Consider the following 44,125-nt stretch of genomic DNA (forward strand, 5'->3'; position numbering starts at 1 on the left):
GCACCAACGGCCGCTCCCACGGTTGCTCCGACGGCGGCCCCGACGGCCACGCCCACGGTTGCTCCGACGGCGGCCCCGACGGTCACGCCCACGGCTGCGCCGACGACCAGGCCGACCGCCAAGCCGACGCCCATCACACCTCGCCCGGGTCTGCCCCGGACGGGAACCGAGGGCTGAGGCTGCACGTGTGACGCGGCAGGGGGGGCCCGATCCCCCTGCCGCGTCCGGGTCAGCGCGGGTCGATGATCTTCATGGCGATGTGCCACAGCTCGTCGTGGATCTCCTGGGGCACCTTGAGCCCCAGTGATCGCAGCCAGCGGCGCATGCGCGGCAGCTCGTCGGCCCACTCCTGGGGGACGTAACGCAGCACCTGCTCCAGGTCGTCGTCGCTGATGTCGAGGCCCTCGACGTCGATGTCCTCCTTGCGGGGGAGGAGGCCTGCCGGGGTCTCCACCGCATCCACGGCCCCCTCCAGCCGCTGCACGATCCACTTGAGCACGCGGCAGTTCTCGCCGAAGCCCGGCCACAGGAAGTTGCCCTCCGCGTCGCGGCGGAACCAGTTGACGTAGAAGATCCTGGGCAGCTTGGCGGGCTCGGTGCGCTCGCCCATGCTGATCCAGTGCTGCAGGTAGTCGCCCACGTGGTAGCCGATGAACGGCAGCATCGCCATCGGGTCCCGGCGCAGCACCCCGACGGCGCCTGCCGCGGCGGCGGTCGTCTCCGAGGAGCAGGTCGCCCCCATGAAGACGCCGTGGAGCCAGCTGCGGGACTGGGAGACCAGCGGGATGGTGTTCTCCCGCCTGCCGCCGAAGATGATGGCGTCGACGGGGACCCCGCGTGGGTTGTCGTAGTCCGAGGACAGGATCGGGCACTGGGTGATGGGGGTGCAGAAGCGGGAGTTCGGGTGGGCGGCCTTCTCGCCCGGACGGCCACCGTCGGGTCCCTTCTCCGGGGTCCAGGAGCGTCCCTTCCAGTCGGTCAGGTGCTCGGGGGGCTGCTTGGTCATGCCCTCCCACCACACGTCCCCGTCGTCGGTGAGGGCGACGTTGGTGAAGATGTTGTGGCCACCCCGGATGGCGGCCATCGCGTTCGGGTTGGTGGCGTCGCCGGTTCCGGGGGCGACGCCGAACAGGCCGGCCTCGGGGTTCACCGCGTAGAGCCTGCCGTCGTCGCCGAACCGCATCCAGGCGATGTCGTCGCCCAAGGTCTCCACCTTCCAGCCGGGGATGGTGGGCTCGAGCATGGCGAGGTTGGTCTTGCCGCAGGCCGAGGGGAAGGCGGCGCAGATGTGGTAGGCCCTGCCCTCCGGGGAGGTGAGCTTGAGGATGAGCATGTGCTCGGCCAGCCAGCCCTCCTCGCGGCCCATCACGGAGGCGATGCGCAGGGCGTAGCACTTCTTGCCCAGCAGCGAGTTGCCGCCGTAGCCGGAACCATAGCTCCAGATCATCCGTTCCTCGGGGAAGTGGACGATGTACTTCACGTCGTTGCACGGCCACGGGACGTCCTTCGTCCCGGCCGGCAGGGGCATCCCGACGGAGTGCAACGCGGGCACGAAATCAGCCTCGGTGCGGTCCATCGCCGCCATGACCTCGTCGCCCATCCGGGTCATGATGCGCATGGAGAGGACGACGTAGGCGGAGTCGGTGATCTCGATCCCGAACTTCGGGTCCTCCGCCTCGATGTGTCCCATGCAGAAGGGGATGACGTACATGGTCCGTCCCGCCATGCAGCCGTTGTACAGCTGCCGGAGGGTCGTCTTCATCTGCTTCGGGTCCATCCAGTTGTTGGTGGGGCCCGCATCGTTCTCGTCGACGGAGCAGATGAACGTCGAATCCTCGACCCGGGCGACGTCGTCGGGGTCGGTGCGGGCGTAGAGGGAACCCGGTTGCCTGGACTCGTCGAGCCGGATCACCGTGCCCGCATCCACCAGCACGTCCGTGAGGCGGTTGTACTCCTCGTCGGAGCCGTCACAGAAGTGGATGGCGCTGGGTTTGGTGAGGTCGGCGATCTCCTCCACCCAGGCGATGACCCTGGGGTGGGAGGGGACGCGTCCGGTGACGGGGATCGTCGTGGTCAGACCGTTCTCGGTCAGGGTGGACATGGAATGGCACTCCTTCGGTCGGCACTTCAGTGGGCTACCGCTGCGCCCGGCCGGACTCCGGTCGGGTACCTCGAGCGTATCGCTCCGGCTGCGGATTCGAGGGTGCTCGACGACGAATCGCTGAGGTTCTGGACGATGGTGGGGCATGGGAAGGTCAGGGATGAATCAGGGACGAAGACCCTGGGGGTCAGGGTTGAGCGTGGTAGACTCAACTCTGATGAATCGCACTCTGGAGGACAGCCTTGAACACTGAGAAGCTCACCGCCAAGAGCCGCGACGCGGTGACCGCCGCCGTCCGGCTGGCTCTGACCGCGGGCAACCCCAACGCGGAACCCGTGCACCTGCTGCACGGACTCCTGCTCACCCCTGACAACACCGTCGGCGCACTCCTCGCCGCAGCCGGAGCCGATCCCGACCGGGTCGATGCGGAGGCGGAGGCGGCCATCGCGAAGCTCCCCTCGTCCACCGGCAGCTCCGTGACCCAGCCGTCGATGTCCGGACCCCTCGCCCGGGTCCTCGCCACGGCCGAGACCCTCGCCGACGAACTCGGAGACCAGTTCGTCGCCACCGAGCACCTGCTCATCGCCCTGGCGAGGGTGGCGTCCGAGGCGCAGACCATCCTCAACCGGGTCGGCGCCACCGCCGACGTGCTCACCCGGGGCTTCCAGGACGCCCGCGGTGCCAAGCGCGTGACCTCGGCGGAGTCCGAGGGCGGGGAGTCGGCGTTGGAGAAATACTCCGTCGACCTCACCGAACGGGCCCGGGCCGGGAAGATCGACCCCGTCATCGGGCGCGACCAGGAGATCCGCCGCATCGTGCAGGTGCTGGCGCGGCGCACGAAGAACAACCCCGTGCTGATCGGTGAGCCCGGCGTCGGCAAGACCGCCGTCGTCGAGGGTCTGGCCCTGCGGCTGGTGGAGGGCGACGTCCCCGACTCCCTCAAGGGTCGTCGGCTGGTCTCCCTCGACCTGACCTCCATGGTGGCCGGGGCCAAGTACCGCGGCGACTTCGAGGAGCGCCTGAAGGCCGTGCTCAGCGAGATCAAGGAGTCCGACGGCCAGATCATCACCTTCATCGACGAACTGCACACCGTCGTCGGCGCCGGGGCGACCGGCGACGGCAGCATGGATGCCGGCAACATGCTCAAGCCCATGCTGGCCCGCGGTGAACTGCGGATGATCGGCGCGACGACCCTCGACGAGTACCGCGAGCACATCGAGAAGGACCCGGCGCTGGAGCGGCGCTTCCAGCAGGTCTACGTCGGTGAGCCGAGCGTGGAGGACGCCATCGCCATCCTGCGGGGGCTGCGGGAGCGCTACGAGGCCCACCACAAGGTGCGGATCACCGACGCCGCCCTCGTGGCGGCCGCCGCGCTCTCGGACCGCTACATCACGAGCCGTCAGCTGCCCGACAAGGCCATCGACCTCGTCGACGAGGCGGCGTCCCGGCTGCGCATGGAGATCGACTCCTCCCCGGAGGAGATCGACATGTTGCGTCGTGACGTGGACCGGATGCTCATGCAGGAACTCCACCTCAAGAAGGAGGACGATCCCGCCTCCCGCGAGCGCCTCGCCGCGCTGCAGCAGGAACTGGCCGACGCCCAGGAGGAACTGCGTGGCCTGGAGGCCCGCTGGGCTGAGGAGAAGTCCGGCCTCAACGCCGTCGGCGACCTCAAGGAGCAGATCGACGCGCTGCGGATCGAGGCGGACCGGGCCCAGCGTGACGGCGACCTCGGCCGCGCCTCCCAGCTGCTCTACGGGGAGATCCCCGCCATCGAGCAGCGGCTCGCCGAGGCCGAACTGAAGGAGGGGGAGGCCGTGAGAATGGTCTCCGATGAGGTCTCGGACACCGACATCGCGGAGGTCGTCGGCGCCTGGACGGGCATCCCCGTCGGGCGGCTGCTCCAAGGAGAGTCCGAGAAGCTGCTGGAGATGGAGGAACGGCTCGGCCGGCGCCTCATCGGGCAGGTCGAGGCCGTGCGTGCGGTCTCCGATGCCGTCAGGCGGTCCCGGGCGGGCATCTCCGACCCGAATCGCCCGTCGGGTTCCTTCCTGTTCCTCGGGCCGACGGGTGTCGGCAAGACCGAGCTGGCGAAGTCGCTGGCGGACTTCCTCTTCGACGACGAGTCGGCGATGGTCCGCATCGACATGAGCGAGTACTCGGAGAAGCACGCCGTGGCCCGTCTCGTCGGTGCGCCTCCCGGCTACGTCGGCTACGAGGAGGGCGGGCAGCTCACCGAGGCCGTGCGGCGTCGGCCCTACTCGGTGGTGCTGCTGGACGAGGTGGAGAAGGCCCACCCGGACCTGTTCAACATCCTGTTGCAGGTGCTGGACGACGGCCGCCTCACCGACGGTCAGGGCCGCACGGTGGACTTCCGCAACACCATCCTCATCCTCACCTCCAACCTCGGCTCCCAGTACCTGGCCGATGCCACCCTGTCCCCGGAGGAGAAGCGGGAACAGGTGATGGCGGTGGTCCGGTCCGCCTTCCGGCCGGAGTTCCTCAACCGACTGGACGAGCTGGTCATGTTCGAGCCGCTGACCCGTGAGGACCTGGGGCGCATCGTCGACATCCAGCTCGGCAGGCTGAACGCCCGGCTCGCATCCCGCCGCATCGTGGTGGAGCTGAGCGACGAGGCGCGTGGCTGGCTCGGCGACGTCGGCTTCGACCCGATCTACGGGGCCAGGCCGCTGCGGCGCCTCATCCAGTCCACGCTGGAGGACCAACTGGCCAAGGGCCTGCTGGCGGGCCGGATCCACGACGGCCAGACGGTCCGCTTCGACCGCGACGGCGACGGCGTGACCATCGTCTGAGACCCATCGACGAGAGGACGCGGATAGGGTGTGGGGCGTGACAGACGCGTCCCACACCCGAGTCGGGGAGTCCCGACCCCTCAGCCCCGAGGTGAGGTCCCTCCTGGAGCGCCTGTTCGGTGTCGGTGACGACCACGGGGCCGAGGCATTGCGGGCCCAGCTGGAGGGAGCGCTGGAGGTGCGCAGCGAGTACGGCTGGCGTATCGGCTTCGAGGTCCGTGCGGATGTGCCACGCTCTCGGACCCGGCTTCGCGAGTACCCCGTCCACCTCATCGGTGATGACCTGGGCAGACCGGTGTGGGTGACTCTGCGGTTGGTTGACGGTCGGCTGGACGAGTTGGAGATCCTGCGGGAGGGGCTGCTGTTGGAGTGGGAACAGGACCTCGCGGAACTCGACTTGGAGGTGTTCCACCGATCGCATGATGTGAGCGACGTTCTCCAGCTGCTGGACCCCGACACCGAGGGGTGTCTGTTTCGCCCTGTCCCGGTGGAGCCACTGATCCGTTCGCTGGTTGAACGGATGCTGGATGCCGACGCGCGCGAGAACGCGGAACTGCGGCAGCAGTTGGACGTGGTCCGGGCGCTGTGGTGCCCCGGCGGTCACGTCGTCTTCGAGGTCGCCACCGAGGTGCCACGCCTCCCAGGGGCCAACCACGATTTCCCGGTCATGCTGGCCGGGCAGGACGGCGACGGCTCGTTCTGGGTCATCCTGCGGATCGTCGACGGATGCCTCGGGGAGCTGGAGCTCTTCAGGGACGGCCTTCCGTGGGCCGAGGGGATGACCAGGCTTGCCGATCTCGACCTCCGGCCCGTCCCCGCACCCCAGTGAACCTCACCCGGTCCACAGCCAGGCATCGGAGCGTTCCCGCCACCACAGCGTGAGCGCCCGGACCCCCATGAACCCGACGGTGAAGCTCGCCCACAGCCAGGCCAGGCCGGTCACCCCCGTCGGCGCGAACCGGTCCACCACGAGGACGAGGGGGGCGTAGACGACGAGGGTGAGGGTCATCGCGCGGGCCAGGTAGGGGCCGTCCCCGGCCCCGATGAGCACCCCGTCGAAGAGGGTCACCCACGAGGAGATCACCAGCGCGGCCCCCATCACCACCAGCACCACCGCCACGGCGTGACGCACCTCGACCTGTGGGGTGAACAGGGCGGCGAACGGGCGGCGCACCACCGCGACGACGCCGCCCAGGAGCAGCCCGAACCCCAGGGACCACCGGATCATGTGCCGGGAGACGGAGCGCGCCTCCCGGGCACGCCCGGCCCCCAGCGCCTGGCCGATGAGGGTTTGACCGGCGATCGCCAGTGCATCGAGAACGTTCTGCAGGAATCCCCAGATGGTGAAGGCGACCTGGTGGGCGGCCAGCGCCGTCGCCCCCTGCCGGGCCGCGGCCCAGGTCGTGAGCAGCAGCGCCAGTCGTAGGGAGAGCGTGCGCACCAGCAGCGGGATGCCGACCCCCAGGCTGCGCCGCATCCCCGAGAACTCGGGGCGGCGGTGTGCCCCCAGCTCCCGGGAACCACGCAGCACCAGCCAGGCCGCCACCGCACCGAGGAGGGTCTCGGCGATCGCCGTCGCCGCCCCGGAGCCTGCGATGCCGAACCCCAGGCCGAGCACCAGCACCACGTCGCCCACGAGGTTCAATGCCGCGGCGGCCAACGACAGCAGCATCGGGGTCCGGGCGTCGGCCTGTCCCCGGAGGGTCCCTGTCGCGGCCAGCATCACGAGCATCCCCGGGGTCCCGGGCAGCGACCACCTCAGGTAGGCGACCGCCTGCTCACGCACCGCGCCCGTCGCGCCCAGCAGGCCGGCCAGCTGTGGCGCCAGCCACCACGCCACCCCGCCCACGAGCACTCCCAGGAACAGGGCCAGCCACAGGGCCTGTGCCCCGGCCTCCGCCGCCTCCCGGGCCCGCCCGGCCCCGGTCAGCCGGGCCACCGTCGCCGTCGAGGCGTAGGCCAGGAAGATGAACAGACCCACCATCGTCCCCACCACAGCGCTCCCCACGCCGAGACCGGCGAGGGGCTCCGTGCCCAGATGGCCCACGATCGCGGTGTCAGCCATGAGGAACAGCGGCTGGGCCGTGAGGGCGGCGAACGCCGGAACGGCCAGGGCCAGGATTCGGCGATTCAAGGAGGCGACCACAAGCGGATCGTACGGGAACGGGAGGCACTGTTTGTTTCGCGCCGACGGCGTGCTTGACTAGGAATGGCGACTCATGGTCGGCCCAGCTGGAAAATGAGGGGGCATTCTTGGCAGGATTCTCCCCATGGTTAATTGACATCCGGCCGAAAGGGCGAATGTCGGAGGGTGTTCCGGGAGCAACACGAGGGGAAGAAGCGAGGCCACGGTCATGGCATTGTTGAACCGCGCGCGGATCGAGACCGCTGCCGTGGGTGTCCTTGCGACGGCCCTCGGCGTCCTGGCCTTCGCCCATCCTGGCCTTCCCGCATCCGAGGTGGAACTCAACGACGGCGGCATCTGGGTCACCAACGAGAACCTCCTCATGGTGGGCCACGTCAACTACGAGGCCCAGACCCTCGACGGCGGATTCCTGTCGTCGAAGGAGAAGTTCGACGTCTCCCAGGCGGCCAGCCACGTCCTCGTGACCACCCCTGACGTCGTGCAGCCGGTCGACGTCGCCTCCGTTTCGACCCGCAGCGAGGCCGACACCCGCGGCCTCCACCTGGCGCACAACGGCGACCTCGTTCTCTTCGCCGACCCCGGCGCGGGACGGGTGTGGGCCACCGACACCATCGGGGCGGGAACCTTCTCCGCCACGGCCGTGCCCCTGCTGAAGGATCTCGACGCGCCACGGGTCGTCGTCGGGGTCGACGGGGTCGGGCACGTCGTGACGAGGAGCGGCGCGCACTACACGGTCACGGCGACGGAGGAGGGCCACGAGGCCTCGGAGCGGGGGACGGCCTTCCCCGAGGGGTTGGGCGAGGATGCCCAGCTCAGCGCCCTCGGCCCCGACCCGGTGGTGCTCGACGCCGGGCTCCTGCGGTTCCGGGGCAAGCAGATCCGCAGCGACGACTTCGCGGAGGCGGTGCTCCAGCAACCAGCTCCCGACACCGGCAAGGTCCTGCTGTCCTCACCGACGGCCATGCTCCAGGTGGAGGCGGGAAACGGACGGATCAACATGGTGGAGGTGCCCGTGGGCACCCCGGCCCGCCCCGTTCAGGTCGACGGGTGCGCCCACGCCCTGTGGGCGGCGACCGGGTACTACCTGCGCGACTGCGAGGGGGCCGACTTCGTCAAGTCGCAGTATTCCGAGATCGAGGTGGCCGCGAATCCGGTGTTCCGGACCAACCGCAAGGTCGTCGTCATCAATGACACCACGAATGGCACCGTGCTCCTGCCGATGAAGGACATGGCCGTGGTCAACAACTGGGAGCTCATCCAGACCCAGTTGAAGGACAACAAGGACTCCACCCCGGAGGACGTCATCGACGGGCGGACCACGATCCGGGAGTTCACCAACGAGCAGCACCCGCCGGAGGCGGTCGACGACGTGATGGGCGCCCGACCCGGGACGTCGACGAGCCTGCCCGTCCTGCTCAACGACACCGACATCGACGGGGATGCGCTGACCGTCGTCATCGACAGCGCCCCGGAGGGCTTCCACGTGGCGCCCGCGGACGAGGGGAGGCAGATCCGCGTCCAGGTGCCCTCCAGCGCCACGGGGGAGTTCACCTTCACCTACCGCGCCTTCGACGGCGTGAGCGCGTCGAACGTCGCCACCGTCACCGTGCAGATCCGAGCACCCGGCGAGAACTCGCCGCCGGTCAAGGTGCGGACGAGCCAGCTGACCGTCGCGGAGCGGGCATCACTGGAGTACTCGGCGCTCGGGGACTGGATGGATCCGGACGGCGACCCGTTCTTCCTCGCCAGCGCCGCATCCGATCAGGCCCTCGAGGTGTCCTGGCGTCCCGACGGCTACGTGGCGGTCAAGGACCTCGGCACCGACGGTCCCGGGCGTCGCGCCGTCAACCTGTCCGTGAGTGACGGTGTGGAGGCTGCATCCGGGGTCCTCGACGTCTACGTCGTGGCGGGGGCCAGCAACTCGCCGCCGGTGGCCAACAGCGATCACTTCGTCGCCTCCGTCAACGAGCCGATCACCCTCGAACCCCTCCTCAACGACACCGACCCGGACGCGGATCGGCTGTCGGTGGTCGAGGTCGAGCCCGCCCCGGACAACACCGAGCTCAAGACGGACTACCAGAACGGACAGATGAGGTTCACCGCCACGCAGGCGGGCAACTACACCTTCGTCTACGGCATCAGTGACGGAACCCACACCGCCAAGGGGCGAATCCGCATCGACGTCACGGATCCGGCGACGAACGACAAGACCCCGTTCGCCGAGAACGACCTCGCCCTGCTGCCGGTGAACGGTTCCGTCGTGGTGGAGGCCCTCGGCAACGACCGTGACCCCACGGGAGGGGTCCTGGTCATCCAGGGCATCTCGATGGGTTCCGCGGTCGGTCTCAACGTCGAGATCATCCAGCACGCCACGCTGCGGATCACCGCCCCCGCCGGGCTCGAGGAGCCGCAGACCTTCGAGTACACGGTGAGCAACGGTCACGGCTCCGCCACCGCCAAGGTGCTCGTCGTGCCCCGGGAGTCCCAGACGGACGCCCAACCCCCCGTGGCCAAGCCGGACCAGGCCGTCGTGCGGGCCGGGGACATCGTGACCGTCCCGGTGCTGAGCAACGACTACTCCCCGGCGGAGCTGGACATCACGCTCCAGCCGGAACTCGACATCCGTTCCGACCCGGCGCTCGGCACCTTCTTCATCTCCGGCCAGGAGGTGAGGTTCCTCGCCTCCGGCCAGGCGGGCACCGCGGAGGCGCTCTACACCATCCGCGACGCCGAGAACAGGGTCGCCACGAGCGCCGTGACCATCACCATCAACAACTACGACGAGGCGAACCAGCAGCCGGTACCCGTGCCTGTCGTGGCGCGGACCTTCACGGGCAAGACCATCCGCATCCCGATCCCGCTGGAGGGGATCGACCCGGACGGTGACTTCGTCCAGCTCGTCGGGCTCGGGCAGCAGCCACCCCAGTACGGGTCCGTGACCGTCCACGGCAACTCCCTGCTGTACTCGTCGTCGGAGACGGTGGCGGGCACCGACACGTTCACCTACCGGGTGGCCGACCAGTTCGGTGCCGAGGGTGAGGGCACGATCCGGGTCGGGGTGGCTCCCGCCCCGACGACGAACCAGGCCCCGGTGCCGGTGCCGGACTCCGTCTCGGCGCGTCCCGCCACGGTGCTGGAGATCCCGGCCACCTCCAACGACGTGGACCCCGACGGCGACCAGATCCGGCTCGTCCCCGGCTCGGTGCGTGCCGCCGACAGCGCCTGGACCCCGCAGGTCGAGATCGTGGGGCAGCGCATCCTCGTGACCACTCCGGAGGAACCCGGGCACTACCGGCTCATCTACGCCATCAGGGACGGCGGCGGCCTTCAGGCCGAGGGACTCATCATGGTCCACGTCGACCCCAACGTCCTGCCCGTCGCGCCCATCGCCCGTGACGATCACGTCGCGGAGGCGGGGATCAACGAGAAGGAGGTTGTCGAGGTCGAGGTGCTCGCCAATGACTCGGATCCGGACGGCTCCGTCAGCGACCTCAAGGTGACCGCGGGCGAGCCCGCCTCGGTCAAGGGCGGCGTCGTGCGCATCCCCGTCACGGACGATCGCCAGGTGGTGCTGTACACGGTGACGGACAAGGACGGACTGACGGCCCAGGCCGCGGTGGTGGTTCCCGGTCGTCAGCGGGTCCGACCCCAGGTCAACCAGGAGGTCATCCCGGCCCGGGTCAAGGGTGGTGAACTGCTCGTCATCGACCTCGACACCTATGTGGTGACCCGGCCGGGGGTGAGGGCGAAGCTCACGGGCGCGGAGTCGGTGAAGGCGGGACCGGGCGGTGACGCGTCCTCGCCGAATGGCGGGCTCGAGGTCATCGACGAGCACACCATCCACTTCACCCCCGCGACGTCGTTCAGCGGGCCCACCTCGGTCTCCTTCGAGGTGACCGACGGCGAGACCCTCGACGATCCGCGCGCCTTCCGCGCGAATCTCAGCGTGCCGATCACCGTGCTGCCCTCGGGACTCAACCCGCCGGTGCTCAGGCCGAGTGAGTTGACGGTGGCCCCGGGCGATCCGGCCATCACCGCCGATCTGGGTGCGATGGCCGAGGATCCCGATCCGGGTGACGACGAGCGGCTGTCCTTCCGGCTCGTCACGGCGACGGAGGGGCTGACCACGGAGGTCTCCGGGCAGGAGCTCCGGCTCGGGGCGACGGCGGGCATGCCGGTGGGGGCGGGTGCCTCAGTCACGGTGGAGGTGCACGACGGCACCACGGATCCCCTCACGATGGTCGTGCCGGTCAAGGTTGTCCGCACCACCCGTCCGCTCATGCAGGTCAGCGACATCACCGAACGCAACGCTCGATTCGGCACCCCGGTCTCCTTCGACATCGCGAACTATGTGACCAACCCGTTCGCCGACGTTGGGGGCGAGATCAGCATCGTCGGTGCGCCGAGCGTCTCCCAGGGCTCCGCCTCGGTCAAGGTGCAGGGCACCGTCATCGAGGTCACCCCGACGGATCCGGGGGCGGGCAGCGAGGTGCCGGGCGAGGTCGTGGTCTCGTTCCGTGTCGGTGACGCCACGGGCGACGCCTCGCGGGAACGCACCGGGACGATCACCCTCCACGTGAAGGGGCAGCCGCGCTCTCCCGCCAACGTGACGGCCGAGGTACTCAAGTCGAAGACCGCTCGGGTCACCTGGACCCACGGGGGATGGCGTGGCGGTACGCCCAGGGGCTTCACCGTGATCTGGGCCGATGGGGAGAAGTTCTGCGGGCTCCAGACCACCTGCGACATCGACACCCTCCGCAACGGCAAGTCCTACACGTTCACCGTCGTGGCGGAGGTGACGGAACCCGACATCGAGCGGAGCGCTCCCTCGGCGCCGAGCAACCAGATCTGGGTGGACGTGGTCCCGGATCGCCCGGGCAGGCCGACGGCGACCTTCGGTGACCGTTCCATGGCCCTGACCTGGAGCCCGGTCGCCACGGCCGACGGCGGTTCCCCCGTGACCCGCTACACGGTGACCGTCACCCCCGCGGACACGCTGGGACGCACGCGGATCGACACGCGCGACACCAGCCTGAGGTGGGACCACCTCGCCAACGGCACGGCGTACTCCTTCGCCGTGACGGCCCACAACAAGCTCACGGATGACGACTCCCGGGTGAACCCGCCGACGGGCGAGTACTCCGCCCCCCAGATCCCCGCGGGTCCCCCGAGCGGGCAGGGCGCGCCCACCGCCTCCCTGCACACACCCGTCGCAGGGGTGCGGCCGACGGCGACGGTCACCTGGTCCCCGCCGTCCGATCCGAACGGTGACTCCGCCTTCCGCTACGAGGTCAGGATCTCCGGCGGCGGGGTCGTCTGCGCCGATGTCTCGGGGACGCAGTGCACCGTGGCGATGGACGTCAGCAACCGCGACCGTTCCTTCGAGGTCCGCGCCACGAACAAGACCAACACCTGGTCGGAGTGGTCCCCGCCGTCGAACAGCATCCGGCCGCTGCAGCCCCCGGGCCGGCCGCAGGACTTCTCCCTCACCGCCACCAACCAGGGGCACTCCGCGGTGTTCAACTTCCGCCCGGCCGAGGGCAACGGGGCCGACGCGGGTGAGCTCAGCTACGAGTGGAGCGTCGGCGACGTCCGGGGCAGGGTCTCGCCCGGCGAGACCATCACCAGCGACGCCTTCGTCTATGACAGGCCCATCACGGTCAGCCTGCGTGCGGTGTCCTCCGTGCACGGGCAGCGGATCTCCGGCGAGGCCGTGACGGCCACCGTCGAGGTGTCCGGGCCGCCGACGGTGCCCGTCGTCACCGCCGCGCAGAACTCCGACGACCCCTCGAAGGTACGGCTCGGCTGGGAGATGGTGGCCTCCAGCAACGGGGCCTCCGTCTCCGTGGTCGAACTGGAGATCCGGGAGGACGGCAACAGCCGGGTGATTGAGGCCAGTGGGCTGTCCGGTTCGATGGAGGCCGGCAGCGGCCGTGGCCAGACCGTGTGCATTCGGGCCCGGGCGCGCAACGAGCACGGGCTGTGGGGCGAGTGGTCCGGTGAGCGGTGCGCCGGGACCTGGTCCGCGCCGCGGGCGTCGTTGGGGGTTGGCTCCGAGGTGGGCTGCCCCGACGGGGCCTCGGGGCCGTGCCACGCCGCCCGGATCGAGCTGCGGGACTGGAACCCGGGATCCGAGGTCGAGTGTGAACTCAAGAACGTTCTGGGCATCAGCGGCGAGGAGGAGTTCGACGTCGACAGTTCCGGCGACCTCACCAGGGACGTCAGGAAGTGGGTGCTCCACGGCCGCAACATCCCCTCCGAGCCCGTCGACATCACCAGCAGCTGCAGCTACGAATGATCGAAACAAGGACAAGAATGAACGCAGTACTCACGCCGGAACAGGCGGCCTTCTTCGCGGACACCTTCGCCCGCCTGACCGACAACATCGGGCAGGCCCTGTTGGGCAAGGCCCCGGTGGTGAGGTTGGCGTTGACCTGCATGCTGTCGGAGGGACACCTCCTGCTGGAGGACGCCCCGGGCACGGGCAAGACCGCGTTGGCCAGGGCCATCGCCGCATCCGTCCACGGCAGCCACAACCGGATCCAGTTCACCCCGGACCTGCTGCCCTCCGACATCACCGGCGTGACCATGTACGACCAGGCGACGGCGAGGTGGACCTTCCACCACGGGCCGATCTTCTCCTCCATCGTGCTGGCGGACGAGATCAACCGTGCCTCCCCGAAGACCCAGTCCGCCCTGCTCGAGGTGATGGAGGAGGCCCAGGTCACCGTCGACGGTCAGCGGTACCCGACCGAACGTCCGTTCATGGTCATCGCCACCCAGAACCCCGTCGAGCAGGCGGGCACCTACCGGCTCCCGGAGGCCCAGCTCGACCGGTTCCTGATGAAGACGGCGGTGGGTTACCCCGACACGGAGGACTCCGTCGCGGTGCTCGCGGGATCGGCCCGACCGGACCGTTCCAAGCAGCTCAAGCCCGTCGTGGCGCAGCAGGCGATCGCGGAGATGATCGACTCGGTGCGGGACAACTACGTCAACCCGTCGGTCCTCTACTACGTGCAGCGTCTGGTGGAGGCCACCCGGGAGGACGCGGACACCGCGATGGGGGTCTCGACCCGAGGCGCCATCGGCATGGTGCGCGCCGCTCGGGTCTGGGCCGCCGCCCACGGCCGCAACTACGTGATCCCCGACGACGTCAAGGAACTCGCGACGCCCGTGTGGACCCACCGCATCATCATGTCCCCCGAGGCCGAGTTCGCGGGGGTGAAGGCCGAGGACGTGGTGGCCCGGGCCCTGTCCCGGGTCGAGGCGCCGACGAACCGGACGGTCGTCTGACCGGTGTTGCGTCGACGCAGTGAACAGTCGGTCCTGCCCGAGACGGGGCAGGGCTGGCGGACGCGTCTCCGCGATCACCCGGTCCTCGGGACGGTGACCCCCCTCGGGTGGCTCATGGTCGCGTTGCTGGTCCTCGGGGCCATCCCGGCGTGGCGGTTCGGCTGGCACGAGTTCCGGGCCCTGTGGATCCTGGCTGCCGTCGTCCTGCTGTTGGCGGTGGCGAGCATCCTGGGGCGACGCGAACACCAGGTCTCCTTCGAGCTTGACCGGCCCCGCGTCCAGGCGGGGGAGACCGTGAACGGCCAGGTCGTCGTGACGGCGACGGGGCGTCGTCGGTCCGCAGCCTCCACACTCCAGTTCCTCGTCGACGACGAGGACGTCTCGTTCCGGGTCCCGGAACTCCTCCCCGGCACCCGACACGAGGAGCGGTTCAGCATCCCGACGGAGCGGCGGGGCGTCATCCGGATCGGTCCGGTCAGCTCGGTCCAGGGCGATCCCCTCATGACGCTCAACCGGGTCAAGGAACTCTCCGGCGTCCACGAACTGTTCGTCCATCCCCGCATCATCCGGGCCGGTTCCGGGGCTGTCGGGTTCCTGAGGGACGTCGAGGGGATCACCACGTCGAACCTGTCCTCGTCGGACGTGTCCTTCCACGCGCTGCGCGAGTACGTCCCCGGGGACGACCGACGCTCGGTGCACTGGCGCACCACGGCGCGTACGGGGCGCCTCATGGTGCGGCAGTTCGAGGAGACCCTCCGGGCCCATCTCCTCATCCTTCTGTCAACCCGGGCGGAGGACTACCCGGATCCTGAGGACTTCGAGCTGGCGGTGTCGGTGGCCGGATCGCTCGGCACCTCGGCGCTGCACGAGGAGCGCCAGGTCACGTTCGTCACCTCGCACGAGGAACTCCGGTTCCCCGACGCCATCGGCATGCTGGACCGGCTCTCGGGAGTCGAGTGCGTCGAGAACGCGCCCACCCTGCGGCAGGTCGCCTCCCGGCACACCGGGACCCCCGGCCTGTCGGTGGTCGCCCTCATCTCCGGGGCCGCCTCTCCCGGCGAGCTGCGCGGCGTCCAGCGGGTCGTCCCGCCGGGCGTGGTCTCCTTCGCGTTGCGCTGCAACCGGGCCGCGCAGATGAGCCGAACCCGCACCGGACCCATGAGTGTCATCGACATCGCCGACCTGGAGCAGCTCCGTCCCGCACTGAGGAGCCTCCAGTGATGGCGCGATCATGGTCCCGTGGCCTCGGTGCCTGGCTGCTCATGCTGCCGGGCGTCGTGGCCTTCCAGCCGACGTTCGGGGGCTGGGTCGGCTACGTGCCGGGGCTGGTGGGGGTGACCCTCGGGGCCCTCGTCGCGCTGCTCGGGGTGTGGTTGCGGTTCGGACCCGCCCTGTGGATGGGGGCGGTGGCTCTCGCCTACCTCATGGTCGGGGGATCGATCGCGGCCCCGGAGACGGTCAGTGTGGGCTTCCTGCCCACCCTCGAGACGGTGCGCCGTCTGGTCGTGCTCACTTGGGAGAGCTGGTCGGAGCTGCTCACCGTGACGACGCCCGCTGCGGACATCCCCGGCCCGGCGGCGGCACCGTTCCTGCTCGGACTCGTCCTCGCGACGGCCTTCGTCGGGGTGGTGCTCCGCACCCGTGCCGTCGTCGCGCCACTGCTCATCCCGATCGCCTGGCTCGGCGCAGGGGTCGCCTTCGGTGTGCACAACGCACCGGCCGCCTGGTGGCTGGGGACGGCCCTCGGGGCGGGGTTGCTGGTGTGGAGCACCACCCACAGGCTGCACCGAAGCCGCGACGTCAACGCCCGCTTCCTGGCGCGTCGCGCCCACGGACTCTCCGGCACCGCGGGGAAGGCGGCGACGGCGAGCGCCGTGATCCTTCTCGCCTCCCTCGCGGCGCTGGGGACGACGGTGGCGACCCCGGACCCGGGGCGGCAGGTGCTGCGGGACCACGTGGCGCCGCCGCTGGACCTCACCGATCATCCGAGCCCGCTGACCCGGTTCCGCTACCTCGAGGTGAACCAGGAGGAGGACGTCCTGTTCCAGGTGGAATCGCCGCCCCAAGGAGGCAGGCTCCGGCTGGCGGTGATGGATGCCTGGGACGGGGTGGTGTTCAACGTCTCCCAGGACAGCCGGAAGTATCTGCGGGTGGGACGGGAGATGCCGCAGCAGCCGCAGGATCCCGTCGACACCTCCCGGATCACGGCGGTGGGTTACGAGGGCATCTGGGTCCCGAGCTTCGGTGAGCCCGCCCGCGTCGAGTTCACCGGAGACGGCGGGGAGGCCGCCGCCCGGTCCCTCCACCTCAACCCCGAGACCGATCAGCTGCTCACCGTCGCCCGGTTCGCGCCCGGAACCTCCGTCGCGGTCACCGGCACCAACCTTGCCCCGCTCCCCGCCGAGGCCCGCGCGGGCCTCAGCGGCCGCGGCGTCGGGCCGGTGAAGCCCTCCGAGTACCAGTTGGTGCCCGAGGTGCTGAGCGAGAACGCGCGCCAGTGGACCGCGTCGGTGACCAGCCCGTACGACCAGCTCCGGGTCATCGAGGAACGTCTCCGCACCGATGGCCGCTTCTCCGATGGTCGCAACAACGACTCCCGCGCCGGGCACACTGCGGAACGTCTCGCGTTCATGTTCAACTCGGAGCAGCTCGTCGGGGACGACGAGCAGTACGCCGCCGCGATGGCGCTCATGGCCTCCCAGCTCGGCATCCCGGTGCGGGTGGTCCTCGGGTTCTACCCCGAGCAGGCGGTCGCCCCGGGCGAGGTCTGGCAGGTGCGTGGCGCGGATGCCCACGTGTGGGTGGAGGCCAACCTCGACGGGGTCGGGTGGGTGAGTTTCGACCCCACCCCGCCGCGGGACCAGGTACCCACCCCGGACGACAAGGTGCCCAAGCCCCGCCCCAAGCCGCGGGTGGACTCGCCCCCGCTTCCCCCGGAGCGGTACGAGGACGAGCAGGTCCAGACCGAGGAGGAGGCCGTCCAGATCAAGGAACCCGAGGAGGAGCCTGCGGATCTCGGTCCGCTGCTGCTCGCCGTCGGGATCGCGACGGGCAGCCTGCTCGTGCTGCTGTCCCCCCTGCTCGTCATCGCCCTGGTGAAACTGCGTCGGCGGCTGCGTCGACGGAACAGTGGGACGACGGCGGACCAGATCGCCGGTGCCTGGGGCGAGGTGGTGGACCGGGCCCGTGACCTCGGTTTCGTCGCGCCACGGAACCTCACCCGACGGGAAACCGCCGACCAGCTGCAACGCGCCTACCCGGACCTCGGGATCGAACCGCTGGCCGGCAGGGTCGACTCCCAGGTCTTCGGGGCGGAGGAACCCACGCAGGGGCACCGCGACGAGTCATGGCAGGAGTCGGACTCCCTCAGACGCTCGCTCCTCGCCACCCGCCCTTGGTACGCTCGAATCTCTGCACTGTTCTCCCTGAAGTCGTTGCGTCGAGGCAGGGTCGAGGCCTCTGGTGGTCACGGCACGCCCAAGCGGGATCCCCGAGCCCGCCGGGCCGAGGAAGAACCGAGACCGTCCCATGGCCGAAGGAGCTGAGGAACGCCGATGCGTAGACAACTGGGCGATTTCGTCGCGGTGGTGCTCGACGTGCCCCCGCGCGCCGTGGCCCACCTGATCCAGTGGGTCCCGATGGCTCTGCTGCTGGGGGCCGGATTCCTCGCCGTGTTCGTCAGGGGCGGTTTCCTCGGGACGGTGCTCCCGATCCTCCTGGCCGGGGTGGGGCTGGCCCTGCTCGGGTGGAGCGCCTGGCTCATGGTCTCCCGGTCCGAGACCCTGGGTTCCAGGGTGAAGGGATTCACGTATGTCACCGAGACGACGGCGCACCCTGCGTCGACCACCCTGTTGTTGAAGATGCTCGCCGAGACCGGGATCGGGCTGGTGACGTGTGGGCTGGGGACGATCGCGTACCCCGTCACCCACCGGGACGGGCAGCACTGGCTTGACCGGGTCTTCCGCATCGTCCCGGTCAAACGGGACTCCGTGGAGTCCGTGCCCGTGACTCCGCCCCCGTTGCAGCAGTTCCAGGCGGCGATGATGCCCGCGCCGAGCCCGGTCCGGCCGCAGACCTCTCCCGGGACGGCCTCCCCGCCGCCCCCGCCGACCCCTCCGGCGGCCCCCACCCCGGAGCCGCCGCCGGTGGAGCAGGCAGCCCCCGCATGGACGCCGCCGGTGGCGGAGGGGGCCCGGCCTTTCCCGCCCTGTCCGAAGAGTGCCGTCCCCGTCGCACCGGTCACTCCCGGCACCGGCTCCCCGGCCTCGGCGTCGCAACCCGACGGCACGCCCTCCGTGCGCCCCTTCGCGCCGTCGACCACCGTGTCGGGCTCGAACCCGTGGGCGACGTCCCCCGCGGCCCCGGTCTTCCCGCCGGTCGGGTTCACCTCCCCGGAGCGGGAGGAGAGCGGCGGCCTGGAGGACACCCGCATCATTCCCGGGGGGCGGGTGGTCTCGGACGAGACCGTCATCGACCCGAACCCGTTGGTGCCCCGGCCGGACCCCGTTCTGGTGCTCGACGACGGTCAGCGCATCACGGTGGACGGCCCCCTCGTGCTGGGACGCAACCCCGTCGCCCCCACCATCTACGCCGGGGCCAGGGCCGTCCAGCTCGTCGATCCCACGATGCGGCTGTCCAAGACCCACCTCGTGGTCCTGGCGGAGGTCGACGGGGTGAGGATCATCGACATCGGGGCCACCAACGGTGTCTTCCTGGAGAGCGACGGGGAGAAGAGCCGGTTGATCGTCCGGGAACCGCACCGGTTGCTGCCGCACCACCTCATCCACTTCGGTGGGCGCACCCTGAGGTTGGTCCAGTGACTCCGCCCAGCATGGGGGTGACGTGTGCGGCGGCGACCCATCCGGGCCTCGTCCGCACCGTGAACGAGGACTCCTGGCTGACCCTGCCGCCCGTCTTCCTCGTCGCCGACGGGATGGGCGGGCACGAGTCGGGGGACCTGGCCTCCCGCGGGGTCGTCGACGTCTTCCGCGGCCTGGCCGCGCGTGAATGGCTGGACAGCGAGGACGTGGTGCGGACCATCAACCACGCCGCGGCCGAGGTTGCCATGCTGCGTGGGCACGGGCGGGCCCCCGGGTCGACGGTGAGTGGGGTGGCCCTGTCCAGGCGCGACGGGGAACCCTGCTGGCTGGTGTTCAACGTGGGGGATTCCCGCACCTACCTGCTCCGTGACGCCGTCCTGACCCAGGTCAGCGTCGACCATTCCGCCGCGGCCCAGTTCGCCGGGGCGCCAAGGAACATCATCACGCGGGCGCTGGGGGCGGGGATCGAACAGCCCGAGGCCGATCAGTGGCTGATCCCGGCCCGGCAGGGCGACGTCGTGGTGATCTGTTCGGACGGGTTGTCCAACGAGGTCAGTTCCGAGACCATCACCGCGACCGTTCGTCTCACCGATGATCTTCAGGAAGCGGCGAATCGTCTAGTACAGTTCGCGCTCGATGCTGGTGGGCGGGACAATGTCACCGTGGTGCTGGTGCGTTGCGAGTTCGCGAGCGGCGCAACATCGGGCACCATGGACCGCAGGACGCTGCCACCACGCGGGGACGGCAGGATCGAGTACGGGGAGAGGCGATGATCTCGAGTCACGGCATACCCACGTGGTCACCCGGCGGTTTCGTCGGGATCGTGTGGCCCCACGGGGTCGCTCTCGTGTCCCAGCAGCTGCGTCCCCAGGCGGCGGGGGAGCTGTGGCAGCGGGTGCACTCCGGCGCGAAGCTCAGCGACTTCGTGCGTTCCCTGGCCGAGGTCGCCGAGGTCAACGTCCTCGAGCTCCCGGACTTCGCCGTGGCGATCTGTGAGGGGACCAGCTGGCATCTCGCGGTGCGGGGGAAGCTGGAGCTGGAGGCGCAGTTCGGCACCGTCTCCGAGGCCATGCAGTGCCAGACCGTGACGACCTGGACGGAACGCACGGTGCAGGCGCCCACCGCGATCCGGCTGGGTACGCCCTCGGGGGCGACCGTTCCCGTCAACGACGGTGTCGTGTTGGCGTCGTGTCTCGAGGTGGGGGTGTTCAAGCCGTCCAGCAGCTTCCTCGTCGAGGAGACCAGCGGCATCCCCATGGTGCCCTCCCCGGCGGAACCGTCCTCCGACATCGTCCTCGAAGCCCCGGCCACGGCCCCGGGCGGCCCCGTCGACCGTGCCCCCATCGGTTGCCTGCGTCTCAACAGCGGCGAGCTCATCCCCTTGTCGGGCCCGGTCATCATCGGCAGGCATCCCGGCGCCGGTGGGCTCAACCTGAACGAACCCGCCCGCCTGGTCACCATCAGCGAGCCGCACGTCTCGGCCAACCATCTCGCGCTGTTCGTCGAGGACGGCCAGGCCTACGCCCGGGACCTCGGCAGCCGCAACGGCAGCGCGTTGAGGCGACGCGGCGGTGACCCGCTGCGACTGCCCGAGCGGGCCATCCCCCTCGAGGCGGGTGACGTCCTCGACCTCGGGCAGGGCGTCCAGATCCACTGCGACGGGTTGCCGTGATGGGGCAACGGACGCAACCCCCGGATCTCCCGGGCTTCACCTACATCGGCTGGATCGGCGGCGGCGGATTCGCCGACGTCTTCCGTTACCGGGACTCGCTCGGCCGTGGCGTGGCGGTGAAGGTCCTGCACCAGACCGTCGACGAGACCGCCTTCAACGCCTTCGCCGCGGAGGCCGTCCTCATGGCCCGGCTGTCCGGCCACCCGAACATCGTCACGATCCACTCGTCGGGGCTCTCGCCCGATGGCCGTCCCTTCCTCGTCATGGAGGAGTGCTCCTCCACCCACCTCGGCTCGAGGATCTCGAATCGGGTGCTGCCGCCGACCCAGGCGATCGAGTTCACCATCCAGCTCGCGGGTGCCGTCGAGACCGCCCACCAGCAGGGCATCCTCCACCGGGACATCAAGCCGGCCAACATCCTGTTCACCGGGTTCCAGCGCCCGGCCCTCACCGACTTCGGGATCTCCGCCTCCCAGGACCAGCGGGCCCTCGCCAACGCACTGAGTCCGTTGTGGGCACCCATCGAGCAGCACCCGAACGCGGGCATGGAGCCCGGGCCGTGGAGCGATGTCTTCTCGCTCGCCGCGACGACGTGGGCCATGCTCGTCGGGCGCAGCCCGTTGGCGGTACCCGGCGCCGACAACGGCACGGCCGCGCTGCGGGAGCGCGCCAGGAACTTCCACTGCCCCCGCACCGGTCGCAACGACGTGCCGCAGACCCTCGAGAACGTCCTGGCGACGGCGATGGCGGGCAATCCGGCCCGGCGCTACTCGAGCGCGCAGGAGTTCGCACGCGCCCTGCAGAGCGTCCAGACCCGTCACGGTCTGCCGATGACCCCCTTCGACGTCCTCGCGGCCTCCGTCGACCAGGAGCCGCGCCGCCTCGACCAGGGCTTCGACCCGTCGTGGCCCAACGCGGACTCCAGCCAGATGCTTACTGGCAGCTACACCTCGGGGCTGTCCTCCTACACCGGCGGTTACCTGTCCTACCAGGATCCAGCGAGCCTCGTCGACGACCCGACTCCGCCGTCGGTCTCCACGGGGGCGCCGGAACCGGGGGTGCTGCTGCGTGGCTCCGGGTTCGCCCAGGCCGGCCCCCGCGACGTCGGCACCCTGCCGGTGCCGGAGGCGCAGCCGAGCCCCACCCCCGAACCGGAGCCGGCGCCGAGGAACGGGCGGCGTACCCTGCTGGCCGTGCTGGGTGGCCTCCTGCTCGTGGTGGGGGTCGTCCTCGCCCTGCTCTTCGCGAACGGCACCTTCGGCGGCGGATCGACCAGGGCCGTCCCCACCGGGGAGGCCACGAAGGTGCCCGCGGTGGTGGACGTCACCTCGAGCGTGACCGGCGAGCAGGTGAAGTTCACCTGGACGAATCCCGCGCCGCAGGCCGAGGACGTCTACCTCATCGAGATCATCGGTGCCCCCGCGAACGAGAGCCGGGTACGGGTGTCCGAACCCGAGGTGATCGTGCCCGTGCAGGAGGGGGAGACCTGCGTCAACATCACGGTGCGCCGTCGGGTGCAGGGGCAGGTCTCCGAACCCGTGCGTGCCTGCGCCAACTGATCGGTGGTGTCGTGACACTGGAGGCGGACCCGCAGCATCCCGGGGCGTTCAGGGTGAGGTTCGGGGCGGCATCCCAGTCGTGGGTGGATCCGGCCAGACCCGATCTGCTGCTGTTCGAGTACGTCAACCACATCGCCCTGCTCCTCGAGCACGGCCTGGTCGACGTGGACCCGGACACCCGGCTGCGGGCGGTCCACATCGGCGGGGCGGGGATGAGCATCCCGCGCTGGATCGCGTGGCGACGACCGGGGACGGCGCAGATCGTGTGCGAGCCGAACGCCGACCTCACCGCCGAGGTGCGCAGGAAGCTGCCCCTGCCGCCCCGCAGCGGCATCAAGGTGCGTGACCAGGACGGCCGGAGCGCCACCCCGCTCATGCCCTCCGACTACGCGGATCTCGTGGTCGTCGACGCCTTCGCGGGGGACCGGGTGCCGGGGGAGCTCGTCACGACGGAGTTCCTCGACGAGCTGGTGCGCATCGGGCGGGGGCGTCGGATGGTCGTGTTCAACGTCACCGATTCGTCCCCGTTCGCCTGGACGAAACGGTTGGCGGCGGGTGTGGCGCAGCGGTGGCGCCACCTCGTCGTCGGGGCGGAGCCGGCCGTGATGAAGGGGCGACGCTTCGGCAACGTCCTGCTCGCCGCGGGCGCCCAGCGCATGGATCTGCCGGCGCTGGTGCGCGCCACGGCCTCGCAGCCGTGCCCCTACCGGTGGCTGCACTCGGGGGAGCTCGCGGGGTGGATCGGTGGAGCGGAACCGTTCACCGATGAGGACACCGCGGACTCGCCCCCGCCGTCGGGAAGCAAGCTGTGGTTCACGTGATGGAAGAATTGGCGGTTGTGACGACCAGATCGCGTTCCCGGGTCGGCCTCGTGGTGGCCGTGGTTGTGGTGCTCGGCGTGCTCGCCGGCGGCGGTTACCTGGCCTGGCAGGCCTGGGGCAGTGTCGGCCCCACCCGTGCCGAGGCCGTCCGTGAGGTGGCTGGTCTGCGGACGCGGTGGGAGGCGGGGGATGCTGCACTGCGTCCCGGCGAGGCGGCCTGGATCGTGCGGATCCCCGCATCCGGGGAGACCGTCGAGTGGCCCGTGCGGGTGGGCGTCGACGCGCCGCAGCTGGACGGGGGGCTCGGCTGGTACCCCGGTTCGGCCCTGCCCGGCGAGGTCGGCAACCTGGCGATGGCCGGGCGCTGGTTCACCGGCGGGGAACCCCTGCGGGGCTGGTTCGACCTCCCCGTCGGTGGCGTCATCGAGGTGGAGACCGAGAGCGCGACCTTCACCTACACGATCACCTCGGCCCCGGCCTCGCTCACCGTCGGCCGGGACGACTCCTGGGTGCTCGACCCGGTGCCGGGGCGACCCGATCAGCCACCCACCCAGGCGTTGCTCACACTCACCACACACGAGGACCTGGTCCCGACGGGGGACGTGTCGGTGGCCTTCGCTGTGCTGACAGGAACGGAGAAGAAGTGAATGACCTGCAACGGCTGATCGAGGCCGTCAAGGAACTGGCCATCGTCAGGGGGCGGGTCACGCTCGCCTCGGGACGGGAGGCCGAGTACTACGTCGACATGCGTCGGGTCACCCTCGACGGGGCCGCCTCCCCCCTGGTGGGGCGGGTCATGAACGACCTCGTCGCCGACCTCGACTTCGATGCGGTCGGTGGGTTGACCCTCGGGGCCGACCCGGTCGCCACCGCGATGCTGCACGCCCGCGCCGCGGCGGGAGGTCGGCTGGACGCCTTCGTGGTCCGCAAGGAGGCGAAGTCCCACGGCATGCAGCGCAGGATCGAGGGGACCGAGGTCGCGGGACGGAGGGTGCTCGTCGTCGAGGACACCTCCACGACGGGGGGCTCCGCCCTGACCGCCGTCGAGGCCGTCCGTGAGGCCGGGGGAGAGGTCGTGGCGGTGGCCGTGGTGGTCGACCGGGCCACGGGCGCGGCGGAGCGGATCGCCGAGGCGGGGCTCGAGTACCGTCACGCGATCGGTCTGGACGACCTCGGGCTGTGACGGAGGACCCCACCCTGCCGGTCGTCGGTGTGGGCCCCCATCCGGAGCCCTGGCCGACGGATCCACGCTACGACCCGGAGCTCCTGGCCGAGGGGGACCGACGCAACGTCGTGGACCGGTACCGCTACTGGCGGCTCGAGGCGATCGTGGCGGATCTGGACCGTTCCCGGTCCGGGCTGCACGTGGCGATCCAGAACTGGGAGCACGACTTCAACATCGGCTCGATCGTGAGAACCGCCAACGCCTTCAACGTCGGCGGGGTGCACATCGTCGGCAGGCGACGCTGGAACCGGCGGGGCGCCATGGTGACGGACCGGTACCTCCACGTGCACCACCACGCGGACGAGCGCGACCTCCATGCCTGGTGCGCGGCACGGGGGATCGAACTGGTGGGTGTGGACAACCTCCCCGGCTCGGTCCCGTTGGAGACCGCGACCCTGCCGCGGGACTGCTGCCTGGTCTTCGGGTCCGAGGGTCCGGGGCTGACGGAGGCCATGGTGGCGGCCTGCACCCGGCTCGTGGCCATCACGCAGCGGGGCTCGACGCGTTCGTTGAACGCGGGGGCCGCGGCGGCCATCGCGATGTACCACTGGGCGCTGCAACACCCTGGGGCCCCTCCGCCTGAGGCATCGAGCACGCCCCCAACCTCTACGATGTTGGCATGAGCCCGGAACGTTTCGCCGTTGAACTGACGCCGTTGCCCACCGCCGCGCGGGTGGCCCGGCAACGGGGACGGCTGCGCTACCAGTTCATCGTCGCCGCCGTGCTCGGGGTCATCCTGCTCCTGGCGTGGCTCTCGCCGCAGTTCCTGCCCGTCGGTCCGCGGACGCTGCTGAGCGATGTGCTGCCGGCCTGGGCCCTGCCGACGGTGACGTTGCTGTGGGGGATCTCGACCGTCATCGGGGTCAGCTGCGTGGTCCTCTCCCTGGCCAGGGCGAAGAAGGACCTCGCCGCGATCGGTCAGGGGACCGCCCTCTACATCGACTCCACGGGGTTGGAGTTCGTACAGCCCGTGACGGCCAGCGCCACGTGGGCCGAGATCTCGTCGCTCAAGGTCACCGGCAGTGGGTTCGGTGCCGGGCCGAGGCTCGTGATGGAGGTGGGGGGCGAGCGGGTGGCCTCGGTGCCCATGAGCTTCCTCGACGCGATGCCCGCGGCCATCGACTCCGCGGTGGGTGCGCGTTCCATGGGGCGGGTGCGACTGGACGTCTCCGACATGGACCGGATGTTCTGAACCGTTCGCGGGGTCGCGCTGTCCGCAAGGCCGCCCCCGAGCGGAAGCCGCCGTTGCGGGGCGCTAGGCTGATTCCTGTAAACCACGCCTGACACGAAAAGGGGCACCATGCCTGTTGCAACTCCTGAGGTCTACGCCCAGATGCTCGACCGGGCCAAGGAAGGCAAGTTCGCCTACCCGGCCATCAACGTCAGCTCCTCCCAGACGCTGAACGCCGCCCTTCAGGGCTTCGCCGAGGCGGGCTCCGACGGCATCATCCAGGTGTCCACCGGCGGTGCCGAGTACTTCTCCGGCCCCACGATCAAGGACAAGGTCACCGGTGCCGTGGCCTTCGCCACCTTCGCCCAGGAAGTGGCGAAGAACTACCCGATCAACGTCGCCCTCCACACCGACCACTGCCCGAAGGACAAGCTGGACAGCTTCGTCCGTCCGCTGCTGGCGATCTCCGAGGAGCGCGTGAAGAACGGCCAGCTCCCGCTGTTCCAGTCGCACATGTGGGACGGGTCGGCCGTGCCGATGGAGGAGAACCTCTCGATCGCCGACGAGCTGCTCGAGCGTTGCGCCAAGGCCCACATCATCCTCGAGATCGAGGTCGGTGTCGTCGGCGGCGAGGAGGACGGCGTCTCGGCCGAGATCAACGACAAGCTGTACACCACCGTCGAGGACGGCATGCGCACCGCTGAGGTCCTCGGCCTCGGTGAGAAGGGGCGTTACATCACCGCCCTCACCTTCGGCAACGTCCACGGCGTCTACAAGCCGGGTGCCGTGAAGCTCCGTCCCGAGGTCCTCAAGGAGATCCAGGACGCCGTCGGCGCCAAGTACGGCAAGGATCGTCCGTTCGACCTCGTCTTCCACGGCGGCTCCGGCTCCACCCCGCAGGAGATCTCCGACGCGGTGGACTTCGGCGTCATCAAGATGAACATCGACACCGACACCCAGTACGCCTTCACCCGCCCCGTGGTGGAGCACATGTTCCGCAACTACGACGGTGTGCTGAAGATCGACGGCGAGGTCGGCAACAAGAAGCAGTACGACCCGCGCGCCTGGGGCAAGGCGGCCGAGGCGGGCATGGCGGCCCGCGTCGTCGAGGCCTGCGAGTACCTGCGTTCCGCCGGCACCCACGTCTGAGCGCTCCTCGAGCCTGTCAGGGCCGGGGCCCGTCCACTGGACGGGCCCCGGCCCTTGTCGTTGCTGTGGGGCCGCCGGGCCAAGTGTGCAGGCCCTCTGATCACGGTAGCGTCACCGTATTGCTCTGACAAGGTATTTTGCTGTCCGGTGATAACGCTTTCGTAACCCCCTTGACGTGGTCGGGGAGGATGATGTTAGCGTTAGCATCACTCAGGGGGTCGGACGTCGCAGTCGGCGGCCCCTGGGACTGGACACGAAGGAGTGCACGTGGCGAAGCTGCTTGAGCTGAAGAACATCAGCAAGACCTTCCCTGGTGTGAAGGCGTTGCAAGGCGTCAACCTCGACCTCAACGCGGGGGAGGTGCTCGGCCTGTGCGGTGAGAATGGCGCCGGCAAGTCGACCCTCATGAAGATCCTCACCGGCATCTACACCGCCGACCCGGGCGGGGAGATCTGGATCGAGGGTCAGCAGGTGCAGGTGAACGGCGTCAACCACGCGCGCGACCTGGGCCTGTCCATCATCCACCAGGAACTCAACATGGTCCCCGATCTCACGGTGGCCCAGAACCTCTACATCGGGCGTCCGGGCTCCCACAAGGGCGGCTGGATCAACGACGTCAAGCTCAACCGTGACGCCGCGGAACTCTTCGAGAGCCTCGGCATGGACATCAACCCCAAGGCCCGCATCGGGGACCTGTCGGTCGCCCGCCAGCAGATGGTCGAGATCGCCAGGGCGCTGTCCTACAACTCCCGGGTGCTGGTCATGGACGAGCCCACCGCCGCCCTCACCGTCGCGGAGACGGAGGCGCTGTTCGGGATGATCCGGGACTTCATGTCCCCGACCACCGGGCTCATCTACATCTCCCACCGCATGCCGGAGATCGAGGAGATCACCGATCGGGTGTCGGTGCTCCGCGACGGCCAGTACATCGGCACCGTCACGACGAAGGACGTCGAGATGCGCGAGATCATCTCCATGATGGTCGGCCGCGAGGTCTCCGCCGAGGTCCGGCCCCGCAACGAGCCCCTCAGCGACGACGTCGTGCTCAAGGTCGAGGGGCTGAGCACCAAGAAGCTCCTCCGCGACGTCAACTTCGAGGTGCGCAAGGGCGAGATCCTCGGCTTCGCCGGACTCATGGGTGCGGGACGCACCGAGGTGGCGCGCTGCGTCTTCGGCGCCGACCCCCGCACGAGCGGCACCATCACCATCAACGGCAAGGAGACCCAGATCCGCACGGCCGCCGACGCGGTGCGCGCCGGCATCGGCTACCTGTCCGAGGACCGCAAGCAGTACGGGCTCCTGCTCGAGCAGGACATCAAGCAGAACGCCGTCATGGCGGCGATGAAGGACTTCAACATCGGCGGATTCATCCTCGACGGCAAGATCCGCACGGTCGGCGAGGAGTACAGCAAGAAGCTGCGGGTGAAGACTCCGTCGGTCAACCAGTTGCTGGGCAAGCTGTCGGGCGGCAACCAGCAGAAGGTCGTCATCGCCAAGTGGCTCATCCGCAACTGTGACGTCCTCATCTTCGACGAGCCCACCCGCGGCATCGACGTCGGCGCCAAGGAGGAGATCTACGAGTTGCTGGAGCAGCTCTGCGCCCAGGGCAAGGCGATCCTCATGATCTCCTCCGAGCTCCCCGAGGTGCTTCGGATGAGCCACCGCATCGCCGTCATGGCCCACGGCCACATCACCGGGGTCCTCGACAACGAGGACGCCACCCAGGAGAACATCATGGAACTTGCCACGCTCGGCAAGGCGCAGCTGAAAGGAAACGCAGCGTGAGCACCACCAACGAGGTCCTCGGGGCTGGGGCCCCCAGCCCCTTCGCCCGCACCCTCAAGTCCTCGATGCAGCAGCTGTTCGTCTTCGGCTCGCTCATCGTGATCTACCTCATCTTCTTCCTGGTCGCCCCGGGGTTCAGCAACCCCGCGGTGCTGTCCGACATCCTGCTGCGTTCGGCAGCCATCGGCATCATGGCGCTGGGGGCCACCTTCGTCATCGCGACGGGAGGCATCGACCTGTCGGTCGGTACCGGCATGGCCCTGGCCGGTGTGATGACGGCCTTCTTCCTCGGCGGCGGGTTCCTCAACCTTCCCCTTGGCCTGGGCCTGCTGCTCGCGATCCTGTTCGGTGGTCTCGTCGGCGCGGTCAACGGCTTCAACATCGCGGTCCTGGGACTGCCCCCCTTCATCGCCACCCTCGGCATGATGATGGTCGCCAGGGGTCTGGCCCTCGTCATCGCCAACGCCAACCCCATGCCCATCGAGAACCCCGACTTCAAGGTCTTCGGGAGCATGGAGACCATCCCGGGCATCCCGAACGCCGCCATCCTCTTCGTGCTGCTGACCATCGTCGCGGCAGTGCTGCTCAACAAGACCCTGCTCGGTCGTTACGCCCTGGCCATGGGCTCCAACGAGGAGGCCACCCGCCTGTCCGGCGTCAACGTCAAGTTCTGGAAGGTGATGGTCTACGTCACGGCCGGCATCTTCATGGCCATCGGAGCCATCGTCTTCAACGCCCGCACCGCCGTCGTGCAGCCCAGTGAGGGTCTCGGCTACGAGCTCGACGTCATCGCGGCGGTCGTCATCGGTGGCACCTCCCTCGCGGGCGGCCGGGCCAACATCCTCGGCACCTTCGTCGGCGCGGTGCTCATGAAGACCCTCCTCACCGGCCTCCAGATGATGCAGGTCAACCAGTTCTGGCAGTACGTGGTCATCGGTGTCATCGTCCTGGCCGCGGTGTTCGCCGACAACGTGCGACGGGCACGGGCCTCCGCGGTCTAGCCGGGCACGAGGTCGGGGCGGATCGCCCGTCCCGACACCAGTTCTGCAACACGTCCGAACTCCCACAACTGAATAACAACCGGGCTTCAGCAGCCCCCAACCCCTGAGGACCCGGTCCTCAACCTGAAAGGAACAACCATGCGTCTCAACCCCAAGTGGCTGGCCGTGCCGGCACTGCTCGCTCTCGGGCTCAGTGCCTGCTCCACCTCGTCGTCCACCACCACCCCCGCGGGGGGCGGCGCCTCCTCCAGCGACAGCAACTCGAGCAGCCAGGCCGCGGCCGCTGTCTCCTGCAACACCCCGAGCGACATCAAGAAGGGCGACGGCTCCAAGACCGTCTACCTGGTGTCGAAGGGCTTCCAGCACCGCTTCTGGCAGGCCGTGAAGGAGGGCGCCGACGCTGCGGGCAAGGACCTGGGCTACAAGGTCGAGTTCGTCGGCCCGCCCAGCGAGCAGGACGTGTCCATCCAGATCGACCAGCTCGAGACGGCCTTCAAGACCAGCCCCGCGGCCATCGGCTTCGCGGCTCTCGACACCAAGGCGGCCGCTGACACCCTGAAGAAGATCAGCGATGCCAAGATCCCGCTCATCGCCTTCGACTCCGGTGTCGACTCCGACGATCCGTTGACGACGGTGTCCACCGACAACAAGGCCGCCGCGGGCGAGGCCGCCAAGCACATGGTCGAGTTGACGGGGGGCAAGGGCACCATCGGTCTCGTCTGCCACGACGTGACCTCCGCCACCGGCAAGCAGCGGTGTGAGGGCTTCCAGGAGTACATCCGCACCAATGCCCCGGAGATCAAGCTGCTCGAGCCCCTGACCGCGGGCAAGGTCGAGGAGGCCACCGGAGCGGCGAAGTCCCTCATCCAGTCCAACTCCGACATCGTCGGCATCTACGGCACCAACGAGGCCGCCGCCACCGGTGCCGTCCAGGCCGCCAACGAGGTCAACAAGGAGGGCCTGCACGTCGTCGGTTTCGACTCCGGCAAGATCCAGATCGCTGCCATCAAGGAGGGCAAGCAGGCCGGGGCCGTCACCCAGTCGCCGGTGAAGATGGGCTGCGAGACGGTGATCGCCGCCGTCAAGGCCATCAACGGTGAGCAGCTGCCGAAGACCATCGACTCGGGCTTCGCCTGGTACGACAAGACCAACATCGACTCCGAAGAGATCAAGCCCAACCTCTACGAGTGACATCCTCTCCCCGCTGGGCGTCCCCCGGGACGTCCAGCGGGGAATCCTCTTGGGTGGTCCCCGCGCCTCCATCGGACGCTCGAGGTGCCGGAATCACCCAAGGGGGAAACCCACAACAACGAAGTAAGGGAGACAAGGGAATCACCATGACGAACCACCCCAGGATAGGTATCCGGCCCATCATCGATGGACGCCGTCGCGGCGTGCGGGAGTCCCTCGAGGACCAGACGATGAACATGGCCAAGCGCGTCGCGGCCCTCTACGAGGCGGAGCTGCGCTACCCCGACGGCACCCCGGTCGAGTGCGTCATCGCCGACACCACCATCGGTGGCGTCGCCGAGGCCCAGGCCACCGCCGCGAAGTTCAAGCGAGAGAACGTCGGCCTCACCCTCTCGGTCACCCCGTGCTGGGCTTACGGCACCGAGACGATCGACATGGACCGGACCATGCCCCACGCCATCTGGGGATTCAACGGCTCGGAGCGTCCCGGCGCCGTCTACCTGGCCGCCGCCCTGGCGGGCCACACCCAGCTCGGCATCCCGGCCTTCGGCATCTACGGTGAGCACGTCCAGGACGCCGATGACGAGACGATCCCCGACGAGGTGCGGCAGCGTCTCCTCGACTACGCCATCTGCGGTCTCGCCGTGGCGCAGATGAAGGGCACCTCCTACCTGTCCATGGGTGCGGTGTCGATGGGTATCGCCGGCTCCGTCGTCAAGGACGAGTTCTGGAGCAAGTACCTCGGCATGCGCAACGAGTACGTCGACATGAGCGAGTTCGCGCGTCGCGTCAACGAGGAGATCTACGACGTCGAGGAGTACGAGCGCGCCTACGCCTGGGTGCGGGAGAACTTCACCCCCGGCAAGGACTACAACCCGCCGGAGAACCAGAAGCCCGAGCTGCACGACGACTGGTGGAGCTACTCCGTCAAGATGACGCTCATCGCCCGGGACCTCATGGTCGGCAACCCGAAGCTCGCGGACAAGGGCTGGGGCGAGGAGGCGCTCGGCCGCGGCGCGCTGGCCGCCGGCTTCCAGGGTCAGCGGCAGTGGACCGACGGCTTCCCCAACGGTGACCTGATGGAGACCATCCTCAACACCACCTTCGACTGGAACGGCACCCGGACCCCCTACATCCTCGCCACCGAGAACGACTCGCTCAACGGTGCGTCGATGCTGCTCAACCACCTCGTGACCAACACGGCGCAGTTGTTCAGCGACGTGCGCACCTACTGGTCTCCCGAGGCCGTGGAGCGGGTCACCGGACACAGGCTGGAGGGGCGGGCCTCCGGCGGCATCATCGACCTGCGCAACTCCGGACCCACCACACTCGACGGCTCCTTCGCCGCCGTGCGCGACGGGGAACACGTCATCAAGCCCTGGTGGGAGGTCACCGAGGAGGACCAGAGGGCGATGCTCGAGGCCTCGACCTTCGCCCCGGCCATCTACGAGTACTTCCCCGGTGGCGGGATCTCCACGCACTTCCGTTCGGCCGGTGAGGTGCCGGTGACGATGTCCCGGATCAACTGGGTCGATGGGCTGGGTGCCGTGCTGCAGATCGCCGAGGGCTGGACCGTCGAGCTGCCCGACGAGGCCGCCACCATCATCGAGGACCGCACGAACGCCACGTGGCCCACCACCTGGTTCGTGCCGAATCTCACCGGTGAGGGGGCGTTCAGGAGCGTCTACGACGTCATGAATGCCTGGGGTGCCAACCACGGTGCCATCTCCTACGGCCACATCGGTGCCCGCCTCATCACGCTGGCAGCCATGCTGCGCATCCCCGTCAACATGCACAACGTGCCCAGCGAGCAGATCTTCCGTCCGAAGAACTGGCTCGCCTTCGGCACCGCCGACCTGGAGGGGGCCGATTACCGGGCCTGCGCCCAGTTCGGCCCGCTGTACGGCTGACGATCCGGTGTCGGGTGGGCGGGGAGCCGACAGGGCTCCCACCCGCCCGACACCACCCCGAGACAACCATTCGGGTGACGGCACCGAAGACGTCACCCTGCTGCATCCCCCGCGAAGGACCGGCAGGATGGGGGAAGACACGAGAACAGGAGTTGTGAAGTGCCAGCCACCGCGCTTGCCGTCGACCTGGGGTCCTCCTCCGGTCGGATCATCGCCGGAGTCCTCGACGACGGCCGAGTCACCGAGACGGAGGTCCATCGGTTCCCCCACACCGCGAAGGAGGAGGGCGGCTACCTCTGCTGGGACCTCGAGGCGATCTGGGAGGAGGTCGTGCGTGGCCTCCGGCTCGCCGTCGAGCAGTTCCCCGACGCCACTTCGGTCAGCGTGGACACCTGGGGGGTCGACTGGGTTCCCGTCGACGCCGAGGGCAAGGCCCTGACCAGGGGGCGCTGCTACCGGGACGAGAGGACCCAGCGCACCCTCGACGCCTTCCAGGAGCGACTGCCCGAGGCCACCCAGTGGCGCCTCACCGGCATCGCACCCGCCACCATCAACAGCTCCAACCAACTGTTCGCCTTCTTGACGGAGGAGCCGGAGACGGCTGCGCGGACCCACCAGATCCTCTTTCTTCCCGACTGGTTCACCTTCCTCCTCACCGGGGTGAGGGGCTGGTCCCGTTCGATCGCCTCCACCTCCGGGCTGTGCGCCCCCGGCGCGACGAGCTGGGCCGACGAGGTCTTCGAGGCCCTCGGCATCCCACGATCCTGGGTGGGGGAGTTGAGCGAGGAGTGCTCCGTCGCGGGGCCGTGCACCGTCCCCGGCCTGGAACAGCTCACCGTCATCCGGGCCGGTGCCCACGACTCGGCCTGCGCCGTCGCGGCCCTGCAGCGCGACGAGGGCGCCACGTGCTTCCTGTCGGCCGGGTCCTGGTCGGTGCTGGGTGTGCTGCGCGACGAACCCCTCCTCGGGGAGGAGGCCCGGGCCCTCGGCCTGACGAACGAGGCGCGTGCGGAGGGCGGGGTGCGACCCCTGTTCAACATCACCGGGCTGTGGATCCTCCAGGAATGCCAGCGCGACTGGCAGGCCCGGGGGCAGGAGCACGACATCGTCGCCCTCCTCGACGCGGCCGCCGCGGCTGAGTCCCTCGGGGTCACGATCGACCCGGACGATCCGCAGTACGCGCAGCCCGGTTCGATGGTGGCCCGGGTGGAGGCGGCGCTGCGTGAGGGCGGCGCCCAGGGCGAGATCTCCCAGGGCCAGCTCGTGCGTGCGCTGTGCGAGTCCTTCGCGCAACGTTACGCCCGGGGGGTCAGGGACCTCACCGCCCTGACCGGGGAGGCACCCAGCCAGCTGAACCTCGTGGGAGGGGGGTCCCGCAACGCCCTGCTCTGTGAACTGACCGCCAAGGCCCTCGGCATCCCGGTGCTCGCCGGCCCCGCGGAGGCCTCCACCCTGGGTTCGCTGCTGGTGCAGTTCGAGGTGGCCGGGCAGCTTCCCCCCGAGCAACGCAACGCGGTCATCGCGGCGACGGCACGAACGAGGTTGCATCAGCCATGACAGGGGGAAACGGGGGGAACCGGAGGGCCAGTCTCGCCGACGTGGCGAGGCTGGCCGGCGTGTCCAGCCAGACCGTGTCCAGGGTCGTCAGGGGCGCCTCGGTGGTGGCCCCCGAGACGAGGGAGCGGGTCCAGGCCGCCGTGGAGGAGCTGGGCTACCGTCCGAACCTGGCCGCCAGGTCCCTGTCGAACCGCAGGACCGGGGTCATCCACATCGTCAACGCGACTCCGCTGTTCGGCGGCCACGCCCGGACGTTCCTGTCGATCGTCTCGGAGCTGGGGGCCCGCGGCTACCACACCTCGATCGCCGGGGTGACGCTGGACTCGAGTCCCGCCTTCGACGAGCTGGTGCCGCTGGGCGTCGACGGGGTCGTCGTGCTCGGCGGTCACACCCGCTCCGCCGACCTCGTCTCCGTGCTCGACGGCAGGCTCCCCACGGTGTTCGTGGGGCAGCGGTTCGGGCTGCCCGCGGACGTCGCCTCCGTCGCCATCGACCAGGGTCTGGGGGCCCGGCTCGCCACGGAGCACCTGCTGTCCCTGGGGCGCCGTGGGCTGCTCCACCTCGCCGGACCCGCGGACTGGTTCGACGCCCACGAGCGCGAGGAGGGGTTCCGGACCGCCTGCGAGGCCGCTGGGATCGAGCCCCGTACGGTCGCGGGCCGTTCCTGGGCCGCCGCCGACGGCTACGAGGCCGGTGGTGCGATCGGTGACGACGTCGACGCGGTGTTCGTCAGCAACGATCACCTCGCGCTCGGTGCCATGCGTCGCTTCGCGGAGCAGGGGCGACGCATCCCCGAGGACGTGGCCGTGGTCGGTTTCGACGACGCCGAGGGGTCGGGGAACTTCCTGCCCCCGTTGACCACGTTGCGCCAGCCCCACCACGAGGTGGGGGTCTGCGCCGTCGCGCATCTCGCGGCGCTCATCGACGGGCAGCCGGCCGAACACACCCTTCTCGGCCCCGAACTCATCATCCGCCATTCCACGAAAGGACAGTGACATGCTTCTTGGCGCCCTCATCCATCCCGACCTCCTCGCGGCCATCGGCCGCAGCGGGCACAGCGGGAAGATCCTCATCACCGACGGCAACTACCCGGCGGCCAGTGGGGCCCCCGCCGCGGCTGAGCGCATTCACCTCAACCTCACCCCGGGCCTGCTCAACGTCACCCAGATCCTCGATGTCCTCAAGCGCGCCGTCCCGATCGAGCGGGCCGGGCTGATGGTGCCCGCCGACGACGCCGTCGGCATCGAGCGTCCCGACAGCATCCCGGCGCACGACGAGTACCGTGCCGCCCTGCCCGATGTCCCCTTCGACGAGATCCCGCGCTGGGACTTCTATGACGCCGCGCGGGCCGACGACGTCACCGTCGTCATCGTCTCCGCGGATCAGCGGCTGTACGCGAACCTGCTGCTCACCATCGGGGTGCGCACCGCCGACGAGTGATCCCTCGAGGGCCGGGGCAGGGAATGTCCCGGCCCGTTTCGGGGTTGATCCATGATGACAGTGTCACGACATGAGGAGACATCATGGACCCTGCCCGTATCGTTCCGGACGACCTGATCTGGGAGACCATCCGTGAGGAGTGCTCCCGCGCCGCCTCGAGTGAGCCCCTGCTCGCCGGGTTCCTCTCCCACGTCGTGCTGAGCCAGCCGAACCTTGAGACGGCCCTGGCATACATCCTCGCCGCGAAGCTGGACAACGCGACCCTGCCCGCGCTCAGTCTGAGGGACATCATCCTTGACGTGCTGCGCGAGGAGGAGTGCATCCAGCACGCCATCCGGGCCGACCTGCAGGCGGTCGTGACCCGGGACCCGGCCGCTCCCGGCTACGCCAACCCGCTGCTCTACTTCAAGGGCTTCCACTCGATCCAGGCCTACCGGGTGGCGCATTCCTACTGGATGCGGGACCGGCGTCCCCTGGCCCTGTACCTTCAGTCCCGGATCTCCGAGGTGTTCGCCGTCGACATCCACCCCGCGGCACGCATCGGCAAGGGCATCATGTTCGACCACGCCACCAGCGTCGTCATCGGTGAGACCGCGGTGGTTGAGGACGACTTCTCGATGCTGCACGAGGTGACCCTCGGCGGCTCCGGGAAGGAGGGCGGCGATCGACACCCGAAGATCGGCCGCGGCGTGATGATCGGGGCCGGAGCCAAGGTGCTCGGTAACATCCGGGTCGGGGAGGGGGCCAAGATCGGCGCGGGATCCGTCGTCCTGAAGGACGTGCCACCCCACACCACGGTGGCCGGGGTTCCGGCGAAGGTTGTGTCGGTGCCGAGTGCGGCCCTGCCCGCCCTGGACATGGACCAGTGCCTGGGCATGAGCCCTGCCTGATTCACGGACGGCGGCCCGTCACCGCGCGGGGGATGGCAGGATCGGGGCCATGAGCACACACGTGGTGGCCATGGGTGGCGGCGGCTTCTCGATGTCCGACGACGGCAGGGCGACAGCCCTGGACCGATTCCTCATCGACCTGACGGGCAAGGACCGCCCGACGGTGTGCTTCGCCCCGACGGCCTCGCGTGACGAGGAGTCCTTCATCGAACTGTTCCGCAGCGCCTACGGGGCCTTGGGGGTGAGGACCACCGTGCTCATGCTGTGGGAGGACGCCGCCCGTTCCGTCGAGCAACTTCATGAGGCGGATCTCGTGGTGGTGGGCGGCGGCTCGAGCGTCAATCTCATGGCGCTGTGGGATGCGCATGGGGTCAGCGAACTGCTGCGTGCCCGAGCCGGTGCGGGCGAGGTCGTTCTCAGCGGCATCTCAGCCGGCGGCAACTGCTGGTTCCAAGGCTGCGTCACGACCTCCTTCGGGCCGATGCGGCCCTGGGTCGGTGGCCTCGGTCTGGTCGCGGGAAGCTTCTGCCCCCACTACGACACCGAGGAGATGCGCGAACCGACGTTCCGCGCCGCCGTCGCCGAGGGGATCCTGCCCAGCGGTTACGGCTGCGACGAGGGAGCGGCCGTCCACTTCATCGACGGCCGGTTCCATCAGGCCCTGGCCGAGCGTCCCGGGGCTCGCACCCAGCGGCTGAGCGCCGATCAGGATCACCCTGACACAGTGGTGGCGGACCTGCTGCCCGCCACCAGGCTCACTCCGGGTCGATGATCTCGCACAGCACGTCGCCCGCGCTGACGGGCTGACCGGCCGTCATGGCGAGCTTCGTGACCTGTCCGGGACGGTGGGCAGACAGGGGCTGCTCCATCTTCATGGCCTCGATGACCGCGATGACCTGACCCTCCTCGACGACCTCGCCCTCGTTGACCGACACCTTGACGATGGTGCCCTGCATGGGGGCGGGGAAGGCGTTGCCGGTGGGGGCGAGGACCTTCGCCCCACCGCGGTCACGTTTGGTGGGTTTCTTCGGGGTCCTGCCGGAGGCGGCCGTGCGGTTGGCGAAGCCGGCGGGCAGCTTGACCTCCATCCGTCGCCCGTTCACCTCGACGGCGATGACCTCCGGTTCGCCGAGGTCGTCGGGTTCGCCGAGCATGCCGGTGTGGGCGGGGATGTCGCCGGTGAACTCCGTCTCGATCCAGCGGGTGTGCACGGCGAAGGCACCGCCCTCGGCCGTGAAGGCCGGGTCCTCGAGGACGGCCTGGTGGAAGGGGGTCACCGTCGGCATCCCGTCGATCTGGAGTTCTCGCAGTGCGCGTCGGGCCCGGGCCAGGGCCTGTGGCCGATCGGCCCCCGTGACGATGACCTTGGCCACGAGCGAGTCGAACGCGCCGGGCACCGTCATGCCTGCGTGGTAGCCCTCGTCGACGCGGATACCCGGGCCGGTGGGGGCGTGCCACTTCACCAGCGTCCCCGGCGCGGGCATGAAGCCGCGTCCCGGATCCTCCGCGTTGATCCGGAACTCGATGGAGTGGCCCTGAATCATGGGGTCCTCGTAGCCGAGGGCCTCGCCGTCGGCGATCCGGAACATCTCCCGCACGAGGTCCAACCCCGTCACCTCCTCGGAGACGGGGTGCTCGACCTGGAGCCGGGTGTTGACCTCGAGGAAGGAGATGGTGCCGTCGAGCCCGACGAGGAACTCGCAGGTGCCCGCGCCGACATAGCCGGCCTCCCGCAGGATCGACTTGGAGGAGCTGTAGAGCAGGTACTGCTGCTCCGGGGTGAGGAACGGGGCCGGAGCCTCCTCGACGAGTTTCTGGTGGCGACGCTGCAGCGAGCAGTCGCGGGTGGAGACCACCACGACGTTGCCGTGCTTGTCGGCCAGGCACTGCGTCTCGACGTGGCGGGGCTTGTCGAGGTAGCGCTCGACGAAGCACTCGCCCCGGCCGAAGGCCGTGACGGCCTCGCGGGTGGCCGACTCGAACAACTCGGGGATCTCCTCGAGGCTCCGGGCGACCTTGAGGCCACGCCCACCACCGCCGAATGCGGCCTTGATCGCCACGGGGAGGCCGTGCTGCTGCGCGAACCGCACCACCTCGTCAGCGTCGGCGACGGGATCGGGAGTGCCCGGTACCTGAGGGGCGCCGACACTCTGCGCGATGTGCCTGGCCCTCACCTTGTCGCCGAGGCTCTCGATCGCCTCCGGGGGCGGGCCGATCCACGTCAGGCCGGCAGCGATGACGGCGCGGGCGAAGTCGGCGTTCTCGGCGAGGAAACCGTATCCGGGGTGGACGGCGTCCGCGCCGGAGCGTTCCGCCACGCCCAGCAGCTTGTCGACGTTGAGGTACGTGTCCGCCGGGGTCGCCCCACCGAGCGCGAATGCCTCGTCGGCGAGGCTGACGAACAGCGAGCCGGCATCCGAGTCGGCGTAGACGGCGACGGAACTGATCCCGGCATCACGTGCCGCACGGATCACGCGTACGGCGATCTCGCCTCGGTTCGCGATCAGGACTTTGGAGATGGCCACGGTGCACACCCTTTCGACAGGTCAACCTGTTGCGGAGTCTAGTGCGACCCGGACGGGCTCGCCGGGACCACGGAGGATTGCCGCCGTAGCCTTGGTGCATGGATCTTCTCAGTGCCACGGGACAACGTGCCCTGGCGGCCGCATCCAGGGAGCGGGATCCCGATTCGCTGGGGGCCGCGGAGCGGCTGCGACGGGAGTTCTCGCCGGAGCTGGCGGCCGCCGCCCTCACCCAGGTGACGTTGCGCCGCCGGGCCGCCGCGAAGCTGCCGCACGCCGAGGGGATGTACCTGACCCGGGACGGCCTCGAACAGGCGACCCGGTGGCCGGTGGCGCAGTGGCGGGCGGGACTGTTCCGCGACGCGGGGGTCGAGACGGTGTGGGACCTCGGCTGCGGTGTCGGGGTGGACGCGATGGCCCTCGTCGCGGCGGGACTCGGGGTGCACGCCGTCGAGGCCGATCCCCGGACGGCGGCCTTCGCCGAGGCGAATCTTCTCGGTGAACTCGCCCGCACCGGGGCAGGACCGTCGAGGGCCGTGACGGTGACGACAGGGCTGGCGGAGGAGGTGACGGTGCCTGCCGGGGCCGGGGTGTTCCTCGATCCGGCCAGGCGGGGAGCCCGGGGCCGCACCTGGGACGTCTCCCGGTTCAGTCCGCCGTGGTCCGTCGTGGAGACCCACTTGGCCGGCCCTTGGTCCACGGCCGTGAAACTCGGCCCGGGACTGCCGAAGGAACTCATCCCCGCGGAGGTCGCGGCGACGTGGGTGTCGGTCGACGGCGATGTCGTGGAGGTGTCACTGTGGAACTTCATCACACCGGGGCCGAGGGCTGTGGTGCTACGGCAAGACGGTGTGCACACCCTGCTGCCGGGTGCGGAGCCCCTGCCGGTCGGGGAGGTGGGGGAGTGGATCCATGAACCCGACAACGCTGTCATCAGGGCCGGGCTCGTGGCGGAGGCCCTGCCCGGGGCGAGGCTGCTCGCGCCCGGCATCGCCTACGCCACCTCAGCGGCACCGCTGTCCAGCCCCTTCGCCACTGACTTCCGCGTCCTCGAGGTCCTCGACCACGACGTCGCGACGTTGCGGCGCTGGGTGAAGCAGCAACGCATCGGCAGCCTGGAGATCAAGTGTCGGGCCATGGACGTCGATCCGGCGGCGCTGCGTCGGCAACTGCGCCCGAAGGGAGAGGGGCAGGCCACCCTCATTCTGGCGAGGACCCGCGACGGGGCCCGCGCCCTCGTCGTGGAGCGGGTCCCGCGGGGTGAGAGGGCGCGCGGACAGGCGAATCCTCACCGCCCCGCTGGTCGAGCCGGACCGTGAGCATCGCGAGCTGTCCGTGTCGAGACCACCGCAACGGTCCTGGCGGACCTTCATTAGGCACACGATGTGAGAAGAAAACTTCTTCCCAACCCCTTGCACTAGAATGCTCATTCGATTATCATGGGGTCATGAACCCTCTCCCCGCCACTCTCGCCGAGGCCTACCAGGCCATCCACGAGGCGGACGCCCACGCCCGGGCGGCGGAGGTGGCCCTCATGGTCGGGATCGCGAAGGCCGCGGAGTTGTATGAGGTCGACGATGCTGCGGTGATGGATGCTGTGGAAGGGTTCCTCGAGCCTGGTGGGGATGGGGCACCGTCGGTGGGTGAGTTCCTCGCCCACGAACTGGGTGGGATTCTTCAGATCTCCCCGGATGCGGCGTTGGAGAGGATCGGAACGGTTCTGGACGTCAGGTTTCGGTTCCCGGCGTTGTGGGAGGCATTCCTCACGGGGAGTCTGCGGTGGTGGCAGGTCGCGGAGGTGGTGAATCGGCCAGCCATCTCCCAGCTGAACGCGGAGGCGGCGGCTCGGTTGGATCGGAAACTCGCGGTCGCTCTCAGGTTGTGGTCGTGGCAGCGGATCCGCCGCAACTTGGAAGCGTGGATCATCGCCGCCGACCCCGAGGCGGCCCGGGAACGAGAGACCCGGCAGCGGGAGAACCGCTACGTGGCAGTCGATACCGTCAAGAACGGCCACTGCGCCTTGTACGGGCTGTTGGATTCCCGGGATGCGATCGACTTCGATCATGCGTTGACTGAGGTTGCGAAAACCCTCCCGGCCGAGACCGGAGATCTGAAACAACGTCGCGCCGCCGCTGTCGGTGTCCTCGCGCGCCAAGCCGGTGGGCAGGACATGCTGCCCCAGGCCACGGTGTTCGTCCACATCAACGCCGACGACCCCGCCCTCAATCCCGACAGTGGATCCTCCGGGGTTGCTGAGGTGGAGCGGTGGGGTGCGTTCCTGACCTCCCGGTTGCCGGAGTTCCTGAAGGACTCGAAGGTCACCGTCCGACCGATCGTTGATCCGCTGCGTCATGCTCCGGAGGATCTTCATGATCCGTCGGTCGGGTTGCGGATGGCAGTCACGGCATTGATGCCGGTCGATGTGTTCCCCTACGCTGCTCGCACCTCCAGGGCGTGTGATCTGGACCACACCATCCCGTACCGCGACGGGATTTCAGGGCAGACCAGGTGGGGCAACCTCGCCCCGTTGGCGCGCAGATCACATCGGGCAAAGACCTTCGGCGGCTGGACACTCACCCAACCCGCCCCCGGCTGGTTCCACTGGAAGTCTCCGGCAGGGTTTGAGTATCTCGTCCATGCCACTGGCGGCACCATGTGTCTCCGAACTCCGGAACCAGAACCCAGGGTGGAGGAGCCGCCCCCGCCCTGGCTCGACCCACCAGAACCCTCGGAGACCAGGCCAGTCGAATCCGAAGCCTGGGAATGGATCCAATACGCCCTGTGCTGAACACCCGTGTCCCTTCCCCGCTGAGCGAGCTGAGGGCGCAGCGCGCCCGATTGTCGAGACCCGGTTAAGATCCCCCTTCCCCCGCTGGTCGAGCCGGGACCTGGAACGTAGTGGAGGGGCCCGTGTCGAGACCCTTGGCGCACGGTGCAGGAACTCGAGCTGGGCGGGAATCCCACGAGGTCTCGACACGAGCCCTCCGCAGGCTCCGGACCCGGCTCGACCAACGGTGAAGAAGGCGATTCTGCCACGGAAACAAGCAGCCGCCCAGGCCCCGTGAACAACGCCTCACGTGAGGCCGGAACCTTGATCCCCCAGTGTCCGTGCCTGCCAGGGTTCCCGACATGCGCCCATCCGCGCACCCTCCAAGTCACGCGTTCAGCTGATGTGGTAGCCGTGCTCCTCCGGGACGTGAATGAGCTGCAGGCCGGGATTCGCGCGGTGCAGTGATCCGAGTTGCTCCTCGGTCAGTGTCGTGCCGCGGAGGACGAGCCGGGACAGCCGCCTGCCGGTGGGGGAACGCACCAGCTCCTCGAAGGCCTCGACGTCGGTGAAGAGCTCCCGCAACTCCTCGGCGCTGGCCTCCGCGACCCGCCCGGGATCGTGCATCTCGGTGTGGTCCAGCTCCCGCAGCTCCGGGAACCGGGAACTCCTGGCGAGGTTGGTGATGACGTTCTCGTGGGCCAGCCCGCACTGCAGCTGCAGGCTCGACAGCGGGTGCGGCGGACCGTCGAAGAACTCCTCGTTGGGGGCTGACGGCACGATCATGCTGCGCAGGGTCGGCATCCTGGCCAGGAGGGCCGCGAGGGTACCGCCTTCGCTGAACCAGTCGTCGGCGGAGGCGATGACGCTCAGGTTGTGGTCGGCCCCGTCGGTGAGCCCCACCTCGAAATGACGAAGCCGCTCGAACACCACATCCCGGTTGAGCAACCGGTCGAAGGTCCACGGCCTCATGCCGTTGCCGCCCTCGTCGGGACCGGTGAACCGCAGCGACCGCACCCGCCTCGCGTGATGGGGCTCGGCGAGCCAGTCCAGGAAGGCCGCCAGGGGGTGGTTCGAGTCCTCGTCCATGCCCGGTGGTTCATCGGGGAACTCGTCGAAGGAGTCACCGTGGAAAGCGAGATCCAGTAGTTCACCCGCCACACAGAACGCCACCCGGGCCTCGCCCCAGTCGGGATCAAGACCCAGCGTCTCCACCTCGAACCGATGGATGGATTCCTGCAACTGCAGCAGGCCCTGGATGATGTCGGTCATCCTGCCCTCCTCCCGGAGCCGTGAACGATGAGGGGTCCGGATCATGCGTGATCCGGACCCCCAGTGTCGACGATGTCAGAACTGGAACGCGGTGGCCTTCGCGAACCGGTCCGCCACGTCGGCCCAGTTGACGACGTTCCACCATGCGGTGACGTAGTCGGCCTTGACGTTCTTGTACTGCAGGTAGAAGGCGTGCTCCCACATGTCGAGCTGCAGCAGCGGGATCTGCCCGGCGGGCAGGTTGCCCTGCTGATCGAAGAGCTGGTTGACGTTGAGGCGACGACCGAGGACGTCGAAGACCAGCATCGACCAGCCGGAGCCCTGGATGCCGTTGGCGACGGCGTTGAACTGCTTCTGGAAGCCCTCGAAACCGCCGAAGAACTCGTCGATGGCGGCGGCGAGCTCACCGTCCGGGCGGCCCCCACCCTCGGGCGACATGTTCTTCCAGAAGACCGAGTGGTTGATGTGGCCGCCGAGGTGGAAGGCGAGATCCTTCTCCAGCTTGTTCACGGCGCCGAAGTTCCCGGACTCCCGGGCCTCGGCGAGCTGCTCCAGGGCGGTGTTGGCGCCGGCCACGTACGCGGCATGGTGCTTGCTGTGGTGGAGCTCCATGATCTCCGGGGCGATGTGGGGGGCGAGGGCGCCGTAGTCGTAGTCGAGATCGGGAAGAACGTAGGTCATGGGTGACTCCTCACGAGATGGTTCACACGAACACCCCCATCCTATGTGCCCGTGCGACGGACCCGAAGCACCCGGAACCCCTTCGCCGACGCCACCTTCCGGGTCGGCCTCAGCGCTCAGGCAGCTCACGGAGCCGCGTCGCCCCACCGCACGGAGGGTGTCGCCCGGACATGATGCCGGCGAGAGAAGGCGTCCCGGCCGAGGATGCTCGAGTGGTGCCTCCGCTGTGAGCTGGCGGCTCTTGATTCGTGTTAACATTGGGCAGCTGTCTTTTGTCGTCCATGTAGCAATGAGGTGTGTGGCGTGACTGATCCGATGCACGGTATTGAGGAGGATGTT

33 protein-coding genes (1 of these 33 running past the window's edge) are annotated in these 44,125 nt (G+C 69.2%); 28 read left to right on the forward strand and 5 right to left on the reverse strand.

From position 1 onward, the window contains the following. Positions 1–177, forward strand: the 3' portion of a protein-coding gene (locus EII35_RS08010; protein ID WP_312019299.1) for a S8 family serine peptidase. The gene continues 3,099 nt to the left of window position 1, outside the view; only the last 177 of its 3,276 coding nucleotides appear in the window; its start codon lies beyond the left edge, outside the window; the stop codon is at positions 175–177. 52 nt (positions 178–229) lie between these two features. On the opposite strand, the gene EII35_RS08015 is transcribed toward EII35_RS08010, so the two are convergent. Next, positions 230–2,101, reverse strand: coding sequence for a phosphoenolpyruvate carboxykinase (GTP) (locus EII35_RS08015; protein ID WP_125227940.1), 1,872 nt, complete (start codon positions 2,099–2,101; stop codon positions 230–232). 242 nt (positions 2,102–2,343) lie between these two features. On the opposite strand from EII35_RS08015, the gene clpB reads away from it, so the two are divergent. Further along, positions 2,344–4,914: an ATP-dependent chaperone ClpB gene (gene clpB / locus EII35_RS08020; RefSeq protein WP_125227941.1), complete on the forward strand. Its 2,571-nt coding sequence runs from the start codon at positions 2,344–2,346 to the stop codon at positions 4,912–4,914. 37 nt (positions 4,915–4,951) lie between these two features. Continuing rightward, positions 4,952–5,743, forward strand: coding sequence for a hypothetical protein (locus EII35_RS08025; RefSeq protein WP_125227942.1), 792 nt, complete (start codon positions 4,952–4,954; stop codon positions 5,741–5,743). Positions 5,744–5,746: 3 nt separating this feature from the next. Here EII35_RS08025 and EII35_RS08030 read toward each other — a convergent pair whose 3' ends face one another. Further along, the gene (locus tag EII35_RS08030) at positions 5,747–7,048 is read right to left on the reverse strand and encodes an MATE family efflux transporter (RefSeq protein ID WP_221739710.1); all 1,302 of its coding nucleotides are present in this window, start codon (positions 7,046–7,048) and stop codon (positions 5,747–5,749) included. A 220-nt stretch (positions 7,049–7,268) separates the two neighbouring features. On the opposite strand from EII35_RS08030, the gene EII35_RS08035 reads away from it, so the two are divergent. The 23 genes from EII35_RS08035 to EII35_RS08145 all read left to right on the forward strand — a co-directional run bounded on the left by EII35_RS08035 (position 7,269) and on the right by EII35_RS08145 (position 37,316). After that, on the forward strand, positions 7,269–13,358 hold the full coding sequence (locus tag EII35_RS08035; protein ID WP_125227943.1) for an Ig-like domain-containing protein: 6,090 nt from the start codon (positions 7,269–7,271) through the stop codon (positions 13,356–13,358). A gap of 17 nt (positions 13,359–13,375) precedes the next feature. Beyond that, complete coding sequence (locus tag EII35_RS08040) at positions 13,376–14,353, forward strand: AAA family ATPase (RefSeq protein ID WP_125227944.1); 978 nt, start codon at positions 13,376–13,378, stop codon at positions 14,351–14,353. 6 nt (positions 14,354–14,359) lie between these two features. Continuing rightward, positions 14,360–15,574 carry a DUF58 domain-containing protein gene (locus EII35_RS08045; protein ID WP_125227945.1) on the forward strand — a complete coding sequence of 405 codons (1,215 nt, stop codon included), beginning with the start codon at positions 14,360–14,362 and terminating at the stop codon, positions 15,572–15,574. After that, positions 15,574–17,898: a transglutaminase TgpA family protein gene (locus EII35_RS08050; RefSeq protein ID WP_125227946.1), complete on the forward strand. Its 2,325-nt coding sequence runs from the start codon at positions 15,574–15,576 to the stop codon at positions 17,896–17,898. The genes EII35_RS08045 and EII35_RS08050 overlap by 1 nt, the downstream gene beginning before the upstream one ends. Before the next feature lie 9 nt (positions 17,899–17,907). After that, the gene (locus tag EII35_RS08055) at positions 17,908–19,173 is read left to right on the forward strand and encodes an FHA domain-containing protein (protein ID WP_125227947.1); all 1,266 of its coding nucleotides are present in this window, start codon (positions 17,908–17,910) and stop codon (positions 19,171–19,173) included. After that, the gene (locus EII35_RS08060; RefSeq protein WP_125227948.1) at positions 19,170–19,946 is read left to right on the forward strand and encodes a PP2C family protein-serine/threonine phosphatase; all 777 of its coding nucleotides are present in this window, start codon (positions 19,170–19,172) and stop codon (positions 19,944–19,946) included. Before EII35_RS08055 ends, EII35_RS08060 begins: the two co-directional genes overlap by 4 nt. Then, positions 19,943–20,845, forward strand: a complete 903-nt coding sequence (locus tag EII35_RS08065; protein ID WP_125227949.1) for an FHA domain-containing protein — start codon at positions 19,943–19,945, stop codon at positions 20,843–20,845. Before EII35_RS08060 ends, EII35_RS08065 begins: the two co-directional genes overlap by 4 nt. Then, entirely contained in the window at positions 20,845–22,404 is a 1,560-nt protein-coding gene (locus EII35_RS08070) for a serine/threonine-protein kinase (protein WP_125227950.1), read from the forward strand. Before EII35_RS08065 ends, EII35_RS08070 begins: the two co-directional genes overlap by 1 nt. Before the next feature lie 11 nt (positions 22,405–22,415). Beyond that, positions 22,416–23,225 (forward strand): spermidine synthase, encoded by an 810-nt coding sequence (locus EII35_RS08075; RefSeq protein ID WP_260465066.1) that lies wholly within the window; start codon positions 22,416–22,418, stop codon positions 23,223–23,225. A gap of 17 nt (positions 23,226–23,242) precedes the next feature. Continuing rightward, positions 23,243–23,872 carry a sortase domain-containing protein gene (locus tag EII35_RS08080; RefSeq protein ID WP_185744232.1) on the forward strand — a complete coding sequence of 210 codons (630 nt, stop codon included), beginning with the start codon at positions 23,243–23,245 and terminating at the stop codon, positions 23,870–23,872. Next, positions 23,869–24,408, forward strand: a complete 540-nt coding sequence (pyrE, locus tag EII35_RS08085; RefSeq protein ID WP_125227952.1) for an orotate phosphoribosyltransferase — start codon at positions 23,869–23,871, stop codon at positions 24,406–24,408. Before EII35_RS08080 ends, pyrE begins: the two co-directional genes overlap by 4 nt. Then, positions 24,405–25,073 (forward strand): TrmH family RNA methyltransferase, encoded by a 669-nt coding sequence (locus EII35_RS08090; protein WP_125227953.1) that lies wholly within the window; start codon positions 24,405–24,407, stop codon positions 25,071–25,073. Before pyrE ends, EII35_RS08090 begins: the two co-directional genes overlap by 4 nt. Continuing rightward, the gene (locus EII35_RS08095; RefSeq protein ID WP_125227954.1) at positions 25,070–25,642 is read left to right on the forward strand and encodes a hypothetical protein; all 573 of its coding nucleotides are present in this window, start codon (positions 25,070–25,072) and stop codon (positions 25,640–25,642) included. The genes EII35_RS08090 and EII35_RS08095 overlap by 4 nt, the downstream gene beginning before the upstream one ends. Positions 25,643–25,750: 108 nt before the next feature. Further along, positions 25,751–26,770 (forward strand): class II fructose-bisphosphate aldolase, encoded by a 1,020-nt coding sequence (gene fbaA / locus EII35_RS08100; protein ID WP_125227955.1) that lies wholly within the window; start codon positions 25,751–25,753, stop codon positions 26,768–26,770. A gap of 267 nt (positions 26,771–27,037) precedes the next feature. Further along, on the forward strand, positions 27,038–28,555 hold the full coding sequence (locus EII35_RS08105) for a sugar ABC transporter ATP-binding protein (RefSeq protein ID WP_125227956.1): 1,518 nt from the start codon (positions 27,038–27,040) through the stop codon (positions 28,553–28,555). Beyond that, positions 28,552–29,556, forward strand: coding sequence for an ABC transporter permease (locus EII35_RS08110; protein ID WP_260465067.1), 1,005 nt, complete (start codon positions 28,552–28,554; stop codon positions 29,554–29,556). Before EII35_RS08105 ends, EII35_RS08110 begins: the two co-directional genes overlap by 4 nt. A 138-nt stretch (positions 29,557–29,694) precedes the next feature. Further along, entirely contained in the window at positions 29,695–30,747 is a 1,053-nt protein-coding gene (locus tag EII35_RS08115) for an ABC transporter substrate-binding protein (protein WP_125227957.1), read from the forward strand. A 146-nt stretch (positions 30,748–30,893) separates the two neighbouring features. Beyond that, positions 30,894–32,657, forward strand: a complete 1,764-nt coding sequence (locus EII35_RS08120) for an L-fucose isomerase (protein ID WP_125227958.1) — start codon at positions 30,894–30,896, stop codon at positions 32,655–32,657. Positions 32,658–32,816: 159 nt separating this feature from the next. Beyond that, positions 32,817–34,214 (forward strand): rhamnulokinase, encoded by a 1,398-nt coding sequence (locus EII35_RS08125; protein WP_125227959.1) that lies wholly within the window; start codon positions 32,817–32,819, stop codon positions 34,212–34,214. A gap of 41 nt (positions 34,215–34,255) precedes the next feature. Further along, positions 34,256–35,209: a LacI family DNA-binding transcriptional regulator gene (locus EII35_RS08130; protein WP_221739711.1), complete on the forward strand. Its 954-nt coding sequence runs from the start codon at positions 34,256–34,258 to the stop codon at positions 35,207–35,209. Position 35,210: 1 nt separating this feature from the next. Further along, a complete protein-coding gene (locus tag EII35_RS08135; protein ID WP_125227961.1) occupies positions 35,211–35,654 on the forward strand; it encodes an RbsD/FucU domain-containing protein in 444 nt (147 codons plus the stop codon). An 83-nt stretch (positions 35,655–35,737) separates the two neighbouring features. Continuing rightward, complete coding sequence (cysE, locus tag EII35_RS08140) at positions 35,738–36,544, forward strand: serine O-acetyltransferase (RefSeq protein ID WP_125227962.1); 807 nt, start codon at positions 35,738–35,740, stop codon at positions 36,542–36,544. A 49-nt stretch (positions 36,545–36,593) separates the two neighbouring features. Next, the gene (locus tag EII35_RS08145) at positions 36,594–37,316 is read left to right on the forward strand and encodes a Type 1 glutamine amidotransferase-like domain-containing protein (RefSeq protein ID WP_125227963.1); all 723 of its coding nucleotides are present in this window, start codon (positions 36,594–36,596) and stop codon (positions 37,314–37,316) included. Here the strand turns inward: EII35_RS08145 and EII35_RS08150 are convergent. Then, positions 37,300–39,069 (reverse strand): acetyl/propionyl/methylcrotonyl-CoA carboxylase subunit alpha, encoded by a 1,770-nt coding sequence (locus EII35_RS08150; RefSeq protein ID WP_221739712.1) that lies wholly within the window; start codon positions 39,067–39,069, stop codon positions 37,300–37,302. The genes EII35_RS08145 and EII35_RS08150 overlap by 17 nt on opposite strands. 98 nt (positions 39,070–39,167) lie before the next feature. On the opposite strand from EII35_RS08150, the gene EII35_RS08155 reads away from it, so the two are divergent. Beyond that, complete coding sequence (locus tag EII35_RS08155; protein ID WP_185744234.1) at positions 39,168–40,385, forward strand: THUMP-like domain-containing protein; 1,218 nt, start codon at positions 39,168–39,170, stop codon at positions 40,383–40,385. Positions 40,386–40,513: 128 nt separating this feature from the next. Next, entirely contained in the window at positions 40,514–41,854 is a 1,341-nt protein-coding gene (locus tag EII35_RS08160; RefSeq protein ID WP_125227964.1) for a DUF222 domain-containing protein, read from the forward strand. A 375-nt stretch (positions 41,855–42,229) separates the two neighbouring features. On the opposite strand, the gene EII35_RS08165 is transcribed toward EII35_RS08160, so the two are convergent. Next, complete coding sequence (locus EII35_RS08165; RefSeq protein ID WP_125227965.1) at positions 42,230–43,105, reverse strand: hypothetical protein; 876 nt, start codon at positions 43,103–43,105, stop codon at positions 42,230–42,232. 75 nt (positions 43,106–43,180) lie between these two features. Then, a complete protein-coding gene (locus EII35_RS08170) occupies positions 43,181–43,786 on the reverse strand; it encodes a superoxide dismutase (RefSeq protein ID WP_125227966.1) in 606 nt (201 codons plus the stop codon). Between the last annotated feature and the right edge of the window lie 339 nt (positions 43,787–44,125).

The organism is Arachnia propionica, from assembly GCF_003932785.1.
In the GTDB taxonomy this organism is placed as follows: Bacteria; Actinomycetota; Actinomycetes; order Propionibacteriales; family Propionibacteriaceae; genus Arachnia; species Arachnia propionica_B.

What these genes read in the sequence shown, in the direction of transcription:
- EII35_RS08015 (WP_125227940.1), bottom strand. Translation starts at nt 2,101, where the DNA reads ATGTCCACCCTGACCGAGAACGGTCTGACCACGACGATCCCCGTCACC.
- EII35_RS08035 (WP_125227943.1), top strand. Translation starts at nt 7,269, where the DNA reads ATGGCATTGTTGAACCGCGCGCGGATCGAGACCGCTGCCGTGGGTGTC.
- EII35_RS08040 (WP_125227944.1), top strand. Translation starts at nt 13,376, where the DNA reads ATGAACGCAGTACTCACGCCGGAACAGGCGGCCTTCTTCGCGGACACC.
- EII35_RS08050 (WP_125227946.1), top strand. Translation starts at nt 15,574, where the DNA reads ATGGCGCGATCATGGTCCCGTGGCCTCGGTGCCTGGCTGCTCATGCTG.
- EII35_RS08055 (WP_125227947.1), top strand. Translation starts at nt 17,908, where the DNA reads ATGCGTAGACAACTGGGCGATTTCGTCGCGGTGGTGCTCGACGTGCCC.
- EII35_RS08065 (WP_125227949.1), top strand. Translation starts at nt 19,943, where the DNA reads ATGATCTCGAGTCACGGCATACCCACGTGGTCACCCGGCGGTTTCGTC.
- EII35_RS08070 (WP_125227950.1), top strand. Translation starts at nt 20,845, where the DNA reads ATGGGGCAACGGACGCAACCCCCGGATCTCCCGGGCTTCACCTACATC.
- EII35_RS08095 (WP_125227954.1), top strand. Translation starts at nt 25,070, where the DNA reads ATGAGCCCGGAACGTTTCGCCGTTGAACTGACGCCGTTGCCCACCGCC.
- fbaA (WP_125227955.1), top strand. Translation starts at nt 25,751, where the DNA reads ATGCCTGTTGCAACTCCTGAGGTCTACGCCCAGATGCTCGACCGGGCC.
- EII35_RS08115 (WP_125227957.1), top strand. Translation starts at nt 29,695, where the DNA reads ATGCGTCTCAACCCCAAGTGGCTGGCCGTGCCGGCACTGCTCGCTCTC.
- EII35_RS08120 (WP_125227958.1), top strand. Translation starts at nt 30,894, where the DNA reads ATGACGAACCACCCCAGGATAGGTATCCGGCCCATCATCGATGGACGC.
- EII35_RS08135 (WP_125227961.1), top strand. Translation starts at nt 35,211, where the DNA reads ATGCTTCTTGGCGCCCTCATCCATCCCGACCTCCTCGCGGCCATCGGC.
- cysE (WP_125227962.1), top strand. Translation starts at nt 35,738, where the DNA reads ATGGACCCTGCCCGTATCGTTCCGGACGACCTGATCTGGGAGACCATC.
- EII35_RS08145 (WP_125227963.1), top strand. Translation starts at nt 36,594, where the DNA reads ATGAGCACACACGTGGTGGCCATGGGTGGCGGCGGCTTCTCGATGTCC.
- EII35_RS08155 (WP_185744234.1), top strand. Translation starts at nt 39,168, where the DNA reads ATGGATCTTCTCAGTGCCACGGGACAACGTGCCCTGGCGGCCGCATCC.
- EII35_RS08160 (WP_125227964.1), top strand. Translation starts at nt 40,514, where the DNA reads ATGAACCCTCTCCCCGCCACTCTCGCCGAGGCCTACCAGGCCATCCAC.
- EII35_RS08165 (WP_125227965.1), bottom strand. Translation starts at nt 43,105, where the DNA reads ATGACCGACATCATCCAGGGCCTGCTGCAGTTGCAGGAATCCATCCAT.
- EII35_RS08170 (WP_125227966.1), bottom strand. Translation starts at nt 43,786, where the DNA reads ATGACCTACGTTCTTCCCGATCTCGACTACGACTACGGCGCCCTCGCC.